This window comes from Streptomyces sp. CLV115 (assembly GCF_038448545.1).
GTDB classification, from domain to species: Bacteria; Actinomycetota; Actinomycetes; order Streptomycetales; family Streptomycetaceae; genus Streptomyces; species Streptomyces sanglieri.
Genome location: NZ_JBCEWQ010000023.1, coordinates 1 through 57,671, shown reverse-complemented (window position 1 = coordinate 57,671; position 57,671 = coordinate 1). Strand labels below are relative to the sequence as shown.

The 57,671-nt window shown below is 72.2% G+C and carries 36 protein-coding genes (1 of these 36 running past the window's edge); 18 read left to right on the top strand and 18 right to left on the bottom strand.

Annotation, left to right across the window (positions count from 1 at the left end):
* From AADR41_RS11580 to AADR41_RS11555, 6 genes are all read right to left on the bottom strand, one after another.
* A protein-coding gene (locus tag AADR41_RS11580; protein WP_342281266.1) for an amino acid adenylation domain-containing protein crosses the window boundary here: on the bottom strand, window positions 1-671 show its beginning. It extends 6,415 nt beyond the left edge of the window; the window shows 671 of its 7,086 coding nt (coding positions 1-671); its start codon is at window positions 669-671; the stop codon falls past the left edge of the window.
* Window positions 668-12,025 carry a non-ribosomal peptide synthetase gene (locus AADR41_RS11575; RefSeq protein ID WP_342281265.1) on the bottom strand — a complete coding sequence of 3,786 codons (11,358 nt, stop codon included), beginning with the start codon at window positions 12,023-12,025 and terminating at the stop codon, window positions 668-670. The genes AADR41_RS11580 and AADR41_RS11575 overlap by 4 nt, the downstream gene beginning before the upstream one ends.
* 118 nt (window positions 12,026-12,143) lie before the next feature.
* Complete coding sequence (locus AADR41_RS11570; protein WP_342281264.1) at window positions 12,144-13,412, bottom strand: glutamate synthase-related protein; 1,269 nt, start codon at window positions 13,410-13,412, stop codon at window positions 12,144-12,146.
* Window positions 13,409-14,425: an asparagine synthetase A gene (locus AADR41_RS11565; RefSeq protein ID WP_342281263.1), complete on the bottom strand. Its 1,017-nt coding sequence runs from the start codon at window positions 14,423-14,425 to the stop codon at window positions 13,409-13,411. The genes AADR41_RS11570 and AADR41_RS11565 overlap by 4 nt, the downstream gene beginning before the upstream one ends.
* The gene (locus AADR41_RS11560; protein WP_446751017.1) at window positions 14,422-15,828 is read right to left on the bottom strand and encodes a methylaspartate mutase; all 1,407 of its coding nucleotides are present in this window, start codon (window positions 15,826-15,828) and stop codon (window positions 14,422-14,424) included. Before AADR41_RS11560 ends, AADR41_RS11565 begins: the two co-directional genes overlap by 4 nt.
* Window positions 15,825-16,277, bottom strand: coding sequence for a cobalamin B12-binding domain-containing protein (locus AADR41_RS11555; protein ID WP_342281261.1), 453 nt, complete (start codon window positions 16,275-16,277; stop codon window positions 15,825-15,827). Before AADR41_RS11555 ends, AADR41_RS11560 begins: the two co-directional genes overlap by 4 nt.
* Before the next feature lie 263 nt (window positions 16,278-16,540).
* Here AADR41_RS11555 and AADR41_RS11550 point away from each other — a divergent pair, with 263 nt between their 5' ends.
* Together AADR41_RS11550 and AADR41_RS11545 are read left to right on the top strand one after the other, a co-directional pair.
* Window positions 16,541-16,822, top strand: coding sequence for a hypothetical protein (locus AADR41_RS11550; RefSeq protein ID WP_342281260.1), 282 nt, complete (start codon window positions 16,541-16,543; stop codon window positions 16,820-16,822).
* 144 nt (window positions 16,823-16,966) lie between these two features.
* The gene (locus tag AADR41_RS11545) at window positions 16,967-17,179 is read left to right on the top strand and encodes an MbtH family protein (RefSeq protein ID WP_093549323.1); all 213 of its coding nucleotides are present in this window, start codon (window positions 16,967-16,969) and stop codon (window positions 17,177-17,179) included.
* Between the two features lie 252 nt (window positions 17,180-17,431).
* On the opposite strand, the gene AADR41_RS11540 is transcribed toward AADR41_RS11545, so the two are convergent.
* The gene (locus AADR41_RS11540) at window positions 17,432-18,358 is read right to left on the bottom strand and encodes an ornithine carbamoyltransferase (protein WP_342281259.1); all 927 of its coding nucleotides are present in this window, start codon (window positions 18,356-18,358) and stop codon (window positions 17,432-17,434) included.
* Between the two features lie 197 nt (window positions 18,359-18,555).
* Window positions 18,556-19,917: a helix-turn-helix domain-containing protein gene (locus AADR41_RS11535; protein ID WP_342281258.1), complete on the bottom strand. Its 1,362-nt coding sequence runs from the start codon at window positions 19,915-19,917 to the stop codon at window positions 18,556-18,558.
* A gap of 601 nt (window positions 19,918-20,518) precedes the next feature.
* Here AADR41_RS11535 and AADR41_RS11530 point away from each other — a divergent pair.
* Window positions 20,519-23,209, top strand: a complete 2,691-nt coding sequence (locus AADR41_RS11530; RefSeq protein ID WP_342281257.1) for a BTAD domain-containing putative transcriptional regulator — start codon at window positions 20,519-20,521, stop codon at window positions 23,207-23,209.
* A gap of 116 nt (window positions 23,210-23,325) precedes the next feature.
* Here the strand turns inward: AADR41_RS11530 and AADR41_RS11525 are convergent, their stop codons facing one another.
* Together AADR41_RS11525 and AADR41_RS11520 are read right to left on the bottom strand one after the other, a co-directional pair.
* Entirely contained in the window at window positions 23,326-23,727 is a 402-nt protein-coding gene (locus tag AADR41_RS11525) for a hypothetical protein (protein WP_342281256.1), read from the bottom strand.
* Window positions 23,728-23,867: 140 nt separating this feature from the next.
* Entirely contained in the window at window positions 23,868-24,254 is a 387-nt protein-coding gene (locus tag AADR41_RS11520; RefSeq protein ID WP_342281255.1) for a hypothetical protein, read from the bottom strand.
* 320 nt (window positions 24,255-24,574) lie between these two features.
* Between AADR41_RS11520 and AADR41_RS11515 the strand changes: the two genes are divergently transcribed.
* The 7 genes from AADR41_RS11515 to AADR41_RS11485 are packed head-to-tail and all read left to right on the top strand — an operon-like array spanning window position 24,575 to window position 44,469.
* Entirely contained in the window at window positions 24,575-25,921 is a 1,347-nt protein-coding gene (locus AADR41_RS11515) for an MFS transporter (protein ID WP_342281254.1), read from the top strand.
* A complete protein-coding gene (locus AADR41_RS11510; RefSeq protein ID WP_342281253.1) occupies window positions 25,905-29,429 on the top strand; it encodes an amino acid adenylation domain-containing protein in 3,525 nt (1,174 codons plus the stop codon). The genes AADR41_RS11515 and AADR41_RS11510 overlap by 17 nt, the downstream gene beginning before the upstream one ends.
* A complete protein-coding gene (locus AADR41_RS11505; RefSeq protein ID WP_342281252.1) occupies window positions 29,414-30,466 on the top strand; it encodes a MupA/Atu3671 family FMN-dependent luciferase-like monooxygenase in 1,053 nt (350 codons plus the stop codon). Before AADR41_RS11510 ends, AADR41_RS11505 begins: the two co-directional genes overlap by 16 nt.
* Window positions 30,466-35,148, top strand: a complete 4,683-nt coding sequence (locus tag AADR41_RS11500) for an amino acid adenylation domain-containing protein (RefSeq protein ID WP_342281251.1) — start codon at window positions 30,466-30,468, stop codon at window positions 35,146-35,148. The genes AADR41_RS11505 and AADR41_RS11500 overlap by 1 nt, the downstream gene beginning before the upstream one ends.
* The gene (locus tag AADR41_RS11495) at window positions 35,145-39,119 is read left to right on the top strand and encodes an amino acid adenylation domain-containing protein (RefSeq protein ID WP_342281250.1); all 3,975 of its coding nucleotides are present in this window, start codon (window positions 35,145-35,147) and stop codon (window positions 39,117-39,119) included. Before AADR41_RS11500 ends, AADR41_RS11495 begins: the two co-directional genes overlap by 4 nt.
* A gap of 5 nt (window positions 39,120-39,124) precedes the next feature.
* Window positions 39,125-42,424 (top strand): non-ribosomal peptide synthetase, encoded by a 3,300-nt coding sequence (locus tag AADR41_RS11490; protein WP_342281249.1) that lies wholly within the window; start codon window positions 39,125-39,127, stop codon window positions 42,422-42,424.
* On the top strand, window positions 42,421-44,469 hold the full coding sequence (locus AADR41_RS11485; protein WP_342281248.1) for a beta-ketoacyl synthase N-terminal-like domain-containing protein: 2,049 nt from the start codon (window positions 42,421-42,423) through the stop codon (window positions 44,467-44,469). Before AADR41_RS11490 ends, AADR41_RS11485 begins: the two co-directional genes overlap by 4 nt.
* A gap of 76 nt (window positions 44,470-44,545) precedes the next feature.
* Here AADR41_RS11485 and AADR41_RS11480 read toward each other — a convergent pair whose 3' ends face one another.
* From AADR41_RS11480 to AADR41_RS11470, 3 genes are all read right to left on the bottom strand, one after another.
* Window positions 44,546-45,298: a thioesterase II family protein gene (locus AADR41_RS11480; protein WP_342281247.1), complete on the bottom strand. Its 753-nt coding sequence runs from the start codon at window positions 45,296-45,298 to the stop codon at window positions 44,546-44,548.
* 60 nt (window positions 45,299-45,358) lie between these two features.
* The gene (locus tag AADR41_RS11475) at window positions 45,359-45,748 is read right to left on the bottom strand and encodes a hypothetical protein (protein WP_342281246.1); all 390 of its coding nucleotides are present in this window, start codon (window positions 45,746-45,748) and stop codon (window positions 45,359-45,361) included.
* 118 nt (window positions 45,749-45,866) lie between these two features.
* Window positions 45,867-46,100, bottom strand: coding sequence for a hypothetical protein (locus AADR41_RS11470; RefSeq protein WP_342281245.1), 234 nt, complete (start codon window positions 46,098-46,100; stop codon window positions 45,867-45,869).
* A 259-nt stretch (window positions 46,101-46,359) separates the two neighbouring features.
* On the opposite strand from AADR41_RS11470, the gene AADR41_RS11465 reads away from it, so the two are divergent.
* Window positions 46,360-47,094 carry a TetR/AcrR family transcriptional regulator gene (locus tag AADR41_RS11465; protein ID WP_342281244.1) on the top strand — a complete coding sequence of 245 codons (735 nt, stop codon included), beginning with the start codon at window positions 46,360-46,362 and terminating at the stop codon, window positions 47,092-47,094.
* Window positions 47,091-47,948 (top strand): hypothetical protein, encoded by an 858-nt coding sequence (locus AADR41_RS11460; protein ID WP_342281243.1) that lies wholly within the window; start codon window positions 47,091-47,093, stop codon window positions 47,946-47,948. Before AADR41_RS11465 ends, AADR41_RS11460 begins: the two co-directional genes overlap by 4 nt.
* A 63-nt stretch (window positions 47,949-48,011) precedes the next feature.
* Here AADR41_RS11460 and AADR41_RS11455 read toward each other — a convergent pair whose 3' ends face one another.
* Both AADR41_RS11455 and AADR41_RS11450 read right to left on the bottom strand, forming a co-directional pair.
* Window positions 48,012-48,395 (bottom strand): YunG family protein, encoded by a 384-nt coding sequence (locus AADR41_RS11455; RefSeq protein ID WP_342281242.1) that lies wholly within the window; start codon window positions 48,393-48,395, stop codon window positions 48,012-48,014.
* A gap of 78 nt (window positions 48,396-48,473) precedes the next feature.
* Complete coding sequence (locus AADR41_RS11450; protein ID WP_342281241.1) at window positions 48,474-50,204, bottom strand: pentapeptide repeat-containing protein; 1,731 nt, start codon at window positions 50,202-50,204, stop codon at window positions 48,474-48,476.
* Window positions 50,205-50,677: 473 nt separating this feature from the next.
* Here AADR41_RS11450 and AADR41_RS11445 point away from each other — a divergent pair, with 473 nt between their 5' ends.
* The 3 genes from AADR41_RS11445 to AADR41_RS11435 all read left to right on the top strand — a co-directional run bounded on the left by AADR41_RS11445 (window position 50,678) and on the right by AADR41_RS11435 (window position 52,841).
* The gene (locus AADR41_RS11445; RefSeq protein ID WP_342281279.1) at window positions 50,678-51,424 is read left to right on the top strand and encodes a GNAT family N-acetyltransferase; all 747 of its coding nucleotides are present in this window, start codon (window positions 50,678-50,680) and stop codon (window positions 51,422-51,424) included.
* Window positions 51,425-51,585: 161 nt separating this feature from the next.
* Window positions 51,586-52,314 (top strand): DUF2625 domain-containing protein, encoded by a 729-nt coding sequence (locus AADR41_RS11440; protein WP_342281240.1) that lies wholly within the window; start codon window positions 51,586-51,588, stop codon window positions 52,312-52,314.
* 104 nt (window positions 52,315-52,418) lie between these two features.
* Window positions 52,419-52,841, top strand: coding sequence for a serine hydrolase (locus AADR41_RS11435; RefSeq protein ID WP_342281239.1), 423 nt, complete (start codon window positions 52,419-52,421; stop codon window positions 52,839-52,841).
* Between the two features lie 233 nt (window positions 52,842-53,074).
* On the opposite strand, the gene AADR41_RS42865 is transcribed toward AADR41_RS11435, so the two are convergent.
* On the bottom strand, window positions 53,075-53,248 hold the full coding sequence (locus AADR41_RS42865) for a hypothetical protein (protein ID WP_446751016.1): 174 nt from the start codon (window positions 53,246-53,248) through the stop codon (window positions 53,075-53,077).
* A 369-nt stretch (window positions 53,249-53,617) separates the two neighbouring features.
* Between AADR41_RS42865 and AADR41_RS11420 the strand changes: the two genes are divergently transcribed.
* Window positions 53,618-54,070 (top strand): Rieske (2Fe-2S) protein, encoded by a 453-nt coding sequence (locus tag AADR41_RS11420; RefSeq protein ID WP_342281238.1) that lies wholly within the window; start codon window positions 53,618-53,620, stop codon window positions 54,068-54,070.
* A gap of 209 nt (window positions 54,071-54,279) precedes the next feature.
* Here the strand turns inward: AADR41_RS11420 and AADR41_RS11415 are convergent, their stop codons facing one another.
* Window positions 54,280-54,933 (bottom strand): cysteine hydrolase, encoded by a 654-nt coding sequence (locus AADR41_RS11415; RefSeq protein ID WP_342281236.1) that lies wholly within the window; start codon window positions 54,931-54,933, stop codon window positions 54,280-54,282.
* 113 nt (window positions 54,934-55,046) lie between these two features.
* Here AADR41_RS11415 and AADR41_RS11410 point away from each other — a divergent pair, with 113 nt between their 5' ends.
* Window positions 55,047-55,523, top strand: coding sequence for a pyridoxamine 5'-phosphate oxidase family protein (locus AADR41_RS11410; protein WP_342281235.1), 477 nt, complete (start codon window positions 55,047-55,049; stop codon window positions 55,521-55,523).
* 14 nt (window positions 55,524-55,537) lie between these two features.
* Here AADR41_RS11410 and AADR41_RS11405 read toward each other — a convergent pair whose 3' ends face one another.
* Entirely contained in the window at window positions 55,538-56,446 is a 909-nt protein-coding gene (locus AADR41_RS11405; protein WP_342281234.1) for a LysR family transcriptional regulator, read from the bottom strand.
* 74 nt (window positions 56,447-56,520) lie between these two features.
* Between AADR41_RS11405 and AADR41_RS11400 the strand changes: the two genes are divergently transcribed.
* The gene (locus AADR41_RS11400; protein ID WP_342281233.1) at window positions 56,521-57,552 is read left to right on the top strand and encodes a DMT family transporter; all 1,032 of its coding nucleotides are present in this window, start codon (window positions 56,521-56,523) and stop codon (window positions 57,550-57,552) included.
* The last annotated feature ends 119 nt before the right edge of the window (window positions 57,553-57,671 follow it).

Genomic DNA, 57,671 nt, shown 5'->3' with positions numbered 1-57,671 from the left:
GTGGCGCCGATGTACGAGGCGGAGGCCGGGCGCGGCCGGTCGGCCGGCAGGGTGGCCTCCTCCGGCAGGTCGGCCAGTGCACCGCGCCAGAACTCCAGTTGGCGGGATCCGGCACTGTCCGGGTCGTCGCCCTCGCCGAGCAGTTCCTGCTGCCACAGGGTGTAGTCGGCGTACTGGACCGGCAGTGGCTCCCACTCGGGCACGGCGCCCCGGGCCCGGGCCTCGTAGGCGGTGGCGAGGTCCTGGAGCAGAGGAGCGGTCGAGCCGCCGTCGGACACGATGTGGTGCATCACGATGAGCAGGACGTGCTCCTGCTCGCCGAGGGCGATCAGGCGGGCCCGGACCGGCAGGTCGGCCGCGAGGTGGAAGACCTGGGCGGACTCCTCGGCGAGAACGGCCGGCAGCGTCGCGGCATCGGCCGCGACGACCGGGAGCGGGAGCTCCACGTCCGCCTCGGCAAGGATGTGCTGGTAGGGGGTGCCGTCCTGGTCGGGGAAGAGGGTGCGCAGGCTCTCGTGCCTGCCGACCAGGTCCAGGAGAGCCGACCGGAGGGCCGGGCGGTCGAGTTCGCCGTTCAGCCGCACGGCGAGCGGGATGTTGTAGGTGGTCGACGGCCCTTCCATCTGGGCGATGAACCACAGCCGCTGCTGGGCGAAGGACAAGGGAATCACTTGGTCACTCCCATCCGGCGCATCGGCCGAAGTCTGGGCCGCGCGGCCTCGGCGCCGTCGAGCTTCTCGACGAGCGTGGCCACGATCGGGTTTTCGAAGAGGGTCGCCACGGAAAGTTCGACCCCGAGTACGGTGCGGATCCGGCCGGCGAGCCGGGTGGCGAGGAGCGAGTGCCCGCCGAGGTTGAAGAAGTGGTCGTCGATGGAGACCGACGGCAGTCCCAGGATCTCCGCGAAGAGGCCGCAGAGGACTTCTTCCTTCGCGGTGCGCGGTGCGCGTCCGGTGGCCTCGTTGGTGAGCTGGGGTACGGGCAGGGCGCGTCGGTCGACCTTGCCGTTGACGGTGAGCGGGATCTCGTCGAGGACCATGAAGGCGGACGGGACCATGTAGTCGGGCAGCAGCCCGGACACCTGCTTCTGTACGTCCCCGGGTTCGATCCGGGCGCCTTCTTCGGCGGTGAGGTAGGCGACGAGGCGTTTGTCGCCGGGCCGGTCCTCGCGGACGACGACAGTGGCCTGGGCCACGCCCGGCCGGCCGGCGAGGACGGTCTCGATCTCGCCGAGTTCGATGCGGAAGCCGCGGAGCTTGACCTGCTGGTCGGCGCGGCCGAGGTATTCGAGGGAACCTTCCAGGTTCCAGCGGACCAGGTCCCCGGTCCGGTACATCCGCGCACCGGCCGGACCGTACAGATCCGCGACGAAACGTTCGGCGGTCAGCGCCGGCCGGTCCAGATACCCCTGCGCCAGACCGGCACCCGCGATGTACAACTCGCCCGGCGTACCCGGCGCAACCAGCCGCATACCCTCGTCCAGAACATACAGACGGTGGTTGTCGAGCGGCTCACCGATCGGAATCGCACCCGCAAAGTCCAACGGACGGTGAATGCGGTGGGTGGAGGCGAACGTCGTCGTCTCCGTCGGACCGTAACCGTTCACAACGGTGACGTCCGGGCAGTTGTCCATGACCCGGCGCACCGCCTCCGGCGGCACCACGTCACCCCCCGCCCACACCTCACGCACCCCCGCGAACGCCTCCGGGACCTCCTCCGCCATCACCCGGAACAGACCCGCCGTCAACCACAGCGCGCTGATCCGGTGCTCGGACAGCAACCGCTGGTAGTCGGCGGGTGCCAGGTGTCCTGCGGGGGCCACGACGAGGGTGCCGCCGTTCAGCCACGGCACCCACATCTCGTACGTCGACGCGTCGAACGCCATCGCCGAGTGGAACAACACCCGGGAGTGACTCCCGTTCGCATACATCGTCTGCGCGGCCAGATCCGCCACATTGCGATGCGTGACCGCAACACCCTTCGGCACACCCGTCGAACCCGACGTGAACATCGCGTACACCGGCTGATCCGGATGCACCACCACACCAGGATCCGAGACACCCGAAGAGCCACCACCGGACAGCGGACCCAACACCCGAACACCCGCCGGCAACACCAACGAACCCGGATCCCGATCCGTCACCACATGCGTGACACCCGACTCCCCCACGATCAACTCCACACGATCCGCCGGATACCGCGTATCCAACGGCACATACACCGCCCCCGCCTTCACCACACCCAACGTCGCAACCACCGCACCCACCGACCGCTCCAGGAACAACGCAACCCGACCACCCGGCCGCACCCCCTCAGCGATCAGCCGACACGCCACACCATTGGCCAGACCGTCAAGCTCCCGATACGAAAGCTCACGCCCCTCACCCACCACCGCAACCGCATCCGGCGTCCGCACCACCTGCGCCCCGAACAACCCCGCAAGCCCGGCATCCGGAGAACCGGTCACCGCACCGGCCCACTCCCCCAACAACACCCCACGCTCACCCACCGACAACAACTCCAACTCACCCACCGGCACATCCGGCGCACAAGCCGCAGCACCCAACAACCGCACCAGCCGCTCACCCACCAACTCCACCGAACGAGCGTCATACAGATCCGTCGCATACTCGATCGTGATGTCCAGCCCACCCGGCCGACCATCCACCGAACGACGCTCCGCGAAGCCGAAGGTGAGATCGAACTTGGCGATCTCCACCTTCGAGAACTCGTACGTGGCTTCCAGTCCCGGGAGTTCGGGGGCATCGGCCGACATGTCGCCGACGGTGAGCATGACCTGGAAGAGGGGGTGCCGGGCGGTGGTGCGCTCGGGGTTGAGGGCTTCGACCAGCCGGTCGAACGGCAGGTCCTGATGGCTCCAGGCGGCGAGGTCGGTCTCGCGGACCCGGGTGAGCAGCTCGCGGAAACTCGGGTCGCCGCTGGTGTCGGTGCGCAGGACGAGGGTGTTGACGAAGAAGCCGACGAGGTCGTCGAGGGCCGGGTCGGTGCGCCCCGCGACGGGCGAACCGAGCGGGATGTCGTGGCCGGCGCCGGAACGGGACAGCAGCGTCGACACCGCGGCCTGAGCCACCATGAAGAGCGTACTGCCGGTCTCCTGGGCCAGTGAGCTGAGCGACTGGTGCAGGTCGGCCGTGCAGTGCACGGTGTGTGTGGTGCCGCGGTTGGATGCGGTGGCCGGCCTGGCGCGGTCCGTGGGGAGTGTCACTTCCTCCGGAAGGTCCGCCAGCGCGGAGCGCCAGTAGTCGAGTTGGCGTTCCTCGTCGCTGCCGAGGAGGCGTTGCTGCCAGAGGGAGTAGTCGGCGTACTGGACCGGCAGCGGCTCCCATTGCGGGGCGGCGCCCTCGGTGCGGGCCTCGTAGGCGGTGGCCAGGTCGCGGAAGAGCGGTCCGTTGGACCAGCCGTCGGAGGCGATGTGGTGGATGACCACCAGCAGGATGTGCTCCTGCTCGCCGAGCGACAGCAGGTGTGTGCGGATCGGCGGCTGGACGGAGAGGTCGAAGGTGGCCGACGAGAGGTCGGCCAGTCGTGCGGTGAGCTCCTCCTCGGTGGTGTCGATCAGCGGGAGGTCGATGGCGGTCGGGGGAAGGATGTGCTGGTGGGGGGTGCCCTCATGGGTCGGGAAGACGGTCCGCAGGCCTTCGTGACGGGTGGTGATGTCGGTGAGGGCGAGCTGGAGGGCCCGGTGGTCCAGTGGGCCCTTGAGGCGGAGTGCGAGGGGGATGTTGTAGGTGGCGGACGGGCCTTCCATCTGGTCGAGGAACCACAGCCGCTGCTGGGCGGAGGACAGCGGCACGATCTCCGGCCGCTCCTCGGCCGTCAGCGCCGGCCTGGGCAGTTCGCCGCTGCCCGCGGTGACGCACTCCGAGAGCGCGAGCACCGTGGGGTTGCGGAACAGGTCCTTCACTCCGAGCTGGACGCCGAAGGCCCGCCGGATGCGGCTGATCAGCCGGGTGCCGAGCACCGAGTGGCCGCCGCGGTGGAAGAAGTGGTCGTCGATGCTGACCGACGGCAGTCCGAGGACGGCCGCGAAGAGACCGCAGAGCACCTCTTCCTGCGGTGTGCGCGGGGCGCGCCCAGTGGTGGCGTGGGAGACCTGGGGTGCGGGCAGGGCCCGTCGGTCGACCTTGCCGTTGGTGGTGAGGGGGATCTCGTCGAGGACCACGAAGGCGGACGGGACCATGTACTCGGGCAGGGCGTCCGAGGCGTGACCGCGCAGTTCGGCCACGTCGATCCTGGCAGCGTCGGCGGCGACGAGGTAGGCGACGAGCCGCTTGTCGCCGGGCCGGTCCTCCCGCACCAGTACGGTCGCCTGGCCCACGCTCCCGTGGGCGGTCAACGCGCTCTCGACCTCGCCGAGTTCGATGCGGAAGCCGCGGAGCTTGACCTGCTGGTCGGCACGGCCGAGGTATTCGAGGGAACCTTCCAGGTTCCAGCGGACCAGGTCCCCGGTCCGGTACATCCGCGCACCGGCCGGACCGTACGGGTCGGCGACGAAGCGTTCCGCCGTCATGCCCGGTCGGCCGAGGTAGCCGCGGGCGAGACCGGCGCCGGCGATGTACAGCTCGCCGGGGGTGCCCGGCGGGACCAGCCGCAGGCCCTCGTCCAGGACGTAGAGACGGTGGTTGTCGAGCGGCTCACCGATCGGGATCGCACCCGCGTAGTCCAGCGGACGGTGAATGCGGTGGGTCGTGGCGAAGGTCGTCGTCTCCGTCGGACCGTAACCGTTGACAACGGTGATGTCCGGGCAGCGGTCCATGACCCGGCGCACCGCCTCCGGCGGCACCACGTCACCCCCCGCCCACACCTCACGCACCCCCGCGAACGCCTCCGGGACCTCCTCCGCCATCACCCGGAACAGACCCGCCGTCAACCACAGCGAGCTGATCCCGCGCTCGGTCAGAAGTCCGCCCAGCGTGCCGGGGTCGAGGTACCCGGGCGGTGCCACCACGACCGTGCCGCCGTTCAGCCACGGCACCCAGATCTCGTGCGTGGAGGCGTCGAAGGTGTGTGTCGAGTGGAAGAGCACCCGGGTGTGGTTGCCGTTGGCGTACATGGTCTGCGCGGCCAGGTCCGCCACATTGCGATGGGTGACCGCGACGCCCTTCGGCACACCCGTCGAACCCGACGTGAACATCACGTACAGCCATTGGTCGGGATGGGCGTGGGGGGCCGGAGGTGTCGTGGGGAGGTGGGCGAATCCGGCGGTCCCGTCGAGCACGACCGTCCGGGCGTCGGTCCGGGTCACGACGGAGTGTTCGGCCAGGGCCCGGTCGGTGAGCAGGACGGGCGCCCCGGTCTCCGTGAGGATTCGCAGCAGCCGGGTGTCGGGGTCCGCGGTGTTGAGCGGGGCGTAGACGCCGCCGGCCTTGACCACCGCGAGAAGTCCGGTGAGCAGCTCCGCCGACCGCTCCATCAGTACGGCGACGACGCTCTCCGGCCGGACGCCGAGGCCCACGAGGTGGTGGGCCAGCCGGTTGGTGTCCTCGTCCAGCTCGGCGTAGGTCAGCTCCCGGTCGCCGTCGACCAGGGCGATCGCGTCCGGGGTGCGCGCGGCCTGCGCGGCGAACAGCTCCGCGAGGCCAGCGCCAGAGGTGCCGGTGACCTCGCCGTTCCACTGCTCCAGGAGGCGGTGACGCTCGTCCGCGCCGATGAACTCCAGCTCACCCACGGGGACTTCGGGTCGCTCGACGGCGTCGCCCAGCAGCCGTACCAGTCGGGCGGTGACCGCCTCGACGGTGCCGGCGTCGTACAGGTCGGTGGCGTACTCGACCCTGATGTCCAGCCCGCCCGGGCGGCCGTCGGCCGTGCGGTGTTCGTGGAAGGAGAAGGTCAGGTCGAACTTGGAGATGTCCAGGGTCGCGAAGCCCGACTCGGCTGTGATTCCCGGGAGTTCGAGGGTGGGGGTGACGGCTTCCTGGAGGGTGAGAACGACCTGGAAGAGGGGGTGCCGAGCGGTGGAGCGCTCGGGGTTGAGGGTCTCCACCAGCCGGTCGAAGGGCAGGTCCTGGTGGGCCCAGGCCGCCAGGTCGGCCTCCCGGACCCGGGTCAGCAGCTCACGGAAACTCGGGTCGCCGGCCAGATCGGTGCGCAGCACCAGGGTGTTGACGAAGAAGCCCACCAGGTCGTCGAGGGACTGCTCCGAGCGGCCCGCGATCGGGGCGCCGATCGGAATGTCCTCCCCCGCGCCGGAACGGGACAGTGCGGTGGCGACGGCGGCCTGGGCCACCATGAACAGCGTGCTGCCGGTCTCCCGGGCCAGCCGGGTCAGCCCGTCGTGCAGCTCGGCGGGGACGTGGACGCTGTGGGTGTCGCCGCGGTAGGTGGCGACCGCCGGGCGCGGACGGTCGGCCGGCAGGGTGGCCTCGTCGGGCAGCCCGTCCAGTGCGTGGCGCCAGAATTCGGACTGCCGCTCCCCGTCCGCCGCGAGCAGCTCCTGCTGCCAGAGTGTGTAGTCGGCGTACTGCACCGGCAGCGGATCCCATGCGGGAGCGAGGCCCCCGGCACGGGCGGCGTAGGCGGCCGCCAGGTCGCGCAGCAGCGGGGTGGTGGACCAGCCGTCGGAGGCGATGTGATGCATCACCACCAGCAGTACGTGCTCCTGGTCCCCGATCTCGAACAGGGTGGCGCGGACGGGGAGTTCGGATTCCAGGTCGAAGCTGCGGGCGGCGTGTTCCGCGAGCTCCGCCGCCAGGCCGGCGCCGGTCACCGCGCGGACCGGCAGCTCCACCCGGACTTCGGCAGCCGGGAGCTGCCACTGGTAGGCGGCGTCGTCGGCCGTCCCGAAGAGGGTGCGCAGCGATTCGTGCCGCACCACCAGGTCGGTGAGCGCGGTCTGGAGGACGTCCGGGTCGAGCGCTCCCGTGAGGCGCAGGGCCAGCGGGATGTTGTACGTGGCCGACGGCCCCTCCAGGTGGTGCAGGAACCACAGGCGCTGCTGGGCGGAGGAGAGCGGCACCCGGTCGGGCCTGACCGCCTCCCGGAGCGCGGGCCGCTGCACGGCGTCGCCGCCCGCTTCGACGCACTCGGCCAGTGCGGCCACCGTGGGGCCCTGGAAGAGATCCCGGACGGTGATCTGGACGCCGAAGGCCTGCCGGATCCGGCTGATGAGGCGGGTGGCGAGGAGCGAGTGCCCGCCGAGGTTGAAGAAGTGGTCGTCGATGGTGGCCGAGGGCAGTCCCAGGACCTCCGCGAAAAGGCCGCACAGGACCTCCTCGACCGGTCCCCGGGGGGCGCGCCCGGCGGTGTCGGCACTCTGCCGGGGCGCGGGAAGGGCGCGGCGGTCGACCTTGCCGTTGACGGTGAGCGGGATCTCGTCCAAAACCACGAAGGCGGACGGGACCATGTACTCCGGGAGCACGCCGGCGATCTCACGGCGCACCGTTTCGGTGTCGATCCGGGCGCCGTCGGCGGCGACGAGGTACGCGGCGAGGCGCTTGTCGCCGGGCCGGTCCTCCCGTACGACGACGGTGGCCTGGCCTACCTCCGCCCGTGCGGTCAACGCGCTCTCGATCTCGCCGAGTTCGATGCGGAAGCCGCGGAGCTTGACCTGCTGGTCGGCGCGGCCGAGGTATTCGAGGGAACCTTCCAGGTTCCAGCGGACCAGGTCCCCGGTCCGGTACATCCGCGCACCGGCCGGACCGTACAGATCCGCGACGAAACGGTCGGCGGTCAGCGCCGGCCGGTCCAGATACCCCTGCGCCAGACCGGCACCCGCGATGTACAACTCGCCCGGCGTACCCGGCGCAACCAACCGCAGACCCTCGTCAAGAACATACAGACGGTGGTTGTCGAGCGGCTCACCGATCGGAATCGCACCCGCATAGTCCAACGGACGGTGAATGCGGTGGGTGGAGGCGAAGGTGGTGGTCTCCGTCGGACCGTAGCCGTTGACGACCGTGACGTCCGGGCAGCGGTCCATGACCCGGCGCACCGCCTCCGGCGGCACCACGTCACCCCCCGCCCACACCTCACGCACCCCCGCGAACGCCTCCGGAGCCTCCTCCGCCATGACGCGGAACAGACCCGCCGTCAACCACAGCGCGGTGATTCCCTGTTCAGCGATCAGGGCCTCGTACGCCGCCGCGTCGAGATGCCCTGCGGGGGCCAAGACGAGGGTGCCGCCGTTCAGCCACGGCACCCACATCTCGTACGTCGACGCGTCGAACGCCATCGCCGAGTGGAACAACACCCGGGAGTGACTCCCGTTCGCATACATCGTCTGCGCGGCCAGATCCGCCACATTGCGATGCGTGACCGCAACACCCTTCGGCACACCCGTCGAACCCGACGTGAACATCGCGTACACCGGCTGATCCGGATGCACCACCACACCAGGATCCGAGACACCCGAGAAACCACCACCGGACAGCGGACCCAACACCCGAACACCCGCCGGCAACACCAAAGAACCCGGATCCCGGTCCGTCACCACATGCGTGACACCCGACTCCCCCACGATCAACTCCACACGATCCGCCGGATACCGCGTATCCAACGGCACATACACCGCCCCCGCCTTCACCACACCCAACGTCGCAACCACCGCACCCACCGACCGCTCCAGGAACAACGCGACCCGACCACCCGGCCGCACCCCCTCAGCGATCAGCCGACACGCCACACCATTGGCCAGACCGTCAAGCTCCCGATACGAAAGCTCACGCCCCTCACCCACCACCGCAACCGCATCCGGCGTCCGCACCACCTGCGCCCCGAACAACCCCGCAAGCCCGGCATCCGGAGAACCGGTCACCGCACCGGCCCACTCCCCCAACAACACCCCACGCTCACCCACCGACAACAACTCCAACTCACCCACCGGCACATCCGGCGCACAAGCCGCAGCACCCAACAACCGCACCAGCCGCTCACCCGCCAACTCCACCGAACGAGCGTCATACAGATCCGTCGCGTACTCGATCGTGATGTCCAGCCCACCCGGCCGACCATCCACCGAACGACGCTCCGCGAACGAGAACGTCAGGTCGAACTTGGCGAACCGCAGCCAGGTGAACTCCGATTCGGTGTCCAGCTCCTGGGCGACGAGCGTCGGTGTGGCCGCGTCGGTGAGTGTCAGCATCACCTGGAAGAGCGGGTGCCGGGCGGCTGACCGGTCGGGGTTGAGGGCCTCGACCAGCCGGTCGAACGGCAGGTCCTGATGGCTCCAGGCGGCGAGATCGGTCTCGCGGACCCGGGTGAGCAGCTCGCGGAAACTCGGGTCGCCGCTGGTGTCGGTGCGCAGGACGAGGGTGTTGACGAAGAAGCCGACGAGGTCGTCGAGGGCCTGGTCCGTCCGGCCGGCGATCGGTGATCCGAGCGGGATGTCGTGGCCGGCGCCGGAACGGGACAGCAGCGTCGACACCGCGGCCTGAGCCACCATGAAGACCGAGGCTCCGGACTCTCGTGCCAGCTCCGCGAGCGAGGAGTGGATCTCCTCGGGGCAGTGCACGGTGTGGGTGGCGCCTCGGTAGGAGGCGACGGCCGGCCGCGGCCGCACCGCGGGCAGGGTGACCTCTTCCGGAAGGTCGGCCAAGGTCCGGCGCCAGTAGTCGAGTTGGCGGGAGGCGAGGCTCTCCTCGTCCCCGGGGTCGCCGAGCACGCCGCGGTGCCAGAGGGTGTAGTCGGCGTACTGGGCGGGCAGCGGCTCCCAGGCCGGGCGCTCACCGCGGGAGCGGGTCGCGTAGGCGGTGCTCAGGTCGCGCATCAGCGGCTGGTAGGACCAGCCGTCGGAGACGATGTGGTGCATGACGACGAGGAGCACGTGTTCGTGCTCGCCGAGACTGAACAGCCGTGCCCGGAACGGCAGATCGGCCGCCAGGTCGAAGATGCGCTCGGACTCGGCGGTGAGCAGCGCGGCGACCTCCTGCTCGGTCGCCGGGGTGACCGGCAGCTCCACCCGGACGCTGTCGGCGGGCAGGATCCGCTGGTACGTCCGCCCTTCCGCCTGGCCGAACACGGTGCGCAGGCTCTCGTGGCGTCCCGCGACATCGGTGAACGCGGACTCCAGGGCGGCGACGTCGAGGTCACCGCGGACCCGGACGGCGAGCGGAATGTTGTACGTCGCCGAGGGGCCCTCCAACTGGTCCAGGAACCAGAGCCGTTGCTGGGCCGCCGAGAGGGGCAGCGGTTCGGGCCGCTCCTGGGCGGTCAGGGCCGGGCGGGCGGACTCTCCTGCGCCGGTGGCGACGTACTCGGCGAGCAGCGCCACGGTCGGGTACTCGAAGAACTGCCGCAGCGTCAGCTGGACGTCGAGGACGGTGCGTACCCGGCTCACCAGCCGGGTCGCCAGCAGTGAGTGGCCGCCGGCGGTGAAGAAGTCGTCGTCGATGCCGATCGCCGGCAGGCCGAGGGAGTGGGCGAACAGCCCGCAGAGGACCTCCTCGACCGGGTTGCGCGGGGCCCGGCCGCCGGCTGCCGCACCGGCCCGGGGTGCGGGCAGCGCACGCCGGTCCAGCTTGCCGTTCGGGGTCAGTGGCAGGGTTCCCATCGGAACGACGGCCGAGGGCACCATGTACTCGACGAGCTGCTCGCCCGCGTACCGGAGGAGTTCGGCTCCGTCCAGGACGCCTTCCTCGGCGGGTACGGCGTAGGCGACCAGACGCTTGTCGCCGGGCCGGTCCTCACGGACGATGACCGCGGCCTGGGCCACGGAGGGGTGGCGGACCAGCACGGTCTCGATCTCGCCCAGCTCGATGCGGTTGCCGCGCAGCTTGACCTGCTGGTCGGCGCGGCCGAGGAAGACGATCTCGCCGTGCTCGTTCCAGGCGGCCAGGTCGCCGGTGCGGTACATGCGGCTGCCGGCCGGTCCGTAGGGGTCGGCGGTGAACCGCTCGGCGGTCAGGCCGGGCAGCCGGGCGTAACCCTGGGCGAGGTGCGGTCCCGCGACGTAGAGCTCGCCGGTCTCGCCCTCGGCACTGTGGCGGAGTTCGCCGTCCAGGACGTACATCGCGGTGTTCGCCATCGGGATGCCGAGGTGCAGCCGGTCGAGGGTGCGGACCTGGGGGGTGAACGCCTGGTAGCTGCAGAAGACGGTGGCCTCGGTGGGGCCGTAGACGTGCACGAACGTGGTGTCCGGGCAGTGGTCGAGGGCTCGTTGGAGGGCGGTGGCGGACAGTACGTCGCCGCCGGTCCAGATCTCGCGCAGCTGCCCCAGGGCGTCGATCGCCTCGCTGGCCATGGCGTCGAAGAGGGCGGTGGTGAAGTAGGCGGCGGTGGCCCGGTAGCGGGTGATGGCGTCGGCGAGCTCGCCGATGTCGACCTTCGGGGCGGACAGCACGACGGCCAGTCCGCCGCGCAGCAGTGGCACCCACAGTTCGTAGGTTGAGGAGTCGAAGGGCAGCGGCGAGTAGGCGAGTACCCGCTCGTGGGCCGTGGCGCCGAAGCCGGGGTCCAGGGCCAGTTCGACGACGTTGCGGTGGGTGTTCACCACGCCCTTGGGGGTGCCGCTGGAGCCGGAGGTGAACATCATGTACAGCGGCTGGTCCGGGTGGACCGTGACCTCGGGTGGGGTGGCTGCCGTGTCGGCCGTGGCGAGTGTGTCGTCGAGTCGCAGGGCGGGCAGCTCCCCGGCGAAGCCGGTCTCCTCGGCCGGGCGGTCGGTCACCAGCAGGCCGGCCCCGGTGTTGCCGAGGATCCAGGCGAGGCGCTCCTCGGGCTGGCGGGGGTCCAGGGGTACGTACACGCCGCCGCTCTTCAGCACGGCGAGGACCGTGATGACGTAGGCGAACGAGCGGTCGAAGAGGAGGCCGACGGTGTCGCCGGGCCGTACGCCCTCGGCGACAAGCCGGTGTGCGAGAGCGTTGGCCGCTCCGTCCAGCTCCCGGTAGGTGAGACTGCGCTCCTCGCGGACGAGTGCGACGGCCTGCGGGGTGCGGGCGGCCTGCGCGGCGAAGAGAGCGTGCAGCGCACCTTCGGGAAGGTTCTCGGCCGTGTCGTTGTACGCGGCGACGTGCGCGGGAACGACGACGCCGGGGGAGAGAGCTGGATCTGCTTGCGGCTGGGACATCTCGACACCTTCTTGGTAGCTCGGATCTCGTGGTCTCGCGGCGTGCCGGGAGACCGACGGAGCCACGGTGGATGACATGCGGATGGTGCTGAGCGGTGCGGTGGGGCGGGGGTGGGGATCAGCCGGTTCGGAAGGCCGTCGCGGCGTCGTTCGGCAGCAGGACGTCGTCCGCTTCCAGGGCGTTGGCGTGGTACTTGCCGACGGAGCTGATCAGCAGCCGGAGTTCCAGGGCGATGGACTCGGCCAGCCGGACCAGCCCGGCTTCGGCGTCCTCGTCGACGGCGAGCAGTGCGGCCCGGCCGAGGCCGACGGCGCGGGCGCCGAGCGCCAGGGCCTTCGCGGCCCTGCCGCCTTCCCAGATCCGCCCGCTGGCGAGCAGGCAGTGGTCGGTGCGGCCGATGCGGGTGAGGCACTCGCCGAGCGGGAGGCCCACCTGGCCGAGGAAGGCGGTCGGCGCCCACGCGGTGCCGCCCTCCGCGCCGTCCACGGTGACGGAGTCCGCGCCGGCCGCCCAGGCGGTGGCGGCGGCGTGGGCGATGTCGCGGCCGGGGTGCAGTTTCACCCACACCTTCACGCGGGGGAAGTTGTTCCGCATCAGCCGGATCTGCTGGCGCAGGATCTCCTCGGTGAAGGTGCCGGGGCTGCTGATCCGCAGCACCGATTCGCTGTCTGCGCCGAACACCGGTTCCATGGCGTACTGTTCGGCGATCCTGTCACCTGCCTCGCGGCCCAGGACGGTGAGACCGCCGAGTCCCGGCTTCGCGCCCTGGCCGACCTTGAGTTCGAAGGCGAGCCGACCGGTGGCGAGCAGCGGTTCGGACACCGGGTCGCTGTAGACCAGGTTCCACACTTCCGCGTCGGCGTCCTCGGTGGACTGCTGCACCACCACGCCGCCGTGCTCGTCGTCCGCGGCGGCCGTGTAGGCGGCGATCCTGCCGAGCAGCGGGGAGGCTGCGGAGTCGGCGGCGGCGCGGAAGCCGTTGACCGGCACCACGTTCTCCCCGATGACCATCGGGATGCCGAGCTGTCCGGCCTGCCGCCCGGCCGCCTCGCCCAGGTCGTGGCTGGCGACCTGCGTCGAGCCGAACGCGGACACGTAGAGCGGCAGTCGGGAGGCGAACCCGCCCACCTGTGTGCCGAGTTCGACGTCCGTGTACAGGGGCTCGCGGGCCAGGTCGATGAGCTTCTTCAGCCGCTGCGGCATGAACACCGGGGGCACGATCCTGGCCCGCTCCAGCAGGTCGTGCGGGTCCTGGCCGGCCGGTGTCGCGCCGAGCAGGCTGCTGCCGTAGGACCCCAGCGCGGGGAAGGCCCCCGCCGCTCCGGCTCTGGCCCGGTGCCGCACCTGTTCCTCGGGGAAGCCGGCGGCGCTCAGTACGGTGCTCATGCCGACACCACTCCGGGGAGCTTCGGGTAGGCGCTGGCCTCCCAGGCGGCGGTGCGGCCGGTGACGTACCGGGTGAAGCGCTCCAGGCCGATGCCGAATCCGGAGCTGGCGGGGATGCCGCGGCGGGCCAGGTCGAGGTACCAGCCGTACTTCGCGGGGTTCTCGCCGGTCTCGCGCATCCGGGTGACCAGGGCCGCGTAGTCGTGCTCGCGCTCGCTGCCGCTGGCCAGTTCGCCGTAGCCCTCGGGCGCGATCAGGTCAAAGTTGCGGAGGACGCCGGGACGGTCGGCGTCCTCCTGGTCGTAGAAGCCCCGTGACCCCTTGGGGTAGTCGACGACGAAGAACGGGCGGCTGGTCTTCGCGGAGAGGATCTCCTCGCCCTCCCAGTCGATCTCTGCGCCGGGGTCCTGCGGGTGGCCGAGCGCCACCAGGTCCGCGGTGGCCTCCTTGTGCGTGGTGCGGTCGAACGCACCCTGGACCACCTCGCGGAAGGCGTCCCGGTCGCGGCCGAGGAGCTCCAGGTCCGCGGGCATCTCGCGGACGACCTCGTCGACGACATGGGCGACGAGCCGCTCGGCAAGCTCCATCGCGTCCTCGCGGCGGGCGTCGCGGATCTCCACGTCGATCTGGTGGAACTCGGCGAGGTGGCGGTGCGTGACGGCCGTCTCCAGGGGCTCCAGACGGACGTTGGGCGCGATGTAGAAGATCTTGTCGAAGGCCAGCAGCGAGGCCTGCTTGTAGAGGATCGCGCTGGTCATCAGCTTGTACTTGTGGCCGTAGAAGTCGACGTCCACCTGCTTGGAGCCCCGGATGCCCGGGTCGGTGACCGGCCCGATGACCGGCGGCAGCAGCTCCTGGAAGCCCTGCGCGGTCAGGAACGCGCGGGTCGCCGCGAGCATCCGGCTCTGCACCCGCAGCGTGGCACGGGTCGGCTCGGCGATCAGGTGCTGGTCGGGAGAGGACGGGAACGAGGGCGCGACGCGGCCGTCGGACTCGGCGATCGTGCTGGTCATGGTGCTACCTCCTGGGTGTGCTGCCGATGGGCTGCCGGGCGACGGGTTGCCGGGGGAAGCGGGGAGCGGGTTGCGTGCCGGGGAACGACGCGGTCGTGCCGGCGCTGTACGAAGGACAGGGCGTCGAAAAGCCCGGCGGCGGTGAGCCGCCGGCCGCGGTCGCGGACGGGTCCGAGGGGCATGGCCCCGATCTCGGACCAGGTGAGGCGGCCGGACCCGTCGATGTGGCTCCGGGTGCGGCCCGCGTTGTCGGGGTGCAGGCAGTAGGGGACGTCGAGGTATCCGCGGGCGAAGGCCTTCAGCAGGGCCTGGCCGAGGTCTTCGTCGAGGTTCAGCACCGCGTCGACCAGGGCGCGGGCCTCGGCGTACACGGCGTTGTCCGCCGGGTCGGTGTGCGCTGCGGGGGCGTGCCCGGGGTGTGCGCCGGTCGCGGCGCGGTGCCGGGCGGCGGCCCGGGCGGCGACCCGCAGGGCCTCGACGTTCTCCGCCACGGTGGGAATGCGGTGTGCCTCGGCGGCCGTCTTCACGATCAGCCGGGCGGCCCCGGTCTCCACGGCCAGTTCGGCCGAGCGTTCCAGGAGTTCCAGTGATCCGTGCCGGGTCTGCGGATAGAGACCCATGTAGGTGTAGAGGACGATGTGCCAGTCGGTGTCCGGCAGGAACTCGCCGGCCAGCCGGTGCAGGGCGTGCATGGCGTCGCGGTCCTGGGCCGCGTTGGTCTGCTGGGCGTAGCTGAGCGAGATGCTGCGCAGCCCGGCCCGGTGGAAGAAGAGCGCCTCCAGCGCGCTGATCGCGACGAGCAGTCCGGGCGGGCAGAGCTGGCCGAGCATGCAGCCGCCGAAGGTCTCCAGATGGGGTTCCGCCCCGGTGGCACGGAGTCCGGCCAGGACGTCGCAGCTCTCCCGCCAGTTGCGTACGGAGTCCAGGAGCGGGGTGCGTCCGTAGGGAAGGCAGTAGGAGACCGGGCCGCCCTCCGTCGCGTCCAGGCCGAGTCGGGCGAGGGCGGCCACGATGCGCTGGGGGCGTGCCGATCCGTGCCGGATCTGTACCGGGAAGCCCGCGTCGCGGACCCCGTCGAGTACCCAGCGCGAGGTGTGCGGGCTGTAGGAGGTGATGGGGAATCCGTTGAGCGGGACGCCGCTGTCCAGCGCGCGTGCCGCGGACGCCTCGTCGTTGACCCGGGTGTAGCTGTCGATCGTCATGGTGCCGACGACCGCGTCGGCCGCTCCCTTGGTGGCGAGCAGGCCGGCCCGCATCAGCGCGGGGTCGGAGAATCCCATGCGGGGCTGGACCACGAGGGTGCCGCGGGCCTGCGCCCCGGCGACGAAGCGGCCGAAGGAGAGGGGGCGCCGGTGCACGGTGGTCCCGCTAGTGGGGGCCGGCTCCCGGACCGTCCCGGTCATCGCTCCACCTCCTTGGGCAGCGAGTCGACGTAGGACTCGAAGGCGGTGATGTCGGCGCCGTCCTGGAAGACCGCGTCGAACCCGGCCCTCATCAGGGCGTCGGCCTCTTCCTCCCCGTTCCCGGACACGCCGAGCTTGCCGCCGATGACGGCGGGCAGGCCGGTCAGTTCCCAGCGCGAGCGGATCGCCCCGATCAGCGGCTCCGCGTCGTGGAAGCCGTGCCCGTTGACGCTGCTGACGACCAGCAGGTCGGGCTGGAACTTGCAGCAGGACTCGACGATCTCGTCCTCGGGCACGCAGGAACCCAGATTGACGACCTTGTGCCCGAGGTCTTCTAGCAGCAGTTGGATGTAGATGAGATTCCAGGTGTGCGCATCGGATTGCAGTCCGGTGACAACAACATCCAGCGGCCCGGATCGATGACGAGCCGCCCATTCCGCAGGCTTCATTGTTCGCTTCGTCCACATCATTGGATGACAAGGGGGAGAAAGAGGTCCGGGGATTACCCGGAACTTCCTTTCGGCCACAACCGTAGATTCGCCTCGACGGCGTTTCCGGCGTGACCGGCGGCAACTGGGCGGCAGCAGAGCAGCAGTTGGCCGGCTGCCCGGTGCCGGGCGGTCGGGGGGAGGTGAGACTGGCCGCACTGCACCCGCAGAATTCAGCGCCCGGCCCGTTGCACACCGCCGGCGAACGACCGAGGAGTCATGACATGGCAGAGACCGGCCACAGCGTCCGTGCGGAGGACGTGCTCGCGGACGTGCTGGCGGAGGTACGGGAACGGGTCGACCGGCGGGAGGCGCTGGGCGAGGCCCAGGTCGCCGTGCTCGAAGCCGCGGTGAACATTGTCCGCGCAGGTCGGACGGGAGGCGAGGTGATGCCGGTGGAGCGTTCGGAGCTGGTGCGCGAGGCGCTCGGCGCGGTGCGCGCGGCCACGGTGGCGACCGGGGTCGCCCTCACGTACGCGCACGCCACGGCCCGGGTGCTCACCTGACCGCGGTCCGGTCCGTGGTGCCGCCGATCTGCCTGGGCTACTGCCCGGCGGCCCGGTCCGCGGCTCCTAGTCTTTGATGCAGCCGAAAAACTCAGGCACACCCGACGACTTCACGAATAACTTCGTCCAACCGAGGTGGAAATCATGGCAACCAACCCGTTCGAGGACTCCCAGGGCCGCTATGTCGTGCTGGCCAACGAAGAGGGGCAGTATTCGCTGTGGCCGGCCCGCATCCAGCAGCCGGCGGGCTGGGAGCTGGTGAAGGACGAGGGCAGCAAGCAGGAATGCGGCGAATTCATCGAGGCCAACTGGACCGACATGCGGCCGCGTTCCGTGGTTGCGGCCATGGGTGGCTGAACCCACGAGTTCTTCCGGTCCGGAAGGGCGGGTGCGGGGCCCGACAGGCCCCCCCACCCCCCCTTCGGCACGTCGGCCTGCGGTGGGTGGTGAGCCGTGGGCCGTGAGCCGTGGGCTGCGGGCCGTGGGCCGTGAGCTGTGAGCTGTGGGCCGTGGGCTGTGAGCTGTGGGCCGTGGGCAAAGGGGAACTCCCGGCAGTCACGGGGGCGTGAACCCGTGTCTGCCGGGAGCCTGGCCGGGCGGGGCGGGCGGTCAGCTCTGGATGCCGCGCACGCACCACTCCAGTACCGCCGCCGCGGCGGTCATCTTGTGGTGGGCCTGCCGCCAGGCCCGGCTGGACGCACCGTCGAGGACCTCGTCGGTGACCTCCTCGCCGCGGACCGCGGGCAGGTCGTGCAGGAAGACGGTGCGCGGGCCGGCGAAGCGGTCCAGGAACGCGCGGTTGATCTGGAAGCCGTCGAAGTCCTTGAGCCAGTCCGGGTTCTCCTTCGTGACGCCCATGGTCTGCCACCGGCTGGTGTACACCGCGTCCACCGGGCCCTCGACCTCGTCGGCCGACACGACCTGGCTCACCAGGGCCTTGCCGTCGCTGAGTTCGGCCGCCAGGTCCAGCGTCTCCTTGGGCACCTCGTAGCCCCGCGGGCAGAGCAGGGTGACGCGCAGGCCGGGAGTGAGGGCGGCGGCGAGTGCCAGGGCCGCGCCGGAGCTGTTGCCCTCGCCGACAGCGAGCAGGTGCAGACTGTCGAGCGAGCCGAACTCCTCGGCGAGCGTGGCGAGATCGGCGATGGCCTGGGTCGGGTGCTCGTCCAGGCTCAGCGCGTTGACGACGGCCAGGTTCGAGCTGCTGCCGAGCCGGCGGATCTCCTTCACGTCCCCGTTGGTACGGACGACGAGGGCGTCCAGGTACTGGCCGAGGACCCGGGCGGTGTCCTCGACCGTCTCGCCGGTGCTGAGCTGCAGCTCGTTCGGTCCGAAGGTGATCACGTCGGCGCCCAGCCGGGTCGCCGCGCTCCAGAAGGACGTCCGGGTCCGGGTCGAGGACTTGCGGAAGTACAGACCGACCTGCCGTCCGGCCAGCGGCTTCGGCACGATGCCGTCCCGGCCGAACGAGACGGCGCGCCGGACGATGTGGTCCAGCTCGGCGGGCGTGAGGTCGGCGAGGGAGATCAGGTTGCGCATGGGTGAGGTGCCTTTCGGGAGGGCGGGAACGGGGGTGGGTGAGGGGCTGCGGCGCTCACTCGCTCGGGGCGGCGGCAGGTGTGCGAACGGGGGTGGGAACGGGCGTACGTGACGGACTTGTGACCCTCACTCGCTCAGGGCGGCGGCAGGTGTGCGAACGGGGGTGGGAACGGGCGTACGTGACGGACTTGTGACCCTCACTCGCTCAGGGCGGCGGCGAGAGCGGCGGGAGCCGTCTCCCGGTCCGCGTCGAGCACCGCGCGGACCAGGTTGAGCACGGTGAAGCCGACCGGTTCGCCCGCCGTCGCGGGGAGCCGGCGGATCAGGCCGCGGACCAGCAGGGCGTGCACGTCGCGGGCGGCCTCGGCCAGCGAGGTGCCGCAGGCGCGCGCGGCACCGTCCACCGTCCAGGGATCCTCCAGCGTCGCCAGCGTGCGCAGCAGCTCGGCGGCCTTCGGGTCCAGGCCGGTCACGGCGGCGGTGAGCCGCTCGCCCAGGGTGGGGCCGGCGGCGGGATCGGCGGGCGTGACCCCGTCGAGCAGGACCAGCGGTGTGGTGCGGGCGATGTCCAGGAGCTGCTGCGGGGAGTAGAGCAGCAGCCAGGAGGCCGCGGCCTCCAGCGCCTGCGGCATGCCGTCCAGGGCCCGGCAGATCTGGGCGACGGTGGTGACGACGGAGTCGGTGGGGAGGAAGTCGGGCCGCATGTAGCTGACGTGGGAGAGCGTCAGCTCGACGGCGTGCCGGTCCGCGACGAGGGAGCCGCCCACCACCTCGGCGGCGAGTTCGGCGGCGGTCGGCACCGGCAGCGGGGCCAGCGGCAGCAGCCGTCCACCGGGCAGCTGGACCGGACGGTCGGTGGTGGTGAGTATTTTCAGGCGCTCGCAGGCCCGCAGCAGACTCAGCAGCCGAGGAGTGACAGATGGTGACGCATCGTGACCATCCAGGACGATCAAGGTGGGCTTGGAGCCTATGAGCGCGGCCAGTTCGTCGAATTCCTCACCGTCACGAACCAGTGCGCGCACCCACCCGGTCACGGTCGACTGAGGGGTACTGGGTGTTGCTCCGGCGGCCTCCGCCGTTTCGTCCAGGGATACCCACAACACCGGAACCCGGTCCCGGGCGTGGATCGCCGAGGCGGCTTCCTGGGCGAGCCGGGTCTTTCCCACTCCCGGCAGCCCGACGAGGGTCAGCAGGCGTTCGTGGTCCGTGCGCAGCCGGGCGGTCAGCGCCTCCAGTTCGGGGCGCCGTCCGATCAGCGGACGCAGTGGAGGGGGTGGTGTGGCCAGGCCCACCCCGTAGATGTCCTGGAAGACACGCCCCGCCGCCTTTGCATCGACGGCCAGTTCGAGTTCGACGCGGCGCGCGTCGCTGAGCCGCATGGCATTGGCAAGGAGCTTCAGAGTTTCCCTGCGCGGGTGCTGGACCCGTCCGAGTTCCAGGTCGCGAATGGCCCGGACGCTCACGGTGGAAAGGCCGGCGAGTTGTTCCTGGGTGAGTCCCGCCCGCCGGCGCGCATTCTGCAGCAGAACGTCGAGCCCGGGTGCGGGCTGGGAATTCATCATTGTCTCCTCGGTCTCCCCGTGCTCAGAAAACGCAATGGCCGGTTACCCGGCCGCCTCAGGAGTGTCCGGAACACATGGCACGGCGCCCGACCTTTCCGGTCCGCTCACGCTCCGTGCGCTCCGTACTCTCCCCGGCGGCGAAGGCCTGCCGTCGATGAACAGCCTTCATCGAGCCATTCCCGAACTCTTCCCGGTGCGGTACCGCGAGTTCCCCGCGGCAGGGGCTACGATCGCCTCGCGCTGGGGAAGCGCGGCGGGTGCGCGGAGCTGAGGGGGAGGATGCGTGTCAACCACGGATGAGTTTCGGCTGCGCTTCAACATTCTTGGCCCGATTGAGGGTTGGTCCAACGGGACGCGACTCAGGCTGGGCGGAGTCATACAGGAGCGAGTTCTGGCCACACTGCTCCTGGAGCCCGGAAAAGTACTTCCGGTTTCCCGGCTGGTCGAGGCGGCATGGGACGAGGAACCGCCCACGACGGCACCCCACCAAGTACGCAAGGCAGTTGCGGATCTCCGAAGACGGATACCCGGCGGAGCCGAGGTCCTGCTCACCGACGGGCCCGGCTATCGCGTCGCCCATGAACAATGCGAAATCGATGTGGCCGAATTTGGCCTACTGATACGCAAAGCGAAGATCGCGGCGTCCGACGGCCGTACGGCCGAAGCCGCGGAGATATTGCGCAGCGCCCTCGCCCTGTGGCGGGGGCCTGTTCTGTCCGGCAGCGGCGGCCCGGTCATCGAGGCGGCGTCGACCTCCATCGAGGAGCGCCGGCTGACCGCGGCGGAGCAGCTCTTCGAACTCCACCTCGCACTCGGCGAGTCCGCCGAACTCGTCGTCGAGCTGCGGGAGCTGGTGCAGCAGCATCCCCTGCGCGAGTCCCTGCGCGGCCAGTTGATGATCGCCCTGTACCGGTCCGGACGGCAGGCCGAGGCCCTGGACGAGTACGGCAGGGTACGCGAACTCCTCGCCGAGGAACTCGGCATCGACCCCGGTCCCAACCTCACCAAGCTGTACGAGGGGATCCTGCGGGAGAGCCCCGAACTGGCCGGCCCCGAGCCGGCCGCCGCCCCGGTGGTGGCCGTGGCGCTGCCCGCGGAGCCGCCGAGCACCCTCCCGTACGACCTCGCGGACTTCACCGGCCGGGACCGGGAACTGGCCGAGATCCTCCGCGGCGCCGAGGCCGGGGGCGAGCAGGGCCCGCAGATCGTGGCCATCGACGGCATGGGCGGCTGCGGCAAGACCTCGCTCGCGGTGCGGGCCGCGCACCGGCTCGCGCCGGAGTATCCGGACGGTCAACTCCATATAGATCTGCGCGGATACACCCCGGGCGACCAGCCGGTGACCGCGGGCATCGCGCTCGACAGCCTGCTGCGGGCCGTCGGCGTCCCCGGCAACCTCATCCCCGACGACGTGCCCGCCCGCACCGCGCTGTGGCGGGCCACCCTGGTCGGCAAGCGGCTGCTGATCCTCTTCGACAACGCGGCCGACGCCGCCGCCATCCGCCCGCTGCTGCCGGTCTCCCCCGGCAGCCTCGTCATGGTCACCAGCCGGGCCCGGCTGGTCGATCTGGACGGCGCCCGGTGGATCTCCATCGGGGTGATGCCGCCCGAGGACAGCGCGATGCTGGTGGCCGAGACCCTCGGAGCCCAGCGGGTCGCCGCCGAGCCCGAGGCCGCCGCGGAGATCGCCCGGCTCTGCGGCCATCTCCCCCTCGCGCTGCGGATCGCCACCGCCCGGCTGCGCAATCGCCCGCGCTGGACCCTCCAGTACCTGGCGGAGCGGCTGCGCGACGAGACCCGAAGGCTCGACGAGCTCAGCTCGGGCGCGCGGAGCGTCTCCGCCACCCTTCGCCTGTCCTACCAGTCCCTGGACGAGGAGTGCCGCAACGCGTTCTCGACGCTGGCCCTGCACCCGGGCAGCGACATGGACATCCATGCCGCCGGTGCGCTGCTCGGCTCGGGCGCCCGGGACGCGGAGGACCTGCTGGAGATGCTGCTCGACGTGCACCTCGTGCAGCAGCCGGAGATCGGCCTCTACACCTTCCACGACCTGGTCCGCAGCTTCGCGCACAGCCTGCTCGTCGAGTCCCCCGAGGACTCCGTGGCGGTGGAGCGGCTGCTGGGCTACTACCTGACCGCCACCGAGGTGGCGTGCGATCTGCTCTACTCCGGGCGGCGCCGGCGCAACACCGGCATCGAGCCCTCCAAGGCCGAACTGCCCGACCTCGGCACCCCCGACACCGCGCGGAAGTGGTTCCTGCGCGAGCAGAGTTCGCTCCTCGCGGCGGTCACGCTCGCCGAGCGCCGGGGGCACGACCGCTATGTGGTGTGCCTGGCCCGCAATCTCGTCTTCCAGCTCAACGACCTCGGGCTCCTGGAGGAGTTCGGCGAGCTGAGCCGGGTCGCGGTGGCCGCCGCCGGCCGGCTCCAGGACCTGGCGCTGCTGGGCGTGAGCCTGTCCAACCTGGGTGTCGCCTGCTGGAAGCTGGGCCGTCTCACCGAGGGGCTCGAAGCCGCCCGGGAGAGCCGGGACGTCGCGGTCCGGCTCGGCGATCTGCACACCCAGGCCCACAGCGAGAGCATCCTCGGCCAGTTCAACAGCCTGCTCGGCGACTTCTCCGCGGCCCTGGGCCACATGGAGACGGCGATCGCTCACGAACGCGACCTGGACATGCCGCGCGCGGAGGCCGAGAGCCTGACGATGCTCAGTACGCTGTACGAGCAGTGGGGGCGGTACGAGGAGGCGCGGGACGCGGCCCGGCGCTCGGCCGAACTGAGCCGGCAGCTGGGGCAGCACGAAGGACTTCCCGGCGCCATCACCGATCTGGCCTTCGCCCATGTCGGCCTGGGCGCGTACGAGGAGGCCGACCGCTGTCTGGCGGAGGCCCGCACCCTGTACGGGGATGCCGGCAACGAGGTGAACCTCGCCCTGACCCTGGCCCTGTCCGCCGATGTGGAACACCGGCTGGGCATGGCGCCGCGCGACCCGGACCAGGCGGAGCTCGCCCTCGACATGATGCGGACCAACCCCTCGCCGCTGCGCCGGGCCAAGGTGGAGAACATCGTGGGCCGGCTGCGCCGCCGGCAGGGCGACGCGGCGGCGGCGCTCGCGCTGCACACCCATGCCCACGAGCTCGCCTCGGCCCTCAGCTACCGCATCGAGCAGGCCTACGCCCTGGCGGGCATGGCCGACGCCCTGGGCGACACACCTGAGGCGGCCCGGTACCGGGCGGAGGCCGAGCAGCTCTTCGACGGGATGGGTGTCCCGCCCGATCACCGCCGCAGCTGACGACCGCCGGCGCCGCCGGCCCCGTCCCCGTGTCCCGTCCCCGTGTCCCGGGGCGGACAGCGACGAGCCCCGCACCGTGGTCCGGTGCGGGGCTCAGGTGTCGAGGCGGGGGGGCGTCAGATGACGGGGGACGTCGGGCCCTTGTCGTCGTCGGTACCGGTGGTGCCGATCACCGTCGGGCCCTTGTCGTCGTCGGTGCCCGTGGTGCCGACCACCGTCGGACCCTTGTCGTCGTCGGTGCCGCTCGTGCCGACCACCGTCGGACCCTTGTCGTCCGTGATCGTCCGGGCGATGACGGTCGGGCCCTTGTCGTCGGCGACCAGGCGGGTGCCGGCGAAGGTCGGGCCCTTGTCGTCGTCGGTGCCCGTGGTGCCGATCACCGTCGGGCCCTTGTCGTCGGCGAGAACCTGCTGGATGCCCCGGGCGTCGTGCGACTGCCCCGCCTCGACCACCGTGCCGATGCCGAAGGCCAGCGTCGCCGCGATGATCCCGAAGAGCCCAGCAAGCTTGCGTCCCATGTCCCGCCCCTAAGTGGTGTTTGTGAGGTTCTGCGGTGTTCCGCTTCCCGACACCACTGATGTTGCTGATCGGCGTTCCCGGTCCGTTCCTGCCCCGATACCGCCTCCGGGAACTGCCGCGGGAACGGACCGGTGACCTCCTACTCCGCGTCCAGCTGGCAGGCTGCGACCCGGGGGCCGAGCGGGGTGAGGACCACGCGCGTCCGGGCCGCTCCCGACTCGTGGCCGGCCAGGTCGAGCAGCGATCTCACGAGGGAACGGAGCACCGCGCGCTCCGACTCGTCCAGGAGCGCCGGACCGGCACCGTCGCCGGGCGGCCACGTCACGATCCCGGCCACCGTGTGCATGCCGTTCTCGGTTCTGGTCTCGACGCTGAGCTGGGGCCCCTCCCAGGACTCCGGCGCGGTGTACGGGTGGGACTGGACACCGGACGCCACACGCTCGGCCCACCGTTCCACGGTGGACAGGTCCTGGAGGGCCTGGCGCAGTTCCGTCCCGTCGGGCGAACGATCCCTGGGGTCCTTCACGGAGTACTCCTTCTGCAGACAACTACGTGACGACCCTTGCCTTCTCCGGTCCCGGTTCCCTCCCGAACCGTTCCCGCTTCCTTCCCGTTCCCGCGTTCGCGAAGGGAACGCAGCGGTAATCGGTCGCCGCATGATGACGCCGTTCGATTCAGACAGGGATCCGTGGTGATCCGCAGAGGACGCGACATCCTGGGGGATTGAGGCGTGGCAACCACACCGTTCGACGGCTCCGGCACCTTGTGCCGGATGTCGGTGCACAAGGGATCCGAGTCCTGATGGGCGCCCGGACATCAGCGGACATTCCCGGTCGGTTCTCGGGAATGGGGCCCTTTCTCCTCGTCTGGTCCGGACAGGCGGTGTCCCTGGCGGGAAGCGCGGCGGTCCGGTTCGCCTTCATCGTCGAGGTCTGGTCGGCCGGCGGGAAGGCGACCGACGTCACCATCCTCTCGCTGTGCGCCATGCTGCCGCAGGCCGTGTTCAGTCCCATTGCGGGTGCAATCGTCGACCGTATACGCAAGCGCACTGCGCTCCGGATAGCCGACGCCGGCGGACTCCTCGTCGTCGGCTCGCTGGCCCTGCTCCACTACGTCGGCGCCTTCCAGGCCTGGCAGGTCTATCCGGCGACCGTCCTGCTCGGCATCTGTGCCGCCTTCCAGTTCCCGGCCCTGTCCTCGGCCGTTCCCCTGCTGGTCCGCAAGGACCAGCTGGACCGCACCAACGGGCTGTTGGCCGGTGCGAAGAGTGCCGCCGGGATCGGCGGTCCCGCGCTGGGCGGTCTGCTCGTCGCGCTCTTCGGGATCGGGCCGACGCTCCTGGTCGACGTGGCCAGCTACGCGTTCGCCCTCATCGGCATCCAGGTCGTGCGCTTCAACGGCGACCGGGTGACGAAGCACCCCGACGCACCGCGCAGGCGGATCACCGCGGACGCCGTCGAAGGACTGCGCTACCTGTTCCGGATCCCCGGCCTGCGCGAGCTGATCGTCAACTTCTGCGTCGTCAACCTCGTGATGGTCTTCGGCTTCGCCCTCATCTCGCCGATGGTGCTGCTCCGGGCCGGCAACGGCGCGCTCGCCGCGGTCAACACCTCCGTCGGCGTCGGCGGAGTGGCCGGTGCCCTGCTCATGGCTGCCTGGGGCGGTCCCGCGAACCGGGGCCGGGGCATGATGCTCGGCGTGGTCGGCATGTGCCTGTCCGCCCTGGTGGTGATGGGCCTGGTGGGCAATGTGACCGGGTGGTGCCTGGCCATCCTGATCGGCGCCCTGCTCATGACCACGGTCAACGCCTCGATGCAGACGATCGTGCAGACCAAGGTCCCGCACGAATGGCAGGGCCGGGTCTTCGGCGCGGTGATGTTCCTGTCACAGATCTCCGTGCCCCTGGCGATGGCGGTCTCCGGGCCGCTCGCCGACCACGTCTTCGAGCCGATGGCCGCCCGTGGTTCCGGGCTCTTCACCCTGCTCGGCCCCCTCGTCGGCAACGGTCCGGGCAGCGGCATGGCGGCCATGCTGTTCCTCGCCGGTGTCGGCGGCACCGCGGTCGCCCTCTGGGGGCTGGCCAGCCGCTCGATCAGGGAGATCGACACCCTGCTGCCCGACCTCGACGCGCCGCGGGAGCCCGCCGGGCCGAGCGAGAGCCGGGGAGGTGACCGCGATGAGGTGCGTGCATGAGCTCTTCGAGGAGCAGGCGGCGCGGACGCCCGGCGCGACGGCCCTGATCGACGGCGGCGAACGGACCGACTACGCCGGACTCGACGACCGGGCCGGCCGGCTGGCGGGTCTGCTGGCCGCGCGAGGCATCCGGCCCGGCGACACGGTCGGCGTGTACCTGGAGCGCTCCACCGCTCTCGTCGTGACGATCCTCGGCATCCTCAAGGCCGGGGCGGGCTACGTGATGCTGGACCCCGCCTTCCCCGCCGAACGGCTGCGCGCGATGGCCGAGGACGCCGGAGCCACCGCGGTCGTCACGGCCCGCGACGCCGTGCCCGGGGTCCTCGACACGGCCCGGGTCCACATCGAGGACGCCGCCGGGGCGCGGCCGCTGCCGCGCGGCGCCGTCCCGGTCCGGCCCGACGACATCGCCTGTGTGATGTTCACCTCCGGATCGACCGGGCGGCCGAAGGGCATCGCCGCGTCGCACCACGCGATCACCGCCACCCTCACCGGGCAGAGCTTCGCGTCCTTCGGCCCCGGCGCGGTCTGGCTCCAGTGCGCGCCGCTGTCCTGGGACGCGTTCGCCCTGGAACTGTGGGGGCCGCTCATGAACGGCGGGACCTGCGTACTGCACCCCGGGCGGCGCCCCGAGCCCTTCCTGATGGCCCGGCTGGTCGCCGAGCACGGCATCACCTCCATGTACCTCTCGGCGTCCCTCTTCAATGTCGTCGTCGACGAGTACCCGCAGGTGATGGACGGACTGCGGGAACTCGTGGTGGGCGGCGAGGCCATGTCGGCGCCGCACGCTGCCCGCGCCCTGGAGCGCCGGCCGGAGCTGCGGCTGAGCAACGGATACGGCCCCGTCGAGTGCATGGTCTTCCTGACCGTCCACCCGGTGAGCGCCGACGGGCTCGGCCAGGGCCCGGTGCCGATCGGCCGTCCGCTGGCGGGCAAGCGGCTGTACGTCCTCGACGAGGAGCTCCGCCCGGTGCCGGACGGCCAGAGCGGCGAGATCTACGCCGCCGGGGCGGGCCTCGCCCGCGACTACCGCGGACGGCCCGCGCTGACCGCCGAACGCTTCGTCGCCTCCCCGTCCGGTGAGCGCGTCTACCGCACCGGTGACCTCGGGCGGCGCCGCGCCGACGGTGTCCTCGAATATCTGGGCCGGTCCGACAGCCAGGTGAAGATCCGGGGCTTCCGGGTGGAACCGGGCGAGGTCGAGAGCGTACTGACCCGGCACCCCGGCATCGACCGGGCCGCGGTCGTCGCCCATGAGCACCCGGCGGGCGACCGCCAGCTCACCGCGTACGTCGTCCCGAGCGGCGGTGCCCGGCAGGGCTTCCAGGAGGCGCAGTTGCGCGCCTACGCCCGCGGTGTGCTGGCCGAATACCTGGTGCCGGCGGTCTTCGTGGCGCTGGACGAGCTGCCGCTGACCGCCGGCGGAAAGCTGGACCGGGCCGCCCTGCCGGAGCCCCGGACCACGGCGGTCCTCGCCGGCCGGGCTGCGGTGAGCGGCACCGTGGCCGCCCTGTGCGAGCTGTTCGCCCAGGTGCTCCACACGGACCGGGTCGGCCCCGACGACGACTTCTTCGCGCTGGGCGGCCACTCCCTGCTCGCCGCCCGGCTGCTGGGCCGGATCCGTGCCGTGCTCGGCGCCGAGATCGACATCCGCGGGCTCTTCGAGGCGCCCACCGCGGCGCTGCTCGCCCCGTTCGTCGACACCGCTCCCCCGGCGCGTCCGGCACCGGCCGCCGCAGCCGGGGACTCCTCCGGGACGCTCCCGGTGTCGCACGCGCAGCACCGGCTGTGGTTCCTGGACCGGATCGGGGCCGGCGCCGCGTACAACCTGCCGATGCTGGTCCGGCTGCGGGGCGCGGTCGACGTGGCCGCGCTGGACGACGCGCTGGCTCGGGTCGCCGAACGCCACGAGGTGCTCCGCACCGTCTTCGAGGAGCGTGACGGCTCCCCCGTACGCCGGGTACTGAGCGGGGCGGCCGCACGGCCTCCGTTCCGGCAGCTGCGGACCGCCGGGGCCGCGACGGACCGGGAGATCGAGCGGGAGGCCCGTCACCGTTTCGACCTGCGCACCGAACTCCCGGTGCGCGCCACCCTGTTCACCTCCCGGGAGCGGCCGGACGAGCACGCTCTGCTGGTGCTGGTCCACCACATCGCCGGGGACGGGTGGTCGCTGCGGCCGCTCTTCCGCGATCTGTCCCGCGCCTACCGGGCACGGGTCGACGGCGCGGAGACGGCCGGGCTGCCGCCGCTCACCGTGCAGTACGCGGAGCACGCCCGGCACCAGCTCGACCGGCTCGGCTCGCCGTCCGATCCGCATGCCCTCGCCGCCCGTCAGCTCACGTACTGGCGCAAGGAACTGGACGGGCTGGCGGCCGACGGTCCGCTGCTGCCCCGCCGCGCCGGGCGTCCCCCCGTACCCGGTCCGGACGCGCGGGTCGTGGTGCGCCGGCTCGACGCGGCGGCGCACGCCCGGGTGGTCGAATCGGCCCGTGCCGGGGGCGCCACCCTCTTCATGGCCCTGCACGCCGCACTGGCCACCGTGCTGGTTCGGGCGGGGGCGGGCGAGGACCTGGCGATCGGCGCGCCGGTGGCCGGGCGCGCCGGGGACGGCAGCGTCGAGGACGTGGTGGGGTTCTTCGTCAACATGCTGGTGCTGCGCACCGATCTGTCCGGCGACCCCACCTGCGCCGAGGTGCTGGCCCGGGTGCGGGAGACGGACCTCGCCGCGTTCAGCCACCAGGACGTGCCGTTCGAGGACGTGGTCGGCGCGCTCAACCCGCCGCGTTCCCCCGGCCGTCAGCCGTTCACCGATGTGGTCCTGGCGCTCCAGAACAACGCCCGGGCCGAGGTCGCGCTGCCCGGTGCCGAGAACGGGGTCGAGGTGGTGCGCACCGGCGCCGCCCGGTTCGAACTCCTGGTGGACGTCACGGACTCCACCTCGGCCGAGGGTGCGCCGGACGGGCTGACGCTGACCTTCGAGTACCGCGGGCAGGCGCTGGAGGCGGAGTTCGTCCAGTGGCTCGCGGACGCCCTGCCGCAGGCCCTGGAGGAGGCCGCGGCCGCCCCCGGCACGCCCCTGTCGCGGCTGGGCGTCGCCGCACCCCCGCGGCCGGCCGGCCGGAGCGACCGGATCGCGGCGCCGGTCCGGCGCCAGGCCGTCACCGAGCGACCGATGACCGCTCTGGAGCGGGAGATCTCCGCCGTGTGGTGTGACGTCCTCGGCGTACAGAGCGCCGGCCCGGACGACGACTTCTTCGCCCTCGGCGGCAACTCGCTGCGCGCGGTGCGCGCCGTGGCCCGGCTCGGCGCCGGACGGCAGGTGACGGTGGCGCAGTTGTTCGCCGCGCCCACGGTCGCCGCCTTCGCCGCCGAGCTGGAACGGGCGGTCGAACTGCCGGCCCCCGCCGGTGCTTCCCCCATCCCGCGACGCCCCCGGGTGCCGCGCCGCACGGAACCCCAGACCCAGACCGGCAGAAAGCAGGAGGAGTGGCAGTGGACCTCAGTGTGATGTTCTTCGGTGCGGACAGCACCACCGCCGGCGAGGCCCGGCACACCGAGACGTACGAGGACATCCTCGCCGTGGCCCGGACCGCCGACCGGCTGGGGTTCCACGCCGTCTGGACCCCCGAGCGCCACTTCCAGCAGGTGGGACAGGTCTTCCCGAGCCCGCCGGTGCTCAGCGCGGCACTCGCCGTCGCCACCGAGCGGATCGGGATCCGCGCGGGCAGTGTCGTCCTGCCGCTGCACCATCCGCTGCGGGTGGCGGAGGACTGGGCCGTCGTGGACAACCTCTCGCACGGGCGGGTCGGCCTCTCCGTCGCCACCGGCTGGCACTCCAAGGACTTCACGCTGGCCCCCGAGCAGTACGCGGACCGCCGGCGGACCGCTCTGGAGACGATCCCCCGGCTGCGGGCGCTGTGGGCGGGCGAGCCCGCCGAGTACCCCGACGGCACGGGCGACCCGGTCTCCGTCACACCCCAGCCCCGGCCCGTGCAGGACACCCTGCCGCTGTGGGTCACCACGTCCGGCAACCCGGAGACCTGGGAGGCGGCCGGCCGGCTGCGCGCCGGAGTGCTCGGCGCGACCGTCGGGCAGAGCCGGGACGAGCTGGCCGAGCGGATCGCCCGCTACCGCGCCGCCTGTGCCGGGGCCCCCGACCAGCGGGGCACCGACGCGCACGGCCGGGTCACGCTGATGGCCCACACCTACGTGGGAACCGACGACGCGGAGGTCCGCCGGATGGCGGGCGCCCCCCTGAAGACCTACCTCTCCTCGTACGTACGCCAGACCGCGGCGAACCGTTCCGCGGACGCCACGACCGCGGCCCTCACCGAGGAACAGACCGCGATGCTCGCCGACTTCGCGTTCGAGCGCTATCTGAGCTGGGGCAGCCTGCTCGGCTCCCCCGGCCACTGCGCCAAGATGCTCGCCGATCTGGCGGAGCTGGGCGTCGACGAGGTCGCCTGCTTCATCGACTTCGGCATCGGACGGGACGACGTACTGGCCGGGCTGCACCGGTTGGCCGAACTGAAAGAGAACCTGTGATGAGCGCCCCCACCGTTTCGCGCACCGTCCCGGTCGCGGCATCCCCCTCCATGGCCGACCGGTTCGTCGCACTGGGCCGGGAACAGCGGGTCCGTCTGCTGCGCCGCCTCCTGGAGGCGGGCCGGGCCCGTGAGATACCCGCCGTCGTACCGCCGCGCGACCCGGCCCGCCGGGTGCCGCTCAGCCCCGCGCAGCACGACCTGTGGGTGTACGACTCGCTGTATCCCGGCACCCCGGCGCTCAACCTGTGCGCCGCCTACCACTTCGAGCGGCCCGTCGACCCGGCCCACCTGGAGCAGGCGCTGACGCTGATCCAGTGTCACCACGACATCCTGCGGACCCGGATCGTGACGGATCCGTCGGGCGAGCTGCATGTCGAGTTCCCCGACGACGGGTCCTTCGACCTGGAGCGCGAGGATCTGCGGGGCACCGGCCGCTCGATCGACGAGGCCTTCGAGACCTTCCGCAGCCGCCCCTTCGACCTCGCCCGGGACAGGCTGATCCGGGCCCGGTTCGTCCGGGTCGACGAGCGGCGCTCCACACTGATGCTGAGTCTGCACCACACCATCAGCGACTGGTGGTCCTTCGATGTGCTGCAGAACGAGTTCGCGCGGGCCTACGGTGCGCTGCGCGACGGTCTGGAGCCGCCGCTGACCCGGCCGGCCGTGCAGTACGCCGATTTCTCGTCCTGGCAGAGCGAGTTGGCGGAGTCCGGGGTCTTCGCGAGCCGGCTCGACTTCTGGCGGCGCTATCTCGCCGACCCGCCCGGTCCGCTGACGGTGCCGGGCAGCAACGGGGGTGTCGCCGGGGGCGAGGGCATCGCGCAGGTGCCCTTCCACATCGACGCGCCGACCACCGCCGCCGTGCGGGCCCTGGCCCGGGAGCGCGGCGCCTCGGTGTACGTCGTCCTGATGGCGGCGTTCGCCGTGCTGGCGCACCGGGTCAGCGGCGCCGACGACCTGGTGATCGGCACCCCCATCGCCAACCGCGCGGCCAAGGGCCTCGACCAGGTCATCGGGTACGTCATGAATGCCGTGCCGACCCGCTGGAAGGTGGCTCCGGACCGGTCGTTCGCCGAGCTGCTCGCCGGGTTCGCGGTCGACTTCCCGGATCTGATGGCCAACGCGGACGTGCCCGTGGGCCGGATCGTGTCGGCCGCCGCGCCCGAGCGCAGCGCGGGCCGGGCCCCGCTGTACCAGTGGGTCTTCATGCACCTGACGCAGCAGCCGAGCGTCTCGGTGATGAAGGAGTTCGCGGAGCCCGAGCGGATCCACACGGGCGGCGAGCACGACCTGGTCGGGGTGGTGAAGGACAGCGGTGACGGCATGGAGGGCAGTTTCGGGCTGCGCACCGATGTCTTCAGTGCCGAGACGGTGGCCCGCTGGACGCAGTGCTACGTCGAGCTCCTGAAGCGGATCACCGCCGACCCGGACGCGCTCGTCGGTGACATCGACGTGGTGCCCTCGGCCATGCGCGGCGAGCTGCTCGCCGGTTCGGCCGGGCCCGCCGGCCCCGCCACCGTGCCGCTGCCCGAGCTGGTGACCCGGCAGGCGGCCCGCACGCCGGACGCGCCGGCCGTGGAGTCCCCGGGGCACACCCTGAGCTATGCCCGGCTCGACGACCGGGTGGCCCGGCTGGCGGGCCGTCTGGTGCGCCTGGGCGCCGGTCCCGGGCGGATCGTGGCCCTCGCGCTCGCCCGTGGCAGCGACTGGCCGGTGGCGGCACTGGCCGTGCAGCGGGCCGGCGCCGCCTATCTGCCGGTCGACCCCGCCCATCCGGCCGAGCGCATCCGCCGGGTCCTCGCCGAGGCCGCGCCGGTGCTCCTGGTCACCGGACCCGGCGCCGCTCCCCTGGACACCGGTCTGCCGGTCCTGGTCCTCGACGAGGACGCCTGGGCCGGGGAGCCGCTGCCGCCGGGCGGCCCGGAACTCCACGGCGCCGCCCATGTCATCCACACCTCCGGCTCCACCGGCACCCCCAAGGGCGTGGTGGTCGGCCATGCCGGGGTGGCGGCGCTCACCCGGAGCCTGGTGGACGGCCTCGCACTGGAGGCGGGCAGCCGGGTGCTCCAGCTCGGGCCGCCCTCCTTCGACATCTCGGTCGGTGAACTGTGCCTGGCCTTCGGCTCCGGCGGAACGCTGGTGCTGCCGGGGCCGGGCCCGCTGGTGGGCGAGGACCTCGGGGCGGTACTGACCGAGCGGCGGATCTCCTGCGCCTTCGTCCCGCCGTCGGTGCTGGCGACCGTGCCGGCCGGTCCGTATCCGGAGCTGCGCGCCCTCGTCGTCGGCGCGGAGGCCTGCCCTCCGGAGCTGGTGGCCCGCTGGGCCGTCGCCGGCCGGCGTTTCCACAACGCCTACGGGCCCACCGAATCGACTGTCGTCTCCACCGTCTCCGGACCGCTGGACGCCGACGGGACGGCGCCGCCGATCGGCACACCGGTGGCGGGCACCAGCGCCTACCTCCTCGACGAACAGCTCCGGCCGGTCCCCGCCGGGGCGGGCGGTGAGCTGTACCTGGCGGGTGAAGCGCTCGCCCACGGCTACCTGGGCCGGGCCGCGCTCACCGCCGAGCGGTTCGTCGCCGATCCCTACGGTCCGCCCGGCAGCCGCATGTACCGCACCGGCGACCTCGCCCACCGCGACGACCACGGGAACACGTACTACCTGGGGCGCGGCGACGAGCAGGTGAAGCTGCGCGGGCTGCGCATCGAGCCCGGCGAGATCGCCGCCGCGCTCGCCGAACACCCCTGCGTGGAACGGGCGGTGGCCGTCGTGCGGCACGACCGGGCCGGCTCCGCACAGCTGGTGGCGTACGTGGTGCCCGCGCCGGGAGCGCGGATCGACGAGGACGCGCTGCTGCTGCACGCCTCCGGGCGGCTGCCCGCGGCCATGGTCCCGGCCGCGGTGGTGGCGCTGGACGCGCTGCCGTTGTCGTCGCACGGCAAGCTGGACCGGGCCGCACTGCCCGCGCCCGCCGCCCGGACCGCGGACACCGTCCGGCTTCCCGGGTCGGCGCGCGAGGAGGTCCTGTGCGGGCTCTTCGCGGAGCTGCTGGACGTCGAACAGGCCGGTGCGGACGACGACTTCTTCCGCCTCGGCGGCGACAGCATCATGGCGATCCAGCTGGCCGCGCGGGCCCGTACGGCCGGTCTGGTGTTCTCCCCGCACGACGTGTTCACCGTACGCACCCCGGCCCGGCTGGCCGTGCTGGCCCGTACGCCCGAGGGCGACGCCCCGGAGGAGGACGACACCGGGACCGGGCGGCTGCCCCTCACCCCGGTGATGCACTGGTGGCGCGAACAGGTCCGGGACACCGCCGCGTTCACCCAGTCCATGCTGTTCCCGCTCGCGCCCGGCACCGGACTCGCCGCGATCGAGGAGGCCGTCTCCGTACTGACCGAGCGGCACGCCGCGCTGCGGATGCGCCTGGTCTGCGAGGGCGACACCGGCTGGGAGCTCCGGGTTCCCGAGGAGAGCGCGCCCCCGGCCGCGCGGGCCGTCCGGGTGGCCGTGCCGGCGGACGCCGATCTGCACTCCCGGGCGACGGAGCTGGCGCGCACCGTCGCCCTGCGTCCCGAGGACGGCGAGATGGTGCGGGCGGTGTGGCTCGACCCCGGCTCCGGCCGGCCCGGTGCCCTGCTGCTCACCGTGCACCATCTGGCGGTGGACGGGTTCTCCTGGCGGGTGCTCGGGCAGGAGCTCGCCGCGGCGCTGGACGGCCGCTCCCCGGACGACGCCGCTCCCACGGGGACGGCCTCGTTCACCCGGTGGTCCCGGCTGCTCTCCCGCGAGGCCGCATTGCGGCTCGACGAACTTCCCTGGTGGAAGCGGCAGTTGGCGGACGGCACCGCCCGGCTCGCCGAGGAGCCGGAGCCGGGTGGCCGTCGGGAGACCCTCACCTTCGATCTGGACCCCGACCTCACCCGCAGTGTGCTCCTCACTCTGCCGGGCGCCTTCAACTGCCGCCCCGACGCGGTGATGCTGACCGCCCTGACCGCGGCGGCCGTCCAGCGGCGCGGCAGTGGATCCTCGCTGGTCGTCCATCTGGAGGGCCACGGCCGCGAGGCGCTGTCCGCCCCGGTCGATGTGTCCGCAACCGTCGGCTGGTTCACCACCCAGTACCCGGTCCGCCTGGACCTGGGTGCGGCGTCGGTGGTGCCCGGCGGCCGGCCGGGCGAGGCCCTGAAGTGCGTCAAGGAGCAGCTGCTCGCGGTGCCCTCCGGCGGGCTCGGCTGGGGTCTGCTGCGCTACCTCCACCCGGAGACCGGCCCGGTGCTCGCCGCGCTCCCCTCGCCCGATGTCCGCTTCAACTATCTGGGCCGGTTCGCCGCGGCCGACGCGGCGGGCGGACGGCTGCTCGAACCGGGCCCGGACGCCGTGCCGCTGGCGCACACCCTGGAGGTGGATGTGCTGGCCCGGGAGGAGAACGGCGAGCCCGTGCTGGAGGCGAGCTTCTCCTACCCGTCCGGGGCGTTCACCGAGGACGGGATGCGCGCCCTGGCCGGGTCCTGGTCCGAGGCGCTCCGTGTCCTCGCGGACCACTGCGGACCGGACGGCACGGCCGTCCACGCCCCGTCCGACTTCCCGCTCGTCGACCTGACCGGGGACCAGCTCGAACTGCTCGCACAGGAGATGGACTTCGGTGACCTCGGCACCGACGACGACGAGGAGGACCGGCGATGAACGCGCGCATCGCGGACGTACTGCCGCTCTCCCCGCTCCAGGAGGGCCTGCTGTTCCACACCGCCCGGCAGACCGGGGGCCCGGACCCCTATCTGGTGCAGGCCCGGTTCGTGATCGGCCCCGCGATCGGCGGGGACACGGTACGGGCCGCGGTCGCCGCGCTCCTGGACCGGCATCCGAATCTGCGTGCCTGCTTCCGGCACGAGCGCCTGGACCGGCCGGTCCAGGTCGTACCGAAAGCGGTCGAGGTGCCGTGGACGGAAGTGGACCTGACGGGGCTCAGCACGGACGAGGCGGACGCGCGGACCGAGGAGGTGCTGCGTGAGGACGCGGCGCTCCGCTTCGACATGGCCCGCCCGCCCCTGGTCCGTGCCACGTTCCTGCGGCACGGCACCGGTGCCGAACTGATCGTGTCCTTCCATCACATCCTGCTGGACGGCTGGTCGATGCCGGTGGTCGAGCGGGACCTCGCCGCCCTCGTGGCGGGCCGGCCGCTGCCGCCCGCCGCGCCCTACCGGGACTATCTGGTGTGGCTGGGCGGTCAGGACCGGAACAAGGCCGAAGCCGCGTGGTGCGAGTCGCTGGCGGGTCTGGAGCGGCCGGCACTGCTGGCCCCGGCCGGACCGGACGCGGCACCGGACCGTTCGCGGCTGTGGCTGCCCACCGGCCTCACCGAGCGTCTGGTGCGCCGGGCCGCGACCGCGGGCGTCACCCTCAACACCCTGGTCCAGGTCTCCTGGTCACTGGTCCTGGCCAGGCTGACCGGCTCCCGCGACCAGGTCTTCGGCGCGGTCGTCTCGGGGCGCCCGCACGATCTGCCCGGCGTCGAGTCGATGGTGGGCCTGTTCATCAACACCCTGCCGGTACGGGTCCGGCTGCGGGACGACGAGCGGGTCGACGAGCTGCTGTGCCGGATCCAGGACGAGCAGTCCCGGCTGCTGGAGCACCACCACGCCCGCACCGCCGAGGTGCAGCGCGCCGTGGGGGCCGGTGAGCTCTTCGACTCGATCATCGCCTTCGAGAACTTCCCGCGCGGTTCCGGGAGCGGGGACGGTGACGACGCGGTCCGCCTGGCGAAGGTGGCGGACGCGACGCACTACCCGGTCACCATCGCGGCGGTGGCCGAGGACCGGCTGCTGCTGTCCGTGAGCTGCCGCCGGGGCATCTCGGCGCCGGCGATCGCCGAGCGCCTGGCACACGTACTGGAGCAGCTGGCCGACTCGCCGCGGATGCCGGTGGCGGACGTCGACGCGCTGCCCGCGGCGGAGCGGCGCCGGCTGCTCGCCCTGGCGGACGGCCCGGTCCGCACGTCCGCCGGACCCGCCACCCCGGCCGGGCGGTTCGCCGCCCAGGTGGCCCGCACTCCGGACGCACCGGCCGTCGACACCGACGGCGAGACGCTCAGCTACGCCGGGCTCGACGCCGCTTCGGACCGGCTGGCCGGCCGTCTCGGGCGGGCCGGTGTGGCGCCGGGGCACACCGTGGCCCTGCTGCTGCCCCGTTCGGCGTCGCTGATCGTGGCCCAGCTCGCGGTGCTCAAGGCGGGCGCCTGCTGGCTCCCCCTGGACCCGGCGCACCCGGCGGAGCGGCTGGCCCGGCTGATGGACGCGGCGGCCCCCTCCCTGGTCCTCACCTCGGGGGCGGACCGGGGTGCCGCACGGCTGCCCGCGGGGGTCGCGGTGCTGGACGTCACCGAGGCGTCCGAACCCGTGCCCTTCGACCGGATCGAGACCCATCCCGGGGCCGCCGCCTGCGTGATCCACACCTCCGGCTCCACCGGGGAGCCCAAGGGGGTGGTCGTCCCGCAGCGGGCGATCACCGAACTCGCCGCCGACGGCCGCTTCGCGGGCGGTGCCCACGACCGGGTGCTGCTGCACAACCCGTACACCTTCGACGCCTCCACCTACGAGGTGTGGATCCCGCTCCTGAACGGCGGGACCGTGGTCGTGGCCCCCGCCGAGGCGGTCACCCCGGAATTGCTGGAGCGAGTGGTGCGGGAGCGGCGGGTCACCGCGCTCATGCTCACGCCCGAACTGCTGCGCACCGTCGCGGAGATCGCGCCCGGGGCACTGTCCGGGCTCCGTGAGGTGTGGTCCGGCGGCGACGTCCTGGCACCCGACACGGTGCTCCGGATCCGGGAGCACTGCCCGGACACGGTGGTCGTCAACGGCTACGGCCCCACCGAGACGACGGTGTTCGCCACCGCCCACACCGCCGACGCGCAGAGCGCCCGCGGTACGGGGGCCGTGCCCGTCGGGCGCCCCCTGGACAACACCCGCGCCCAGGTCCTGGACGACCGGCTGCGCCCGGTCCCGGCGGGGGCCACCGGTGAGCTCTACCTCGGCGGCAGCGGTCTCGCCCAGGGCTACCTCGGCCGGCCGGCCGCCACCTCGGAACGGTTCGTGGCCGATCCGTACGGGCCGCCCGGCAGCCGCATGTACCGCACCGGGGACCTGGCCCGCTGGACGCCGGACGGCGTCCTGGAGTTCGCGGGCCGGGCCGACGACCAGGTCAAGGTGCGCGGCTTCCGTGTGGAACCCGCCGAGGTCGAGGCCGCGCTCGCGGGCTGCCCCGGTGTGGCGCGGGCCGTGGTCGGTGCCCGGCGGGACGCGGCGGGCGGCAAGCTGCTGGCCGCCTGGCTGGTGCCGGAGCGGAGCGCGGACGAGGACCGCTCCGACCCGGAGGAGCGGTGGCACCGCACCCTCGCCCGGGTGCGGGCGCATGCCGCCGAGCAGCTGCCGGCACACCTGGTTCCGTCCCTGTGGGCCCGGATCGACGAGGTGCCGCTCACCCGCCACGGGAAGGCCGACCGGGCCGCGCTCCCCGACCCCGGGCCGACCGGGGAACCGGTGGCCGACCGGGCGCCGCTCACCCCGCGCGAGCGGGAGCTGTGCGCCCTGTTCGGGACGGTGCTCGGGGTTCCCGCGGTCGGGCCCGGCACCGACTTCTTCCGGGCCGGCGGCCATTCACTGACCGCACTGCGCCTGAAGTCGAAGATCGAGACGGTGCTCGGGGTACGGATCCCGGTCTCCGCCCTGTTCGACGCGCCGACCCCGGCCGGTCTCGCCGCCCTGCTCGACGCGCCGCCGTCCGGCAACGGCCGCGCCGCGCGGATACCGCTGCGGCCCGCCCGCGGACGCGCCGGATCCGCGACCGTGCCGGCCGAACCGCACCACAACAGCCTGGAGCATGTGCTCACCCTGCGGACCGGCGGCGACCGCACCCCGCTCATCTGTGTGCATCCGGGGCTCGGTCTCAGCTGGTCGTACGTGAACCTGCTGCCGCACCTCGCACCGGACCGCCCGGTGCACACCCTGCAGAGCCCGGCACTGCTGACCGGCACCGGCGGGCTCCCGGCCACCATGGACGAGATGGCGGACCTGTATCTGCGCAGCGTCCGCGAACTCCGGCCGCGGGGACCGTATCTGCTGCTCGGCCGGTCCTTCGGCGGTCCGCTCGCCCATGAACTGGCGGTGCGGCTGCGCCGGGAGGGCGAAGAGGTCCGGATGCTCGTCGTGGTGGACGCCATGCCGATGCCGGAGCGGATCCGGGGCACTTTGCTGGACCCCGCCGCCGTCGAGGACGAGATGCTGCGCATCCTGCTCCACTCCCACGCACCGGAACTGCCTCTGCCGAACGGCCCGTTGGAGCGGTCCGCGCTCTTCTCCCAGGCCCGCGGGGGCAGCTTCGACGGCCTCTCCGAGGACCGGTTGCACACCCTCGTCGATGTCGGGGCACATCACACCCGGCTGGTACGGGACTGGCACCCGTCCCCCTACGACGGCGCGACGACGCTCTTCTCCGCGACGCGCGACGACTGGCCGACCACGGCCGAGAAGACCGAGGCCTGGCAGCGCGTGACCGCCGCGCTCGACGTGCACGAACTGGACTGCGGTCACAGCGACGTACTCACCCAGGGCCCGGCGGCCGTGATCGCCGCGGTCATCGAAACCGCCCTCCGAGGGGACTGAGAACCATGACCGTCGACGCCGTCGAGCTCATCGACCTCTACGCCGGGGAGGGCGGCGGGAGCGAGGAGTACGAGTTCCCCGCCTCCGATGCCCAGAGCCGCCTGCTGGTCCTCGACCAGCTGAATCCGGGCTCCCCGCAGTACAACGTGCCGATCGCCTTCGCGGTGCACGGGCCCTTCGACACCGAGGCGTTCGGCCGCGCGCTGGACGCGCTGGTCGCCCGGCACGAGGCGCTGCGCACCGTCTTCCGGACCGCCGACGACGGCACCCCGGCGCAGCGCGTCTCGGCCACCGGGCGGGTACGGCTCGCGATCCGGCGGAACGTACCGGCCGGCGGTGCGGACGCCCTGGTGCGCGCCGAGGCCGCCCTCCCCTTCGACACCGCCGCGGGGCCGCTGCTGCGCTGCACCGTGTACGCCGTCGACGACGGCAGCCACCGGGTGCTGCTCGTCGCCCATCACCTGGTCTGCGACGGCTGGTCGCTCGGCCTGATGCTGGACGAGCTGTCCGAGGGCTACCGCCAGGAGGCCCGGGGTCTGTCGTACCGCCCGGCCGAACTCCCCATCCAGTTCCCCGACTACGCGGCCTGGCAGCGGGAGCGCGCGGCGGACGGCGCGTTCGAGGCGTCCGTGGAGCACTGGGCCGGCCTGTTGCGCGGCGCGCCCACCGCCATGGAACTGCCGCTGGACCGCCCGCGCCCGCCGGTCCGCACCGCTTCGGGCGGCACCGAGCGTTTCCTGCTGGGCGCCGAGGTCAGGGAACGGCTGGCCGAGGTCGCGGCGGCCTCGGGAGCCACCCCGTTCATGACGATGTTCGCCGCGTACACCGCTTTCCTCTCCCGGCTCTCGGGCGGCGAGGACCTGGTCGTCGGCTATCCGTCGTCGGGGCGCGAGCGTCCCGAACTCCAGGAGATGGTCGGGATGCTGACCAACACCCTGGCGATGCGGGTGGACCTGAGCGGTGACCCGTCGCTGGACGAGCTGACCCGCCGCGTCCGGGCCTCGATGCTGGCGGCACAGCCCTACCAGGACGCGCCGTTCGAGGCGGTGGTCGACACCCTGGCCCCGGTCCGCGAGACCAGTCACGACCCGGTGGTGCAGGTGGCGCTCAGCTACGAGGACGAGGCCACGCCGGAGCTGGAGCTGACCGGTGCCACCACCGAACGGCTCGCGCTGACGCTGGACACCGCGAAGTTCGACTTCCACCTGTTCGTGGAGCGGTGGGACGCCGGACTCGCCGCCCAGTTCATCTACCGCAGCGACCTGTTCGACGCGGCGACGGTCCGCCGCTGGACGGGCAACTTCCGCACCCTGCTGGCCGGACTCCTCGCGGACCCGTCCGCACCGCTGTCCACCGTGGAGCTGGTGCCGGCCGACGAACGCGCCCGCACCATCGCCGGTGCCGACCGGCTCGCGGAGGCGGCGCCCCCGGACCGTCTGGTACCCGATCTGATCGCCGACCGGGCGGCCGAACACCCCGACGCCACGGCCCTGGTCTGCGGCGGTCTCCGGCTGAGCTACGCCGAACTGCTCGACCGGGCCGACGCACTGGCCGCCCGGCTGCGCGCCGCCGGGGTGCGGCCCGGCTTCCGCGTCGGTCTGCTCCTGCCCCGCTCGGCCGACCAGGGCATCGCGGCCCTCGCCGTGCTGCGCGCGGGCGGCGCGTACGTACCGCTGGACCAGGCCCACCCGGAGGCCAGGCTCCGCCACATGGTGGACAGTTCGGGCACCGGGCTCCTGATCACCTCGCAGGAGACCGCGTCGAAGGCGGCGGCCCTGGAGGTGCCGTGCGTCCGGGTCGACCGCCCGGCCGTCACGGACCCCGTGGCGCCGGTGCCGCCCGCGACGGCCGGCACCGCACCGGCCCCCGGGGACCTCGCCTACGTGCTGTTCACCTCGGGCTCCACCGGCGTCCCCAAGGGGGTCGCCATCGAGCACCGGGCGCTGGTCAACCTCACCCGGGCGGTCCGCCACTCCTTCCCCGTCGAGGCCGGGGACCGGGTGCTGCAGTTCGTGTCGTTCGGCTTCGACGTCGCCGTGTCCGACCTCTTCTTCCCCTGGGTGGCCGGTGCGGAGCTACACATCCCGCAGGAGGACGAGCGGATCGGCGAGGCGCTGCTCGACCGGCTGCGGGACTCCCGCATCACCTATGTGTTCCTGCCGCCGTCCGCCGCGATGCTGCTGCCCGACCTGACCGGGCAGCTGCCCGAGCTGCGGACCGTCGCGGTCGGCGGCGAGGCGTGCCCGGCCGAGCTGGTCGGACGGCTCAGCGCGCCCGGGCGACGGGTCGTGAACGCGTACGGCCCCAGCGAGGTGACCGTCTACGCGACCACCGGGGACCTCTCCCCCGGTGAGCCCGTGGTGCTCGGCGGCGCCGTGCCGGGAGCCCGGGTCTATGTGCTCGACGAGCGGCTCCGGCCGGTCCCCGCCGGGGTCGCCGGCGAGATCTACGTGACCGGTGCCTCGCTGGGGCGCGGCTACATCGGCCGGCCCGCCCTGACCGCCGAACGGTTCGTCGCCGATCCGCACGGCGCGCCGGGCACCCGGATGTACCGCACCGGCGACCTCGGCCGGATCGACGCGCGGGGGCTCATCCACTACCTCGGACGCTCCGACCTCCAGGTCAAGCTGCGCGGTGTACGCATCGAACTCGGCGAGATCGAGACCCTGCTGGCGGGTGCGCCCGGCGTCGCCCTGGCGGCGGCCACCGTCCGCGGCACGGGGACGGCACAGCGGCTCGTGGCGTATGTCGTGAGCCGGGACGGGGCGGCGCCCGCGGACGCCGAGCTGCGCGCCCATCTCGCCCGGCGGCTGCCCGGGTCCATGGTGCCCGAGGTGTTCGTCCGCCTGGACGAGATGCCGCTCAGCAGCAACGGCAAGATCGACCGGGCCCGGCTGCCGGAACCCGCCACGGTGCGGTGCCGGCCGGACGGCTCGACCACCGTCGCCGGCACCGCGACCGAACGGCTGGTGGCCGGGCTGTGGGCCCGGGTGCTCAATCTCGAACTCGTCTCCGTCACCGACCACTTCTTCGAGCTGGGCGGCAATTCGATCCGGCTGCTGAGCGTCCTGTCCGCCCTGCGCGAGCTGGGCACGTACGGCGAGCTCAGCCTGGTCGACCTGTTCCGCCACCCCACCGTCAACGCCCTCGCCGCCCACCTGGACCGGGCGGCCCTCGGGGCCGCCGCCGGGGCCCCCGACACCGCCCCTCCCGCCGACACGGCCGCCGCGCGCGGCGGTGACCGGCACGCACGACGCAATGCCGCCGCCCGACGACTCAGCCACCGGAAAGGCTCCATACGATGACCGAGAACGCAAGCGCCGCCGAGCCCCTCGCAGCCGACTCCGCGATCGCGGTCGTCGGGATGAGCGGCCGCTTCCCCGGCGCCCCCGACCTGGCCGCCTACTGGGAGAACCTGCTCGGCGGGCTCTGCTCGGTGACCGACTTCACCGAGGCGGAGCTGATCGCCGACGGCGCCGACCCGCAGGAGGTGCGCGGCCGCGACCACGTACCGGCCAAGGGCCATCTCGCGGACGCGGACCGCTTCGACGCGGAGCTGTTCGGCTTCAACCGCACCGAGGCCGCGGCCCTGGACCCCCAGCACCGGCTGCTCCTCCAGACGGCCTGGTCCGCGCTGGAGGACGCCGGCCGCAGCCCGCTGGGCGGGTCCGCCCGTACCGGCGTGTATGTCGGCGGCGGCCCCACCGAGCACATGCTGGCCGCGCAGACCGACCCGCGGCTCGCCGCTTCCATCGGGGCGCTCCAGGTGCGCATCCTCACCGACCGCGAGTTCCTCGCCCCCTGGGTCTCCTACCGGCTGGGCCTGGAGGGCCCGAGCCTGACGGTGCAGACGGCCTGCTCGACGTCGCTGACGGCGGTGCACCTCGCGGTGCAGTCCCTGCTGCTCGGCGAGTGCGACACGGCACTGGCCGGCGGCGTCGCCGTGGACACGGTGCGCAAGCGGGGCTACGTCCACCAGCAGGGCGGCATCTATTCGCCGGACGGCCGCTGCCGGCCCTTCGACGAGCGGGCCGGCGGCACGGTGCCCGGCAACGGGGTGGGCGTGGTGGTGCTGCGCCGGCTGTCCGACGCGATCGCCGACAACGACCCGATCAGGGCCGTCATCCGGGGCAGCGCCGTCACCAACGACGGGGCCACCAAGGTCGGGTTCACCGCGCCCGGCGTCGACCAGCAGACCGCGGCGATCGTGGAGGCCTGGGCGGCGGCCGGTCTCGACCCGGCCGACGCCCAGTACCTGGAGGCGCACGGCACGGCCACCGCGCTCGGTGACCGCATCGAGGCGGCGGCGGCGACGGCGGCGTTCAAGGGGGCGCTCGGCACCGGGCGGATCGGGATCGGCTCGGTGAAGTCGAACATCGGCCACCTGGACGCTGCGGCGGGCGTGGCCGCACTGATCAAATCGGTGCTCATGCTGGAGCACGCGACGCTGGTGCCGAACGCCGACGCCGGCCGCCCGCACCCCGAACTGGGCTTCGAGGACTCGCCGTTCCACCTGGTCGGGCGGGCGACCGCCTGGCCGGAGCCGGAGCACGGTCCCAGGCGGTCCGGGGTGAGTTCGGTCGGGATCGGCGGCACGAACGTGCACGTGGTCCTGGAGGAGGCGCCCGGGCTCGGCGAATCCGGGGCGCCGGAGGCCGAGGCCGCGCCCGAGGTCCTGCTGCTGTCCGCCCGCACCCGTGAGTCCCTGGCCGAGGTGGCCGGCCGGCTGGCCGGGGCGCTGCGCGCCCCGGGTGCCCCGTCCCTCGCCGACACCGCGCACACGCTCCGCGTGGGCCGCGCCCCGTTGGCCGTGCGCGGCTATGTGCGGGCCGGGAGCCGGGCGGAGGCGGCGGATCTGCTCGCCGAACTGGCCTCGGGAGGTGCGGCGGGCCTCGGCGGGCCCGACCCGCTCGGCGAGGCCTGGCTGGCGGGCGAATTGGTGGTGCGGGAGGGGAGCGGCCGGCGGGTCGCGCTGCCGACGTACCCGTTCGCCGGTGAGAGCCACGGCGCGTACCGCCTCGTACCGGTCGCGCCGGTCGCACCGGCCGGTGAGCAGCCGGAGCAGGGCGGCCGCTCCGCCGACCTGGAGCGGGACGTCCGCGCCCTGATCGCCGAGGCCCTCGGGCTGGAGGACGCCGACGACCCGGAGATGACGTACTTCGCGGCCGGCGGCGACTCACTGACCGCCGTCCACCTGGTCGGCTGCCTCCGGGACGACTTCGACCTCGATGTCCCGATCACGCTGTTCCTGGAGCAGCTGACGCTGCACGAGATGGCCCGCCGGATCGTCACGGCGCAGGACGGCGACGACTCCCTCGACGCCCTGCTGTCGGAGTTCGAGGCGGAGTGACCGACTGCGCACAGGGCCTGGGCCCCGACCCGGAAGGGGGTCGGGGCCCAGGCCCTGTGCGCTGTGCCGTGCAGTGTCAGACGCCTGTACGGACCGTTCGTCCGGGCACGTACGCGGCGATGAGATCCGCGACGAGGGGCAGATGGTCGCCCAGGAAGAAGTGGCCGCCGGGCAGTACGTGCCGCTCGAAGGGCCCCTCGGTCTCCCGCTCCCACGCCTGTACGCCCTCGACGGAGACCCGGGGGTCGTTGTCGCCGGTCAGCGCGACGACCGGGCAGCGCAGCGGCGGCCCGGGAACGTGGACGCGAGCGAACAGCATGGCGTAGTCGGCGCGCAGCGGGGGCAGCGCGAGTTCGAGGATCTCCGGATGGGTCAGCAGTTCCTCGTCCGTGCCGGACAGCAGCCGCATCTCCCGGATCAGGTCGGCGTCGCTGGGCCGGTCGGGCAGCCGTGCGCGCCGCGGCAGCGACGGGCCCTCGCTGCCCGAGACGAACAGCGCCGCGGGCTCGCGCCCCTGTGCCGCGAGTTGCCGTGCGGTCTCGTAGGCCAGGAGCGCGCCCATGCTGTGGCCGAACAGAATCAGCGGGCGGCCCTCGTCCGCCCAGAGCGATCCCAGTACCGCGTGCACGACATCGCCGAGCCGTTCGGCGAACGGCTCGGCGATGCGGTCGTGCCTGCCGGGGTACTGCACGACCAGTGCTTCCGCGGTCCCCGCGACCTGGGTCGACAGCGGAATGTAGCCGCTGGCCGAACCACCTGCGTGCGGGAAGCACACCAACTGTGCCGCGGCGTCGGGGGCCGGGCGGTAGCACCGTATCCAGTTGTCCACGGCATCCCTTCTCTCATGTTCTCGGTCCGGTCCACGACCGGCTCCGTGAACGGTATCCGCTCATGGGGCTGCGGCGATCCAGCTCTCCAATTGTTCACGCGTGGTCGCCGGGTCCGCGACGAGAACGGCGAGTTCGTCGTCGCGGGGTTGCAGTGTCGTCAGGGCGGGGCAGCGGTGGCAGGCCTCGACACCGACCTGGTTCCACCACTTGCAGTGCGGGCGGAGGTGGCACCGTGGCACCGCGGCCGGTCCGGGCTCGGCCGGCACGGTCGTGATGCGTTCGATCAGCCCGCAGGCCTCGCCGACCCGGTTCGCGCAGTCCGACACGCAGTGCGAGGCGAACCGGAGCACCCGGTTGGGGGCGATCCCCTCCGGGATGCTGCCGAGAACATCGGCGGCGGGTACGGGTTCGGCCAGGTAGACGACCTGGTCACGCTCCCCGGACCGCACGCCGAGAACAACGCTCTCCGGGCGGCTCGCATCACCGCTCGGACACCATCTGAGGGGGCTTTCCTGCCCGCCTTGGGCAACGTCCGCAGTGCTGTCCACGGTGCTCACCTCCGATTCGTCAGCAGGAACGCGGGCCGGTCGAGTTGAGCACCATGCCGCCGATGACACCGCCGGTGACGGCGCCGTTCTGCTGCTCGGCGGCGACCGCCTGCGCGATGCTTCTGGCGAGCTGCTCCTGGCTGGTGATCCGTTCCGGACGCTCGGCAGCTGCGGCGCCCGTGGTACCGCCCACCGTGACGAGACCGGCAACGAGGGCCGCGGCAGCGGCCGCCGTACGCATGCTGTTGTTCATCCCTGTCCTCCATGGCATCGGTGATGGCTTGCAGGAAACGACGCTAGGTTCCGTCTCCCGCCCCGATCGGCAGTTGCGGCGGCGACTCGGAGGCTGGTTTCCGACGCCTTCGGGCTTCGGCCGCCTTCGGGCTTCGGCCGCCTTGGGCTTCGGCCGCCTTCTGGTCTTCCGCCGCCCTCTGGTTTCCGCGTGCTTCGGGCCACCGGTCCGCCCCTCCCCCCGGTTGCCCGTTGGTCGCGCCGTCAATAGCATCGCCGGTATGTCGTCAAGCCCTCAGCGCAAGCGGATCCGGAAGTCCCCGGCGGACCGGCGTGCGGAAATCGTCGACGCGGCGGCGGCCATCGCCCTGACCGAAGGGCTGGAGTGCATCACACTGCGCCGGATCGGCGATCAGCTCGGCGTCCGCCCCGGTCTCATCAGCCACTACTTCCCGGCGGTCGAGGACCTGGTGGCCGAGGCGTTCGGTACCGCCGCCGGGGCCGAACTGAACACTCTGCTCCCGGTGGACCCGGCGACGCGATCGCCCACGGACCGGCTCGCCCGCTTCTTCGCGCTGGCGACGGGCGCCGCGTACGACGACATCAGCCGGCTGTGGATCAACGCCCGGCATCTCAGCCGCTACCGCCCCGCTCTCCGCGACCGGGTCGGCCACCAGGAAGCGCTGTGGCGGGGCAGGCTGGAGGCCCTCATCCGTGACGGCGTCGACTGCGGCGAATTCCGCACCACCGACCCGTATGTGACGACCATCCAGATCCTGGTGGTCATCGACGGGCTCGGCGCACACGCCAACACCGAGGCCGCGGACCGCCCGGAGGTGGTCACGCGGATGGCCGTGAGCACGGCCGAGCGCGAACTCGGCCTGGAGCGCGGCGCACTCACCGGGCGCAGCGCCGCGCCCGACGCCGCCCGTGGCGACGCACCCGCGCCGTCCGACCCGGACGGTGCTCCGGACCCGGCACCGGTGTCGGAGGCGGACCGTAGAGTCCTGCCATGAGCGACTCGGTGAACAGGATTCTCCTCGAAGACGTCACTCCCGCCCCCGTCGCGCAGGGCGCGGTGGACGTCGGGCCGCTGCCCATCGACATGGCGGCCGCCCGCCGGGTCGCGGAGGCGATGCGCGTCACCCGGTCCGAGGCCTGCCGGGCCGCCGGGGTCCCGGACGACAGCGGCTGGCTGACGGAGTTCACCCGGCCGGACTTCGACAGCTTCCAGGACTTCGTCGCCGCGCTGCGTCACGACTCCGATCCCGACCACGTGCCGCTGATACCGCAGTTGTGCGGGCGACTGCTCGGTGACGACGCCCGTACGCACCGCGTGCTGACCGGAGACCAGGAGATCCGCAAGCCGTTCTTCCACCACGGCGACCTTCTGGTGAAGGGCCACCTGGACGTGGTGGCCCCCTTCGTCGTCACCGGTTCGCTCGTCGTCGAGGGCTGTTTGACCGACTGCGGCCCCGACTCCGTCGTCGCCGTCCACGGCGATGTCACGGCCCGTGCGGTGCACACCGACGGCGAGATGTCCGTCGGTGGTGTCATCGGGGCCGGGATCGTCTACGGCCAGTACAACGACCAGACGCTCCAGGCGCGCACCATCCGTGCCCGGCTGGTCATCGAGGACGAGCACAGCACGATCGCCGCGGTGGAGGCGGACACCCACTTCGATCCGGACGATTTCCAGCAGGGATACGGCGAGGGTGTGCAGGAGCGGCTGCGCGAACTGCTGGTGGACGAGGTGTTCTCCAGGGAGGAGGACGAAGACGAGGAGCAGCTGAACCGGGGGCTTCTCTTCGCCCGTCTGCGTGCGGGGCAGCCGGTCTTCCGCGCGGACGGGGGCTCGTCGGCACACTGATCCGGTCCGGCGCCCGTGGACCGTCGGGGCACCGACGACCGGGCGCCGAGGACCGGGCGACGGCTACCGCCGTTTCAGCTCCGCCAGGACTCTGCCGCGCAGCAGCTCGTACTCCTCGCGCAGCCGCACGATCTCGGGCGGCCGTACGATCACCTCCCCGCCGACGACGATCTCCTGCGGGCCGAACTGCTCACGGGTGAGATCGACTTCGACGCCCATGCCCAGCCGGTTCCACCAGTGGTAGTCCACTCGCTCACCGTCCACATGGACCTCGCCGCGCATCAGATCACCGCCCAGCAGGTCGTGCACCACGAGCGCGGTGACGCCGCACTGATCGCGCGCCGGATTGTCGGGGGTCCACTGCGCCCGGTGTGCCGGTGTCGTGGTGTCCGCGCCCCAACTCCTGCGGACCGCCTGCTCAAGGTCGTTGAAACTGCTCAGTGTCATACCGCTCAGCGTGGCAGACGCCTGTGACAGTCCACGTCCTGCCTCGGCCGCCTCGTCGCCGGTGGCGGACCATCGGCTCTACCGCTTGAGGCGGCCCCGGACGGCGAGGAGGGCGAGGGCGAGGAAGCCGGGTTCGACGAGCCGGGACGTCATCTCGATGTAGGTGCCGGCGGTGGTCAGGCTCTGGCCGCTGGCTCGGAAGATGACGGAATTGAGCACCACTTGGACCGATTTCTCGACGCGCTCGCCCGTGAACCGTTCCGTGAGCGGTCCCGTCAGCCCGGGTGGTGGCGTATCGGTGGTGAGGGTGATCCGGTCACCGGTGCCGGGAAGGACTCCGGTCGTCACGGCCTCGGGATCGGAGCCGGGCACCCCCCACAGGGTCAGGGCGAAGACCGAGACGATCATGGCTGTCCCGAGCCATGCGAGAGCGCGTGCGGCACGCAGTCCGTAGCCGGACAGCGCCCAGTACGCCTGGAGCAGCCACCGCTCGGCGCGGCGGTATCCGAAGCTGTGCCGGCGCATCTCCATTTCGCCGTAGTAGAAGTCGGCGGCTCCCGGTTCGTCCTTGCTGTCCTCCCGGGCCTTGCGCAGTTGGCGGTAGACCGTGGTCAGGGACGCCAGACCGGGGACGGCGCCGGGGTCCGGCGGAGGAGCGCCCCAGCCCCGGCGCGCGAACGCGGCTCGCCCAGGCAGCGCCCGCCACTGCCGCTCCTCCTCGATGACCTGCCGCCGGGTCCAGTGGAACGGGACCGGGCCCCGGTTCCGTCGGCCGCCGGGCGTCGTACGGAAGGTCGAAAGCCCTTCGAGCCGGAGCTGGTCGAGGTGCAGGGCACCGGTGAAGACGCACTCCGCGAGGTTCAGGTCGGCGAGGGTGAGCATGGAGGCGTCGACACCCCGGATCGATGCCACCCGGACGACCGGATCGCAACCGAGGGCTTCTTCGGCGCGGGCCGGCACGGACGCGAAGGGGGTGAACTGCCCTATGACTGCTACCGGTTGGGCCAGCCGGGCGTCGGTCAGGTCGACCCTGGCGTGTCTGAGCCGCAGGATGGCCGTGGACTCCCACCGGGTCCTGCGGCACGCGATCTCCGCCGTGGCCGCTTCGATCGTGGCCGGCTCCGTGAACACCGCCGCAGACAGATCCAGGAGCCTGCCGCACACCAATGGACCGAGGTGGGGTGCCGCGTCGAACCGCGCACCCGTGAAGCGGGCGGTGTCGGCGAACGACGCGCCGCCGAACTCGACCGCACCCGAGAACGTGGCCTCCCCGAAGCGGCCCATCCCCCGGAACCGGGCCTTCGCGAAGTTTGCGGGCCCTTTGAACTCGGCGTTGTGGAATCTGGCGTCGGCCCCGAACTCCGTCCGGTCGAACCGTGCGGCCCCACCGAAGACCACCGCGCCGAAACGGGCCGTCCCGGAGAACGAGCTGCCCACGAACCAGGCGTCGCCGGCGAACGACGCCCCGCCGAACCGTGCGGCTCCCGAGAACGAGACGCCGACGAAGCGGGTGTCGCCGTTGAATACGGCGCCCACGAACTGCGCCTCCCCGAAGGCGGGATCTCCAGTGACGGGATCACGGACGGCGTCGAACAGGGCGCGCAGAAGATCTTCGCTGAACGCTGTGCCGCGTAGGTCCACGTCCGCGCCGGGACCGAGGGCGGCCAGGCAGGCTGCGCGGTCGGCCGGAGAGAGGTGGGCCAGGCAGGCGGTCCGGCCGCCGGTGCGGATGCCTCGGCAGCCGACGGGATCGGCCGGGCCGGCACCGGCGCCGCAATGTGTCCAGGACGGCAGGGTAGTGGAGATCACGCCTGTGGTGACGCGCGTGTCGCACCCGGAGTTCCGGCGCACCGCTGCTGAACCCGCCGCACCCGGAGGCTGCCCGCGCCTGTCATGGTGTCGCCATGAATCCGCCGGACAGCGCCGCCGCCGACACGACGCAGGACACCGACGGGTTCCCCGAGCGGTACGGGCGGACCCGCCGGTTCTCGCTCGGGGTGCCCCGCGGCTTCACCGTCTCTCCGGACGGCGCACGGGTGCTCTTCCTGCGGTCCGCCTCCGGTCAGCCGGCTCCGGCACTCCGGGACGTGGTGAGGCCTGGGAGAAGCCGGTGCACGGCGACCGGCCGACGGCCGTACTCGACGACCAGATCGACGGCCCACTCGACCCCATGGGGATCGGTGCATAGCTCGCTCCACAGATTGCGGAAATCCTGTTGTGACACCGCGTGCGGAACCGTAGATTGCCCGCGCCAAGACGCACGTGATTTTCAAGGACGAAGAGTGACTGAGAACGACGAGCAGCGCCACACCCTGACCAATGGACAGGGTGTGCCGGTTCTGACCTATCTGCAGGGTGTTCGGGAGGGGCACCCGTGGGCGGACCTGGCCGAGGTGGTCGGCCCCGACCCTGTCGAAACCATCATCTCCGGCATGTCCGGATGGGCGGTGTCGGGATCCGTGGAGCTGGGTGAGCAACTGCTGCGCCGTGGCGCACGAGTGATGCGGCACGCCCATGAAATGCGGAGAGACCTGGTCGCGTGTCCGCCCCCGGCCGACTGGTCCTCCCACGCCCTTGGAAACGGGCTTCGGGCCGTCCCCTGCGACCGCGATGCCAACGCGGTGTTCCCGGCATGGCGAGCCGCGTTTCCCGCCGACCATCCCGACCACCATCGCGGCAGCGACGAAGAGGCGCTCGACAAGCTCCTGGTACCCATGCTGGCGGGCACCGTTCTCGGGCCCGTCCTTGCGTGCAGCGCCTTGGTAGTGGACGAGACGGACCGCGTGGTGGCCGGAGCGATCATCACCGACCGTGACGGACAGCCGTGGGTCGCGGACGTGTTCCGCCGGCCCGACGCCCAATACATGGGCCTCGGCGCCAGCCTGCTGCGCCGGGTGCTCGGCGCCGCCGCGGCCGACGGACTGGCCGATGTCTCGCTCGTCGTAAGCGATGCGAATCCCGCCCGCCGCATCTACGAGAAGCTCGGTTTTCAGCTGACCGGCACATCACTGACCGTCGTAGTGCCCTAGATGTCGTTGTGACGGATCGCTTGAACGAGGGCCAGTGATCGGGTTCGTTGCGCGATCGGCTGCTCGGCCGGTGGGAGGAGGAGCGGTTCTGGTCGGGCTTTTCTGGATCGCAACCGCCCCCTGCCAGTTGGGGCGCACGGAGCGGGTGCGACGATGCGGGCATGCGCGAGCTGAGCGAGTTGATCAACGTCGAGGAACCGGCCTGGCCGGAACTCAGGGAGCTCGTCGCTGCCGGGCCGGTGTCTGTTGAGGTGCTCCCGCCGGATGGCGGCCTGGGGAGGGCCTCGCTTCTCCAGTTGCAGGTCACGGCCAGGTCGTACTTGGGTGCGGTGGTGCTGCACTCCGGCGGTCTGCTGGTGGACGGCGGATGGTTGCGGGTCTTCGGGAGCCCCGCGGACGGGGCTGCGCACGGGGCGCCGAGTCTGGCTCGGGTCAATCGGTTCCCTGGAGCGTTCGACCCGGCGTGGCGGGCGGATCCTGGTCTGGTGGTGGCGCACGACGTGCTGGGCGGCGTCTTCGCGCTCAACGGCGGGGCTCCAGCCGATCACGGGCGTCCTGGAGCCCCTGGCGAAATGATCTACTTCGCACCGGATTCGCTTCGCTGGGAGGCTTTGGGGATCGGTCACTCGGCGTGGACTGCCTGGCTGGCATCAGGGGCGCTTGATGAGTTCTACGCGGATCTTCGCTGGTCCGGCTGGAAGGACGAGGTCCAGGCACTGAACGGCGATCAGGGCCTGTCGTTGTTTCCGCCGTTGTGGTCCGCCGAGGCACGTCAGAACCTCTCCGTGGCCAGTCGTCGCGCCGTGCCCATGACGGAGTTGCTCGGAGTTGCCCGGGACTCATGCCGACAGTTCGATGGAGTCGATCCGGGCCTTCTCGGCGCCGTGTGAACCGGTCGGCCGGTCCAGTCGGCGAAAATCGCCGCCAGCGGTACCGCCGACTTGAACACCGGCCCCACGCCCGGGCCTACCAGCTCTTCGGCCCCGGTTCCCGGGTGAATGTCACCGCCCAGATACCGGTGGACTACGCGAATCTTTCGTGGGTCACGACCACTCGGGACGAGAACCGCTTCTTCCGCGCGCTGCTCGACGGCCGCCTGCTACCGGCACGGCAGCTGGCCGAGATGAAGCAGACCGTCCCCGTGAGCGCGGAGTTCCAACAGCTGTGGCCCAAGGGCCGATATGGGCTCGGCCTGATCGAACGCCCTCTGGGGTGCGGAGGAAGCCACTGGAGCCATGAGGGCGGGGACGGCGGCTGCATCACCCTCAACGGCGTCACCGATGATGGGCGTCGAAGCGCTGCGGTCTCCATGTCCGCGGCCCGCGGCGACACCAAGGAGCACATACTGGAGCAGGAGAACGCGGCCGGCGCCCTGATCGACCACGCACTGTGCGCCACGGACCCCAGCACCCCGTGAGCGGAGGTGTCGTCGCTGTGGGCATTGAGCCCGACGATGCCGCCCGCGATGCCGTCGAGCTTCCGGACGACGGCATCGCTTCCCTTGAACCCTCGGGCTCCGGACTTCCCGAAGTCAATGGTCCGCTCCGGCAGACCACTCCCCCTCCGAACTCACGGACGTGATTTCACCTATTCGGCCTTCATGTGCGTGAGGTCGATGAGTACCGATCCTCGGGTCGGTGTTCATCGACCTCAAGCGCCGCACTCGGCCGCCGCGCGGTGTTCCGCGCTGGACCCGGCCGGGGTCGCCGTACGCGGCTGGTCGTTCAGCGGGTATCCCGCCGCCGCCGGCTGCGGCATCCGGAGGTCCTCCACGCCGCGGTGGCCGGTGCCGCGCCGGCCGATCGGCGGCCCTACGACACCCATTGGGAGGAACGCTTCCTGGGCCAGCCGGGCGTAATGCCGGAGAACTACGAGCGCGACTGGCTGCTTTCGGAGGCGGGCGGGCCGGCCCGCCCGCTCATGCTGGTGCACGAATTTGCCGATGACAACGTGGCCGGCGCCCACATGCTGCGGTTCTCCGCCGCACTGCCGGCCGCGGGCCGCACACGGTGCTGCCGCTGTCGGGGGCAGGTCACCGGGTCGCCCGGTCGGCGGCGGGCAATCTGTTGCTGCTGGAGCGGGACTTCCTCAAGGAGTCCCTGGGTGTTGAACACGGGGGCTCCGCCGCGCGTACCCCCGGTCGTACACCTGAGTCGTGAGAAGTCGTGAACACCGTGGAAGGGAAGAACCGGAATGAGCACAACGCAGAATCACGAGGGCCGTCCCGGGCGGCGGGCCGTTGTCACCGCGGTCGGGGCCGCCTCGGTGGCTGCCGTACTCACCGCCTGTGGCAACCAGAAGGAATCGGGCGGTTCGAGCGTGGTCGAGCCGGCCGGCAGCGGAACGGGCGGCAGCGGCGCCCCGCTGACGCGGACGGCCGACATCCCGGAGGGCGGCGGAAAGGTCTTCGCCGACCGGGGTGTGGTGGTGACGCAGCCGAAGGCCGGCGAGTTCAAGGCGTTCTCGTCGAAGTGCACCCATCAGGGATGCACGGTGTCGCGCGTCTCGGACGGCACCATCGACTGCCCCTGTCACGGCAGCAGGTTCGACGCGGCGACGGGCGCGGTGAAGCACGGCCCCGCCACCAAACCGCTGCCCGCCCGGACGATCACGGTCTCGGGCGGTGAGATCACGCTCGCACCCTGATCGCACCGCCCCGGTGGTGTCGGACCTCCACCACCCGCTCCGGCCTGCCCCGGCCGCCTGCCCCGGACCCTCGCTCGTGCCCACGAGGATCCCCTTGGGCGGCACTCCGTCGCGGCCCATGAAGTACGGCAGCCGGCCGGAGCCGAGCCGCACGGCCGGGCCCGGGCCGCATCCGGCGAGGACGGAGGCCGATGCGGCAGGGGCCTCCGTCAGGACCGGGCCCCTCGCGAGGCGCGGCTCAGCCAGCAGCCCAGCACCTCGTCGGTGGTGGTGATGGTGGCGACGAGGGCGAGCGTGTTGCGGATCATGGCGGGGGTGTAGTCGGCCGGCACTCCCGCGATGGCATCACGGGGCACCACGGCCGTGTAGCCCAGATTCACCGCGTCGAACACGGCGTTGGGCACGGCCACATTGGCCGAGACCCCGGCGACGACGAGGGTCCGGCAGCCGAGGTTGCGCAGCAACGCGTCCACGTCGGTGCCGGCGATGGGCGAGAGGCCGTGCAGCCTGCGCACGACGAGGTCCTCGTCGGCCACTTCGATCGGCGCGGCGATCCGTACCGCCGTGGTGCCGCAGTGCTGCTGCACGGGCAGCCGGCCGGCGGCCCGGAAGAGCCGGGCGTTGCTGTTGGCGCCCCGCCCGTCGGGTCGGCGCTCGGCCACCGCGTGCAGCACCTGGACCCCGGCCTCGTGCGCGGCCGCGACCAGCCGGGCGACCCGGTGCAGGGCGCCGGAGGATCTGGCCTCGTCGGCCAGTTCGGGCAGTGCGCTCCCCGGGCCCACGACCCCCTGCTGGCATTCGACCGTCAGAAGCACGGTGGTGGCCGGATCGAGCTGCTCGACGAGCTGATTGTTCGACGGCACGGCTGCCCCTTTCTGCGGCGGACCGGGCGCGCGAGGCTAACGGCCATTGCGTGATGAGGGAAGAGCCCCCATTCTTTCTGACACACAGTCAGACACCGGGAGGAGGCGCCCCCATGGCCGCCATACAGCGACGGGGCCGTCGGATCATGATGACGGACGCCGAGCGCGACACCTATCTCACCGAACAGCGCACCTGCCGCGTGGCCACGGTGTCCGCGGACGGCCACCCGCATGTCGGCGCCCTCTGGTTCACCTGGGACGGCACCTCGCTCTGGCTGTACTCGATCACTCGCAGCCTGCGCTGGTCCCAGCTGCGCCAGGACCCGAGGATCGCGGTGGTGGTGGACGACGGGGTGGAGTACGCGGACCTGCGCGGCATCGAACTCTCCGGCGAGGCCGCCCCTGTCGGCGAGGCACCGCGCACCGGCGAGCCGTGCCCCGAACTCGCCGTGCCCGAAAAGCTGTTCGCGGCGAAGTACTTCGGGATGGACACCATGCCGCACGACGGCCGGCACGCCTGGCTGCGGCTGACACCGCGGGCCATCACCTCCTGGGACTTCCGCAAGCTCGCGGCTCCGCCCACCGCCTGAGAACCGCCGGGGGTCTACGGCGCGTCCAGCTCCCGCCCGGCTGCGCGCAGGGCCGTCACCGCGGCCCTGATCGAAGGGCGCCGGTCCGCGTCGGTACGCCAGACGGCATGGACGTGACGTCGCATCTTCTGCCGTACGGGCACGAGCCGTACCCCGTCCGGCACCGGGCCGCGGCCCAGCCGCGGCGCCACACAGACCCCCATCCCCGCGGCGATCAGGGCGAGTTGGGTGTGGTGCTCGCGCGCCAGGTGCGCGATGCGCGGTTCGATGCCTTTCGAGCGGAGGGTGAACATCAGCCAGTCGTAGCAGAACTCGCCCTCGGGCCAGGACACCCAGTCGTCCTCGGCGAATTCCTCCAGGTCCACCTCGTCACGGCCGGCGAGCCGATGACCGGCCGGCATCGCGATGTCCGGTGCGTCGTCCAGGAGTTCGGCCTTGGCCAGACCCGCCGGTACGGGCAGCCGTTTGTTGCTCCAGTCCAGCACCACGGCGAGGTCGGTGTCGCCCCTGATCACCGCGCGGATTCCGTCCTCGGGCTCCAGTTCCCGGGTACGCACGCGCAGTTCGGGGTGGTCCCGGCGCAGCGCGAGGAGCGTCGCGGGAAAGAGCCCGCGCGCCGCGGTCGGAAAGGCGGAGAGTCCGATCTCGCCCACCACCTCACCGCGCTGCGCCTCGATGTCGGACTGGGCCAGCTCGACCTGGGACAGGATCCGGGCCGCGTGGTCGGCCAGCAGCCGGCCGGCGTCGGTGAGCCGGACCCCGCGCCCGTTCCTGGCCAGGAGCTGCTGCCCCACCTCCCGCTCCAGTTTCGCCATCTGCTGGGAGACCGCGGACGTGGTCACATGCAGCCCTTCGGCGGCACTGCTCACGGAGCCGTGCCGGGCCAGTGCGTCCAGGGTGCGCAGGCGCTCCAGATTCAACATGTAAGCAATGCTACGCAGACCTTCGCACAAAGTCTCGCTTGTTCTACGCGATCCGGTTCGTCATCGTTGGGTCCATGAGCGCCACTGTCACGCCGAGTGCCACCTCTCCCACCGAGTCCGCCGCCGGTGCCCTGCCGCCGGCCGAGGGATCCTTCAGCGGCACCGCGGTGACGTCCGCCGCAGTGCCCGTCGCCCGCCCGGCGCTGGACTGGCGGATCCGGTTCGGGGCACTGGCGCTCATCTGGGGCTTCAGTTTCCTCCTGATCAAGGTCGGCACCGAGGGATACGCCCCGTTCCAGGTCACCCTGGGCCGTCTGCTGTCGGGCACGGCGGTGCTGGCCGTCGCGATGGTGGTGCGCCGTGAGCGGCTGCCCCGCGGCGCCCGCACCTGGGGGCACCTGGCCGTCGCCGCGTTCTTCCTGAACGCGCTTCCCTTCTCGCTCTTCGCCCATGCCGAGCTGACGATTCCCTCGACGCTGGCAGGCATCTGCAACGCGACCTCACCCCTGTGGGGCATGGCGCTTTCGCTCGTCGCGCTCTCCGAGGACCGGCCGACCCGTCGCCGGGTCGCCGGACTGGGGCTCGGCTTTCTCGGTGTACTGACCGTACTGGGCGCCTGGCAGGGCTTCTCCGGGCTGGACTTCGGCGGTACGGCGATGGCCCTGCTCGCCTCGCTCAGCTACCCGATCGGCTGGATCTACGTCCGCAGGACGCTGGCGGGCAGCGGTTCGTCGACGCTGGCGCTCACCGGCAGCCAGCTCTTCCTGGGCACGGCGCAGATCGCGCTGGTGACCCCGCTGTTCACCTCGGCCCCCGACGGCTTCCCGCTGCTCCCGACCCTGGCCGTGGTCGCCCTCGGAGCGCTCGGCACCGGCCTCGCGGTCCTGTTGCAGTACGGCTTGGTGGAGGAGGTCGGGCCGACCACCGCGCAGATGGTCACCTACTTCATCCCGGTCATCGCCACCGCCGCCGGCGTGGCCGTGCTCGGCGAGCAACTGAGCTGGAACACGCCGGTGGGGGCCCTCGTGGTCCTGGCAGGCGCCGCCCTCACCCAGGGCAGAGCTCGGGGCGGCCGGGCTGCGAGCAGCGGGGCATCCAGCGACTGAGGACCCGAACCCGGACCCGGGCCTCGGCCCCGGACCCGGCCCTTGGATCCGGGCCTGGACCTGGACTCGGCCCCGGACCCGGGCCGGGCCGGGCCGGGTCGGGTCGGGTCGGGTCGGGT

What these genes read in the sequence shown, in the direction of transcription:
- AADR41_RS11420 (WP_342281238.1), top strand. Translation starts at nt 53,618, where the DNA reads ATGAGCACAACGCAGAATCACGAGGGCCGTCCCGGGCGGCGGGCCGTT.
- AADR41_RS11535 (WP_342281258.1), bottom strand. Translation starts at nt 19,917, where the DNA reads ATGAATTCCCAGCCCGCACCCGGGCTCGACGTTCTGCTGCAGAATGCG.
- AADR41_RS11575 (WP_342281265.1), bottom strand. Translation starts at nt 12,025, where the DNA reads ATGTCCCAGCCGCAAGCAGATCCAGCTCTCTCCCCCGGCGTCGTCGTT.
- AADR41_RS11440 (WP_342281240.1), top strand. Translation starts at nt 51,586, where the DNA reads ATGCGCGAGCTGAGCGAGTTGATCAACGTCGAGGAACCGGCCTGGCCG.
- AADR41_RS11490 (WP_342281249.1), top strand. Translation starts at nt 39,125, where the DNA reads ATGACCGTCGACGCCGTCGAGCTCATCGACCTCTACGCCGGGGAGGGC.
- AADR41_RS11455 (WP_342281242.1), bottom strand. Translation starts at nt 48,395, where the DNA reads ATGACACTGAGCAGTTTCAACGACCTTGAGCAGGCGGTCCGCAGGAGT.
- AADR41_RS11525 (WP_342281256.1), bottom strand. Translation starts at nt 23,727, where the DNA reads ATGGGACGCAAGCTTGCTGGGCTCTTCGGGATCATCGCGGCGACGCTG.
- AADR41_RS11495 (WP_342281250.1), top strand. Translation starts at nt 35,145, where the DNA reads ATGAACGCGCGCATCGCGGACGTACTGCCGCTCTCCCCGCTCCAGGAG.
- AADR41_RS11405 (WP_342281234.1), bottom strand. Translation starts at nt 56,446, where the DNA reads ATGTTGAATCTGGAGCGCCTGCGCACCCTGGACGCACTGGCCCGGCAC.
- AADR41_RS11460 (WP_342281243.1), top strand. Translation starts at nt 47,091, where the DNA reads ATGAGCGACTCGGTGAACAGGATTCTCCTCGAAGACGTCACTCCCGCC.
- AADR41_RS42865 (WP_446751016.1), bottom strand. Translation starts at nt 53,248, where the DNA reads ATGGGTGTCGTAGGGCCGCCGATCGGCCGGCGCGGCACCGGCCACCGC.
- AADR41_RS11550 (WP_342281260.1), top strand. Translation starts at nt 16,541, where the DNA reads ATGGCAGAGACCGGCCACAGCGTCCGTGCGGAGGACGTGCTCGCGGAC.
- AADR41_RS11565 (WP_342281263.1), bottom strand. Translation starts at nt 14,425, where the DNA reads ATGACCAGCACGATCGCCGAGTCCGACGGCCGCGTCGCGCCCTCGTTC.
- AADR41_RS11465 (WP_342281244.1), top strand. Translation starts at nt 46,360, where the DNA reads ATGTCGTCAAGCCCTCAGCGCAAGCGGATCCGGAAGTCCCCGGCGGAC.
- AADR41_RS11510 (WP_342281253.1), top strand. Translation starts at nt 25,905, where the DNA reads ATGAGGTGCGTGCATGAGCTCTTCGAGGAGCAGGCGGCGCGGACGCCC.
- AADR41_RS11400 (WP_342281233.1), top strand. Translation starts at nt 56,521, where the DNA reads ATGAGCGCCACTGTCACGCCGAGTGCCACCTCTCCCACCGAGTCCGCC.
- AADR41_RS11500 (WP_342281251.1), top strand. Translation starts at nt 30,466, where the DNA reads ATGAGCGCCCCCACCGTTTCGCGCACCGTCCCGGTCGCGGCATCCCCC.
- AADR41_RS11485 (WP_342281248.1), top strand. Translation starts at nt 42,421, where the DNA reads ATGACCGAGAACGCAAGCGCCGCCGAGCCCCTCGCAGCCGACTCCGCG.
- AADR41_RS11545 (WP_093549323.1), top strand. Translation starts at nt 16,967, where the DNA reads ATGGCAACCAACCCGTTCGAGGACTCCCAGGGCCGCTATGTCGTGCTG.
- AADR41_RS11540 (WP_342281259.1), bottom strand. Translation starts at nt 18,358, where the DNA reads ATGCGCAACCTGATCTCCCTCGCCGACCTCACGCCCGCCGAGCTGGAC.
- AADR41_RS11515 (WP_342281254.1), top strand. Translation starts at nt 24,575, where the DNA reads ATGGGGCCCTTTCTCCTCGTCTGGTCCGGACAGGCGGTGTCCCTGGCG.
- AADR41_RS11560 (WP_446751017.1), bottom strand. Translation starts at nt 15,828, where the DNA reads ATGACCGGGACGGTCCGGGAGCCGGCCCCCACTAGCGGGACCACCGTG.
- AADR41_RS11555 (WP_342281261.1), bottom strand. Translation starts at nt 16,277, where the DNA reads ATGAAGCCTGCGGAATGGGCGGCTCGTCATCGATCCGGGCCGCTGGAT.
- AADR41_RS11470 (WP_342281245.1), bottom strand. Translation starts at nt 46,100, where the DNA reads ATGAACAACAGCATGCGTACGGCGGCCGCTGCCGCGGCCCTCGTTGCC.
- AADR41_RS11570 (WP_342281264.1), bottom strand. Translation starts at nt 13,412, where the DNA reads ATGAGCACCGTACTGAGCGCCGCCGGCTTCCCCGAGGAACAGGTGCGG.
- AADR41_RS11410 (WP_342281235.1), top strand. Translation starts at nt 55,047, where the DNA reads ATGGCCGCCATACAGCGACGGGGCCGTCGGATCATGATGACGGACGCC.